Consider the following 57,671-nt stretch of genomic DNA (forward strand, 5'->3'; position numbering starts at 1 on the left):
CAGCACCTCGTCCCGGCCGATGAGGGTGTTCAGGTCCCGAGGCAGGGTGTCGGTCAGCGCGGGGCGAAGCGGCAGGCCCTCCTGGCGCATCACGCCGTGCTTGGCGGTGCCGATTCCGGGCCCTGGCTCCGCGGTCGCGGCGCGCCAGATGCGTTGCCATGCCACCTTGCTCAGCAATCCGGCGGGCACGCTGTCCTTGCGCGGCTGTGCCAGGGCGAACAGCGTCAGCAGCAGCGGCTCCAGCGACTCCCACTTCTTGGGCACGTTCTCGCCGGAACGCCACGCACTGATCCGCTGCATCGACGGCAGCCCGCGCGTGCCGGAGAAACGCGTATTCACATGGCGCACAACCTGGTCGAGCTTCGGCCTGCCGGCGGCCTCGAACAACTCGCCCAGCAACTGCACGAACACCCTGCGCGCCGGGCCCAGCTGCTCTCCCCCGGTCCCACGGCCAACTACCACCACCCGCACAGGTTATCGGCATACGCTCACTCGAATCGTTTCCCATCCGAGGATGAGCATTCAACGGGCACAGTCGAATCCCCGAATGTCACCGGTGAGCCAGGCGGCGAAACGGGCGGCCAGGTCGCGTGGTCCGGCCGGGGCAACCTCGATCCGGTCGCCTCGGCGCGACTCCGTGTAACGACCGTCCCCGCTGTGGTCGTACCACTGCAACATCCGAATCGGTTGCGGCCGAGCGAGAATCGGCCCCGAATACAATGCCGCGCTCCCGCCGCCATCGGCCGGGCGGTCACGAAACCACCGATATCGCTCCCGCGCCGAGGGCTCCTCGTCGAAGAAATCGTGGAACTCGCAGTCGGCGTCGTCGCGCAGTTCGTGTGCGAGATAGCTGGCCGGGGGCAGCCCGCCGGCGTCCGCGGGCACCAGCCAATTGATCAGCCGAACCGGTAGCTGGTCGCGACGACACCGGCGCAGCTGGATCCGCTCCGGATCATCGCTGCGGATGATCTGCCGCAGCACGACGGCCTCGTCGCGGTCGCGGGCCCCGAGTAATCGACACTGAACCGTATCGGAGTTCTTCGTTCTGGTTGTGCCGCAGAGAATTTCGATACGGACCTGTGAGCTGCCCAGCGTGTGCAGCGCGTATCGGATCTGCGTCATCTCCTCGTCGGAACAGCGGTCCAGCACCGCGTCGCGGTGTGCCTGGAAATCCGCCAGGTAGGCGAAGCGGCTGCGGTAGCGCAGGGGGCGCGGGAACCGGTCGTAGGCTTCGCTGTACCAGAGCGCGGCAAAATCGTCGGGCTCCCAGGTCCATTCGTTCGGTGTGGTCATCAGCTCGCTTCGGCGCTCGGGGATTCCGGGGTCGGCGGCTTCGTCTGGGCGGCTCGGTATTTCGCGCCGAGCACACCGGTGGACGTCCGCTTCGGGGGCGCACCGAGTAGCTCGCGGGTGTTGGCCTCGCTGCGCAGGTAATCGGGTATCCGGTGTTCGGGGTCGTCCTCGGATTTTCGAGCCGCGCCGGCGCCGGGTATGCCCGGCGTACCGGAGGCTCCCGCCACACCGCGGGTCGATGGCGTGGTCTGGGCCCGGGCACCGGTGGTCGGTACCGGGGTGCCCGGTACCGAGCGAGCCGGTTCAGGCGTCGATTTGCCGGTGATCTCCGGTGCGGAAAGCGCGGGCGTGCGGGGAGATCGGGGCGACAGGGCGGTTTTCGGCACATCGGCCGCGGCCGGTGGCACAGTACCGGGTTCACGCGGAACGGATGGGTTCGCGGTACCCGGGACCGTGTTCGCTGGTGCCGTGCCCGCGGGGGTGGTGCCCGGAGTCGTGCTGGGCGGGAGCGCGCTCGCCGGGTTGGTGCTCGCGGGGCTTGCGCTCGCCGGGTTCGTGCTCGCGGGGGTTGTGCTCGGCGGGTTCGTCGCGGGGTCCGGCGCGGTCGGCGTCCCCGTGCGATTCGGATCCGCCGGGCCGGGACTCTCGGGTTTGCTCGGATCGGGCCCGGGCGTAGATGCATCCGGACTTTCCGGTGTCCGGATCGGGTCCTGCCACACCCACACCCGGCTCGGGTCGGCACTGTCGGACGCATGGCTCACCGGCACCGGTCGCGGCAGGACCGGCATCGAATTGTCCGCGTTGGTGAACTCCTGGACGTAGTAGTCACGCATGAGCGCGCGGGCGGCCTCCTCGTCCTCGTCCTGGATCGCCTGGGACAGCGCGTGGCCGAACGTGTTGCCGTCGTCGGGAACCGGCGGCGGCAGCCCCGCCAGGCTGGCGCGAACCGTCGCCGACGCCGACGCGGTGGCGGAGATCAACTGGTCCACGGTGCCGAAGCACGGGGTGAGGGCTTCGGCGCTCACGAGGTAACGTCGAATTCCGCTCCGCGCTGCTTCCGCGGCGTCACCATCCCATGCCTCCGCGAGCGAGATCGCCATGCGCTGGCCGAAGGCCGCGAGCGCCTCGCTCCACTTCTGTTGCGCCCACAGGTATTTCCCCGCGCCCTCGAATGCCGGGGTGGTGTCCACGAGGTCGAACGAATCCCGGATCTGCTGGATCGTCCAGCCCGGCGGGTACTCGGTGAACGGTGGAATCCGCGGCGGTTCGGTCTCGGTCACCGCGCCCACCACGCCGGAACGGCGAACTCCACGGCGGAGAGTTGATCGAGGCGCGCCAGCTCGGCTCGGAAGCGGGCGGCGAGTTCCGCATCCTGGGCGAGATAGCGCTCTCGCGCGAGGGCGTGCAAGGTGCGGATCTCCTCGACCACGCTCAGGTGCTCGGCCAGCACCGAGACGAAGTCGTCGCCTGTCTCGTGCCCGGCGGCCTTCCCCCGGAATCGCGCAGCCATCACCGGCGCGGAAGTCAGGTCGTAGGAATCGTCGCCGAAGCCCCAGACGGCGATCTCCGAGATGGACCGCATCTCGGCGCTGATCTCCTCGATCACCCGCTTGAAACTGTTGCACTCGTATTCGATCCGGGCGAACTGCTCGGGGTCCATCCACACCCGCAGCTTCCCCGCGCTCGCCGCCCCGAGCACATCCGTCCCGAGACCCGGCTCGCTGTCCTCGGCCATGATCGATCCTCCCTTCGGCCGCGCGCACAACGGCTCTCCCGACGCACGCTAGGGTCGCGGACGTTCGGAGACAGCCTCGGCCACGAGCGTGCACATCGAAATCGCCACGTCAGAGCCGGTTTTCCGGTTCTCCGGAGCGGAACCCATATCGTCACCGGATTCCGGTAGGCGCTGTGTCCACCGGTGCCGGATTCCGATACGCGCAGCACCCACCGAACGGAAGGCCCCACCGACGCGGATCCGCTCAGCGCGACCGGCGCAGTGCCCGCCGAGCCGCGTTGACACCGCACATGCCGTGCGCGCCCGGCCCCGGCGGGGTCGCCGCCGAGCACAGGTAGTGCCCCGGCAGGCCGATATCGTACGGCTGCACTGTCTTTCGCGGACCGAAGAGCAGCTGCGGAATGTCTTTCGCGCCGGTCATGATGTTGCCGCCGACATAGTTGTCGTTGTAGTCGGCGAAATCGGTTGCGGTGCGGACGGTCCGGCCGACCACCCGGTCGCGGAAGCCGGGCGCGAATCGCTCGATCTGGGCGATGATCGCCTCGGTGGCGTCGCCGGTGTATCCGTTCGGTACGTGCGCGTAGGTCCACACCGGATGTACCGAGCCGACCGATCGCTGCGGGTCGGCCAGATATTGCTGACCGACCAGGACGAACGGGCGCTGCGGCATCCGCCCCGCATGGACCTCACGTTCGCCCGCGGCGATCTCGGCGAACGAGCCGCCCAGATGCACGGTTCCCGCGCGCCGCGCTACCTCCGCCCGCCACGGGACCCCGCCCTCGACCGCGAAATCCACCTTGAAAGCGCCGGGACCGTACCGGAATCGTCGGTAGGCACGCGCGACTCGCGCGGGCAGCCGGTCCCCGAAGATCTCCGCTACCGCGCTCGGCGCGATATCCCAGAGCGTGAGCTCCGACGGCGGCAGATCCGCGAGATCGCAGACCCGGACGCCGGTCTCGATCTTTCCGCCGTGTTCGGCCAGCACCGCGGCCATGCTGTCGGCGATCCGCTGGGATCCGCCCACGGCGACAGCCCAGCCGTAGCGGTGCCCGGCGGTCAGGATGCCGAGCCCGATGCTCGCGCTCAACGGCCGTTCCAGCGGATGAAACGCGTGCGCCGCAACACCGCCGAACAGCGCCCGGCCCGCTTCGGTGCGAAAAGCCCGGGCCAGCCCGGTAGCGGGCACCAGCGCGGGAACGCCGAAGCGCGCCAACCGGATCGGATGCCGTGGTAGCCGCAACAGCGGCCGCATGATGTCGGCCTCGAGCTCGTCGTATCCGGCGACCGGCCCCTCGAACAGGGTGCGCCACAGTCGCTCGTCGGGGCCGAGACCGGCAGCCGTCTCGGTGACCGAGCGGTGCAGCACACCCGCGGAACCATCGTCGAGCGGATGCGCGCAGTCCACTTCCGGCCAGGCCCAGCGCAAACCGTAGCGCTGAAGATCCAGGCCGCGCAGGAACGGCGACCCCACCGCCATCGGATGCACGGCCGAGCACTGGTCGTGCAGCAGGCCGTCCACGATCGCGGTACTCGAACGAGTGCCGCCACCGATCGTCTCGGCCGCCTCGAGCACCGTCACCTCCAGCCCCGCCCGCGCCAAGGTGATGGCGGCCGCCAGCCCGTTGGGACCGCTACCGACAACCGTCGCCCGAGTCAAAGCCTTCTCCATCCGTAATCCCTTGCCGCACACAGCTATTCGATACCGTGTTCACCACACCGAAGCCGGTCCCTGAACCCATTCTCCCCGCAGACACGATCGCACCCGACGCCCGACCGGTCGCGGACCGGAATCAAATCAGTTTCGCGAGCACCGCCCCCTTGCTACGTTGATGGCACACGACAACGAAGGGAGCACGAAATGATCGGCCAGAGCAAACATTCCGTGCATCCGATCGGTCCTTGACAGGTATCTCACATACCCGTCGAGGGCCGCGCCACCGAATGTGGTCGCGGCCCTTTCTCATTCATGCAGAGCGAAGCCAAAGCGGTCGCGGCACCGGTTTGTGAAGCCGGTCCTAGCGGGTTCGAGTCCCGTCGCTCTGCCCAGCCCCTATAGCTCAATTGGTAGAGCAGCGGACTTTTAATCCGCGGGTTGTAGGTTCGAGCCCTACTGGGGGTACTTGAATTACCAGCTCAGGATCGAGGGCGAACCGGTCCGCTTCGGGCCGCGTGAGCATTTCAGCTTTCCTGGAATCTTGTTGCCAGCCAACCGCCCCCGTAGCTGAGCACGCAGACCGCCCAGGCATTCCCGCTCGATGGACTGCGGCTTGCTCCGGCGTCGGCCGAGCGCTCAGCCGCAGGAGAGGATATTCCACGCTCCTGCCTCACAATGTCCGGCGCAACGCGCGGCCGATCTTCCTCTGAAGCCGCCGAAGGATTCGGATCGTCTGCTCATCCGAGAACCCCGTTGTGATCGACCAGTCCTGCCCGGACCCGTATACATCGCTGGCGAACACGAACTCGGTCGCGACCAGCGTCCGTCGCCAATCCGCAGCGCTCAGCGGCTCATTCGAGATCAGCCGCGAACGCAACTGCCGTCCCCGCCCGAAAAGATCCGCCACATTCTCGAAACCCATCGCGACCGCGAGCGCATCGGTGCAGTGCGCCGGACCGCCCCATTCACGCAGTCCACAGCGCAGCACCTCTCGCTCGTCCTCCGACAGTTCGATCACAACCAGGCCATCCAAGTCCACCCACACAGGATCGCCCACCTATCTCCGGCTACCACGGCCGGTTCGGCCAGTGCGGAACGCGGCACGACAGGATGATGCCCGGCAGGCCAACCGCCTGCCGGGCAGATCTCCGAATTACACGTTGGCCGTGCAGACTACCTCGGTAACCCCTGTGTTCGACCATTCCGCGGAACCGACATTGGCCAGCAGCGCCCGCGGGTAGCCGCGTCCCAGACTTGCGTGGGCGGCGAACAGCGCGGCCGAGCGGTCCGGACCTGCACCGGTGCCGACACCGTAGAGGTTGTCATCGTTGTCGATGTAGATCAGCGCGCCGCAGCCGTCGGCCCACGCCACCATGACAGCACAATCCGAAGCGCCGTCCCAGGCACAGTTGTCGAGCGCTTCGGCGATCGCCTCCTCGGCACTGACCGCGTCGACGCTGCTCCCGTAATACCACTGTTGCTCGCTGAAAGCGATCGCGCCGAACAGGCCCGAGCCCTCGGTATCGACCGCGGTCGCCGAACCGGCCCCGATCACCGATCCGGCTGCAAGGCCCACCGCCGCCATTGCGACAACAACCTTGCCCATGAACTTCTTCAAGTACTTTCCTCCGTGCACAATTCAGATCGAACCCGAGAAATCATCGTTGATCGCGACCGGATTCCACCGACCGGCCTGGAATATCACAATCCGCTCAACCGGCTATGAAACGCCGCCTCGCTACCCACCGCCGAGGACCGCTGCGGTGGGATCGGAGCCGCGGAACGTCCCGCCTAGAGCGATCTATCGCCCCGAACGGGCCTGACGACACAGGGCCGACTTGTGCATATCAGCGTGTGCGAACGTCTTCGAGGGCACGAAGTACGCAGGGTCCAACGGGCTGCCACTTTCGAAGCCTGGGCCCGATCCTCGGCCGTCGCCGTCCGCATCGGCGACCAGATCCGCGCCGTCCGGGCCGCCGCGCCACCGCCGCGGCCACGCGCGATCCGGTCGCGATGCGAATCGGCGCGCCCCTGCGGAGGTTCGGTGCGAAACGCGGCATCGGCACCATGCCTTACGACCACCACGACCGATCGACCACCGGCACCGGCTTCGCCGCTCCTTGATGGGTGGAGTGCGTGCGAGGCTATCGCAGTTGCCTGGCTTCAGATAGACACGGAAGGCTGCGGGAACGCCCTGGCCTCGCAGGTCAGGATGCCGGTGTAGAAACCGGATGGCAGCGGAGGATCAGCCCAGCGATAGGAGTAGAGGCCGGGCCCGTCGATCCGGAACTCTCCCTGGTCCACGTGCTGCCCGTCGGGTCCGGCGTACCGGAATCGGCATCCTCGTTCGACTCCGGTGTTCCGGTTGTCGTACCAGACGGTGACGTGACGGTCGAACAAATCGAGACTGATGTCGATACAGACCAGGCTCGTCGAGAACGGAACCTGCTCGCAACGGGTGGGTTTGTCCTGGACCTCCTTACGTAGACCTGCGCCGGGATCCGGTGACGCCGTGGCAAACGCCCCCGAACCGACACCACCAGCGACCGTGACAGCGACCATCGCGTTGATCAGTGTTCTCCGCATCGTGATCGTTCCCCTCTACGAAGTGACCGCGAATCAACCTGTGCAACAAGTCCACTCGCGCGGGTAGACAAGCCTCACCATGCCCGGAGAACCCGCTTCCCTGCGCGAGTACGCGGCTACCTGAAACTTGTTCGACTCGACGCCGGCGAGGTTCGACCGGTCCGCGTTCGCTGGCGTGTCGGAAGAGCTCGGTGTGGAGGTCGTGGACCGAGATCTCATGGCCGATGGTCAGGGGTTGCGAACCGGTTCGGGCGCCCGCCGAATAAGGAGTGGAGCCGGGCCACGACAGTGCGGTTGGATGACAGTCTGCCGCGGGCCGCCGCGTGGTCCGCGACCATGGATGACCGAGGAGTGGACGATGCCGATGGCCGTGCTGCGAGGCGTGACTCTGGACTGCGCCGATCCCCGGGCTCTGGCCCGTTTCTACCGAGAGCTGACAGGCATGCGGTTCGGCTATGACGCTGACGAGTTCGTCGCCCTGACCGATGGTTCGGGTTGCGAGCTGGGCTTCCAGCGGGTCGACGGATACCGGCCCCCGCGGTGGCCCGGTCAGGAGATGCCGCAGCAGTTGCACCTGGACCTCAGAGTCGAGGACCTCGACGCGGCGGAGGAGGCGGCGCTGGGGTTCGGCGCGGTCAGGCCGGACCACCAGCCGGGCGGCGACCGGTGGCGGGTGCTACTGGATCCGGCCGGTCACCCGTTCTGCCTGGTCGTCGGCTGACAGCAGGCGGATCTTGCCGCCGCACCGATTACACGTCCCGTGCTCGATGATCCGAGGACGATTCGCTGACCACGTCGCCGTGCGCCTCGCCTCGATCGGCGGGTCGCAGGTCGAGGCGGCGCAGGAGTTGGGCGTTGACGGCGACGACGACGGTGGAGGCCGACATCAGGAGGGCGCCGATTTCCATGGGCAGGGTGATGCCCCAGTGGGAAAGGACTCCGGCGGCCAGCGGTACCGCGATGATGTTGTATCCGGCTGCCCAGCTGAGATTTTGGATCATCTTGCGGTAGGTCGCCTGCGACAGGGTGATGACCGAGACCACCGAGCGGGGGTCGTCGCCGACGAGGACGACTCCGGCAGAGGCGATCGCGACGTCGGTGCCCGCGCCGATGGCGATTCCGACGTCGGCGCGGGCCAGTGCGGGGGCGTCGTTGACGCCGTCGCCGACCATGGCCACGGTGTGGCCCGCGTTCTGGAGGGCTTCGATTTTCGCGCCCTTGTCCTCGGGCAGGACGCCGGCGAACACCTCGTCGATGCCCAGGCGCGCGGCGACGGTGCGGGCGACGGATTCGGCGTCGCCGGTGATCATGGCGACATGGATTCCGCGGGCGTGCAGCGCTCGGACGGCTTGTTCGGACTCCGGGCGGATCTCGTCGGCGAGGGCCAGGGCCCCGACCACCACATCGTCGCGCAGAACATGCAGAACTGTCGCGCCCTGTTCAGCCCATTGTCCGGTCTCCGGGAGCGGATCGAGTCCGTGATCGGCGAGCAAGCCGGGGCCGCCGACACTGATGCGGCCACCGTCGATGGTGGCCGTAACGCCTATGCCGTTGCGTGCCGTGAACTCGGTCGCCGTGGGGATGGCCAGGTCCCGGTCGGTGGCGGCGGTGACGATGGCGCGACCCAACGGGTGTTCACTGTCGGATTCGGCCGCGGCGGCCGCGGCGAGGAGGTCGTTTTCGCCGATGCCGGTGGCGGTCAGCGCGGTGACCGCGGGTTCGCCGCGGGTCAGGGTTCCGGTCTTGTCGAAGAGCACCGCGTCGACGGTGCGCATCGCTTCGAGGGCGCGGCGGTCGGTGATGAGGATGCCCGCTGCGGCGGCGCGTTCGGTGGCGATGGAGACCACCAGCGGGATCGCCAAGCCCAGGGCGTGCGGGCAGGCGATGACGAGCACGGTGATGGTGCGGGCGATCGCGGATTCGGGCTCGCCCAGGATCAGCCAGGTCACGGCGGTGATGACAGCCGCGATGGCGGCGAACCAGAACAGCCGTCCTGCGGCGCGGTCGGCCAATACCTGGGCGCGGGAGCTGGAGTTCTGGGCTTCGGCGACCAGGCGCTGGATTCCGGCCAGAGCGGTGTCTTCGCCGACGGCGGTGATACGAACTCGCAGTGCGGAATCGGTGGAGACGGTGCCGGCGGTCACCCGGTCTCCGGCAGTTCGGCGCACCGGCCTCGATTCGCCGGTGATCATGGATTCGTCCAGATCCGCGGAGCCGGATTCGACCGTCCCGTCGGCGGGAACCCGCCCGCCGGGGCGCACCACGACGAGGTCTCCGGCGCGCAAGTCGGAGGTCGCTACGGCGCTGATCGAGCCGTGGTCGTCGAAGCGCTCGGCTTCGTCGGGCAGCAGCGCGGCCAACGATTCCAGGGCCGAGGAGGCCTGCCCGAGCGAGCGCATCTCGATCCAATGCCCGAGCAGCATGATCACGATCAGGAGCGCCAGCTCCCACCAGAAATCCAGGTCGTGGGCGAGTAGCCCGGTGGTCGCGCCCCAGGAGGCGAGGAATGCGACGGTGATCGCGAGGCCGATGAGCAGCATCATGCCGGGTTGGCCCGACCGGATCTCCGAGATTGCGCCCGTCAGGAAGGGGCGTCCGCCCCAGAAGAACATGACGGTGCCGCCGAGCGGCGACACCCACGACAGGTTCTCGGGCACGGTATAGCCGAGCAGGTCGGCGAACATCATGTTCGCGACGACGACCGGTATCGCGAGCACGGCCATCACCCAGAACAGTTTCCGGAACTGAGCCACGTGATCGGCGTGGCCGCCGTGGGCGTGCTGGGGGTCGGCGGCAGCGTGCGTGTGTTCGGGGCCCATAACCGAAGAATACCCCTCAGGGGTATTCTCGCGGGTCGCTGCGCCGCGTGTCATCAGAATTCCCCGCCGCACAAGCCTCTCGGCCCCCACTACCGATTGGGGCCCAACCGATTCCGCGCCGATTCGACCCGGCGCACCGGTTGTGGAAACCTCGAGCTGTCTCCACAGCGGGCGGAGACGCGATCGTGGAGGAGCCGCATTGACGACAGGGAACGCCGGCCGACCGAACGGCGCGGCAGCGCCCGAACACCTCGACGTCGTGATCGTCGGGGCCGGGATATCCGGTATCGGCATGGGGCGATACCTTCGAACCTTGTTGCCGCACAAGCAGTTCACGATTCTCGAGGCTCGCGCCGACCTGGGCGGCACCTGGGATCTGTTCCGGTACCCGGGGATTCGATCGGATTCGGATCTGCACACCTTCGGCTACGAGTTCAAACCGTGGCGCGGTACGGAATCGATCGCCGACGGTGCGCAGATCATGACCTATCTGCGGGAGACGGTCCAGGAGAACCGGCTCGAGCAGAGCATCCGCTACCAGCACCGGGTGGTCGACGCGGCCTGGTCCTCGGAGCAGGCGCGGTGGACGGTGCGGGTCGAACGCCAGGACACCGCGGAACAATTCGATCTGACGGCGACCTGGCTGGTCAGCGCCGCCGGATACTACAGCTACGACGCGGGCTACATCCCGGATTTCCCTGGGCGGCACCGTTTCACCGGAACCGTCGTGCACCCGCAGCACTGGCCCGCGGATCTCGACTACCACGGTAAACGGGTGGTGATCATCGGTAGCGGCGCCACCGCGGTCACCCTCGCGCCCGCACTGGCGGCGACGGCCGCCCATGTGACGATCGTGCAGCGCACCCCCACCTATGTGCTTCCGATGCCGAAGAAGGACGCGATCGCCAATACGCTCAAACGGGTGCTCGGTGTGCGGCGCGGCTATGCCGCGACCCGGCGCATGAGCGTCGCTCGTGACTGGGCGCTGTGGTCCTTCTGCCGGAAGTACCCGACCGCGGCGCGGCGGATCATCCGATCCGCCAACGCTTCTCGACTACCCGCGGGCTTTCCGGTCGACGAGCACTTCAACCCGCCGTACCACCCCTGGGACCAGCGCCTGTGCGTGGCGCCCGACGGCGACCTGTTCGACGCGATTCGCCGGGGCGAGGCGTCGATGGTGACCGAGCAGATCGCGACCTTCACCGAGAACGGGATCCGGCTGGCATCCGGACGCGAACTCGACGCGGACATCATCGTCACCGCCACCGGCTTGAACCTGCAATCCTTCGGCGGTGCGCGACTACGTGTGGACGGGCAGACGGTCAATCCGCCCGACACGGTCGCCTACAAGGGCCTCATGCTGTCCGGCGTGCCGAACCTGGCCTACGTGGTCGGGTACACCAATATTTCCTGGACTCTGAAGATCGGGCTGCTGGGCGAGTACTTCTGCCGGCTGCTCGGCCACATGGATTCGCACGGCTATCGCGTCGCTCGCGCCGAAGTCGCCGGTCCGGCGATGGAGTTGCGTCCGGTGCTGGACGGCGCGGCCGGCTATGTGCAGCGGGCGGTGCGCTACCTGCCCAAGCAGGGCGACCGGAAGCCGTGGCAGACCTCGCTGCACTACCGTGACGACGCCCGATTGCTGCGTGGGCACGGGGTCGTCGACCCCGAATTGCACTTCGATCCGGAGGACGTTCCGGAACGGCTCTCGGCCGCCGATTCCGCGAACCACCCGGCCCGCTGACCGGATTCGGCCGAATGCCCTACGCGCGCTTGAGAAGAGCGTGGTCGGTGTAGCCGACGACCGGTTCTTCCAGAGCGTCGACCGCGTGGCGATGCAGGGCCGATTTGATCTCGGCGAGCACCGGGCCGCGGGTGGGCGCCAGCGATCGGGCGTATTCGACGGCGGCCGGCAGGACGCGGTCGGATTCGGCGGTCGCGTCGATCAGGCCCGTGGCGAGTGCGTCCGGAGCGCCGTAGCGGCGGCCCGAGACCAGCGCCTCGTGCGCCACCCTCGCGGGCAGCCGGGAGCGGAGCATGGCGACGGTCGCGTAGGCGTAGTTCGCGCCGAGCGTGACACCCGGAAAGCAGAAGTATCCGCGGTCGGCACGCATGACGCGATGGTCGTGGGCGACGGCGAGGAAAGCGCCGGCGCCGAAGGTGTGGCCGTTCAGGGCGGCCACCACCGGCATCGGCAGGGTGAGGACGCGTCGAAACAACTGCTGTACCTCGGTGAGATACCAGTCGGCTCGTTCCGGGTGACCGGCACACCAAGCCAGGTCCGCGCCGGTCGAGTAGTGCTTGCCGTCACCGGTGGTGACCAGCGCCGCGGGACCTTCGCTCGCCAGCGCCTCATCGAGCAGCCCGTTCATCGCGGCCAGCCAGTCGGGATGGAAACGGTTCTCGGAGTCGCGCTCACCGAGGTGAATGATGAACACATCGTCTTCACGCCGCATGTATGGCATCGGGGCAACCTATCGCAAACACTCGTTCCCGCTCGGAGCGACACGCCTTTGCCTGATTCGCCCGATCAGCTGGTGTCACAGGCGGTTTCGGCACCTGCTGCGTTCCGGACCGGAAAATCCGGACAACCGCCCTGAAATGGGAGTTTCCGGAAATTCCCCCCGTCGGCACTGTGCGGCGGCGTCGAAGTTCCGTAGCTTTGCGGCAGAGCGGAGGCGATGTCGGCACGGAGGGGAGCCGATATCGCCTCCGACTCGATAGATATGGTTAATTGTCAGCGATTCTCCCGGTGATACGTCGACTTCTCCACAAGGAGCAACAGCATGCCGGTTATCGGGTTCCTACACACCGCGGACCAACACGTCTCGACATTTCGGGCACTACTCGCCGAGATCGCGCCCGCCGTATCCGATCGGCATGTGGTCGATGGTTCACTGCTCGACAACGCCCGCGCGGGCCTGCCGTACACCGAAGACCTACGGGACCGTCTCGACGAACTCGCCGAGGCCGATGTCATCGTCTGCACCTGCTCGACGATCGGTGGCGAGGCCGAACGGGTCGACCCGTCGGTGCTGCGCGTCGATCGAGCGCTCGCCGCCGCGGTCGTCGGCTACGCCCGGGTCGGCGTCGTCACAGCTCTCGAGTCGACGCGGCAACCCACCGGCTTGTTGCTCGCGGAACAAGCAGCCGCCGCCTGCGTCACACCGACATTCATCGACGCACCCTGCTTCGACAGCTGGGAGCACCTCGAAACCGGTGACCTCTCCTCCTATCATCGGGCGATCGCCGACCACGTCCTATCGATCACCGCGGACGTCGATGTGGTGATGCTGGCCCAGGCATCGATGGCCCCGGCCATCGAACTACTCGGCGACCTCAGCGTTCCTGTGCTCGCCAGCCCCCGGCTGGGAGTGCTCGGCGCACTCGAGCGCCTCGGCGAGCCGAACGCCTGAAGTGATGTGCCGCTGCAACAGTCGTATCGCCAGGTGGTGGCCGTAGTACCCGGCGAGGTCCGTCGGTGTGCGCCCGGCAGGATCCGCGAGGCGCGGGTCGGCACCGAAACCCAACAGCACCGCGGTGGTGTGCACGGTCATCGGATCTCCGGTCTGCCAGGCACTGTCGCCTTCGATATCGATCGCGTGCGTCAGCAACGTCATGTCCCCGTGGACCTCGTCCGGATCGACACCGTCGGCCAGCAACCGCGCCAGAGTCTGCACGTCCTCGAGTTCCACAGCCTGGTGCGCCGGCGTGAACGGGTTACCCACGACCGCACTCACAGTTCGGACCATGCGATCTCGGGCCACGGCGGGATCCGTCCGGCCAGCAACTGGAGATGGAAGTCGGGGCCGTCGTGGGCTCGGCCTTCCTCGGGATCGGTGAGCTGGCTGATCGTGCACAGGTAGTCGCCGTTCGGGAGTTCGATACGCGATCCGTACACGTCCTTGTCGTCGTCCACGGCGGAGTCCGCGAATTGGGCGGCCATCGTGACGGTTTCCAGATTGACCACGATCAATTCACCGCCGGTCACGGCGATCGGGCCGGTGATCTGCCTGATGATCGGCAACCGCGGGTCGACCGGGGAATCCGACAGGTCGACACGCCACTGCTCCTCGCCGCCGGTGCCCCACAGCAGGATCGTCCGCTGCCGCATCTGCGAGTCGACCCGCTCGAACAAACCCTCCAAGGTCCACTCCGCGCCCACGAAAGACGTGTATGCGTGCGGGTCGACGAGACCGAGAAAGCCCGAGTCGTCGGTCATTTCGTCGATTCGATGGTGAAACCGCGTCAGTGCCATCTGCCCTCCGGATTCGGACTGTACAGGTCGGCCGGTTCGGGATGCTAGATCAGTACGGCTCCCATACGAACTCGGTGTCTGGCCGCGATCGGCACCGCCAGGACGCCGGTGCCGACGACATGGGTGTGCGGACCGAATGTCTCGGGCAGTACCGACAATCGGGGTGCGGCGCCTTCCACGCCGACCTCCCATTCGGCGGGCTCGGGCTGCGGTGACTCCTCGGTGGTGACGTAGAGTGCCGCGTCAGGTAAGGGATCCCGGCCGAAACGCCGACGCAGCGTGTTCACATCGCGCGCGAGGTCACGGGCGGCCGCGGCGGCCAGCGTGGATGGTCGCGGGGTGCGGTGTCCTCGGCCGTGGTCCTCGGCCTCGAGCCAGGCACTCAACGACTCCCGGGTCGGTGCCGGGCCGAGGGCGGCGGCCTGAACGAAATCGATCTCGTCGCCGAAAACCACGCAGTGCACCCGCATTTCGCCATCCTGAGCCACGCACCACTCGCTCGAGAAGTCGATATCGCAGACCTGTTCGTAGAAGTGCGCCGCCCCGAATCGCCGGCTCAATTCGACGCACCGCCCGGAGCAGCCGTCACGGGGTCGCCAGTCGCCCACCACCAGCGTCCAACCGTCGAACGCGGGAGTGACGAAGACCTCGTGATAGTCGTAGCCGACGCCCCACTCGTCGTCGTAACGATAGAGGTCGGTCGTCGTATTGATCGGCCGCCGGCATTCCGCCTTCGGGTCGCGCGCGTGGTCACGCCATGCGGCAAACCCCATGCGCAGGGTCGCCGGGATCGGATCGCAGAGCCCGAGGGCATCCAGCACCGCCGCCTGATCGGTGGTGGGCAGTGCGAACCATCCGCGCTGGAGCAACACCGGTTCGGGCACTTCGGCGGCCTGCTTCGTCCGGATCAGCCGACGGACGACCGCCAGATCGGCCGGATCGAGGTAGTGCCAGCCGAATTCGGCCAGCAGGGCCAGGGCCGCACCACGGGCTCGGGAGCGGGACGCACGCACCTCGCGTAGCACGCCGATCATGCCCGGACCGCCCTGCGCCAGATTCCGAAACGCTTCCCAGCGCACCCATTCCGTCGAGCTGGTCAACAGCGCCACCAGTGCCGCGACGTGGCAGCATCGTCGCGCGTCCGCTCCCTCGGGATCCCAGCCCCAGTGCTGGATTCCGGGCTCGCGCTCCGCCGCAGGGGGAAACCGCGGTAGTCGAGTCCTCGCAGGCAAACCCAGCAGCCCGCCTATTCGATCGCGGAAGCCATCGTCCTCGGTGTGCGCGAAAGCCTGCCAGAAGTAACGGAACTCGACCCAGGGATACCGCAGCGATCGCAGGACCTCGATGACATCCGGCCAGGCGTAAGCGTATTCGTCCTCATCCAGGATCTCGATCGCGACCCGGACGTGCGCAGTGACATCGTCCTCCGCGATCCGGCGCAATTCGCCCTGCGCCTGTCGCCGAACCGCCGGGTCGCGATCGACCAGCAGCATCCCGAACTCACCGGCTTCAATTCCTCTGGAACTCACACGCGCACTGTAACTTCGAGCACCGACGAGGCCCGGGCGCAGAAAGATCTCCCTGGGCATCGCCGGGCGACAAGCGTATGGTTGAGATGTCCAAGTGCTTGATTGGAGAAGCCGCCGTGGACAGTACCAAAGAGCGGATCGTCGCCGAGGCGTTGCGCCTGTTCGCCGATCAGGGGTATGCCTCGACCAGCGTCGCCGCGATCGAGGAGGCCGCTGGGCTGTCCCCGCGATCCGGCGCCCTGTACACCCATTTCGCGTCCAAGGAGCAGGTGCTGTCGGCGGCCGTGGAGGCAGCGGTCCGGCTGGCCGAGACCGGGTTCGCGCTGGCGCCGATGTTTCCGCTCGGCAACCTGCGGGCCGAATTGATACTGGTGGCGCGGGGGTCACTGCTGCTGATGTCCAACTGGCGCAACCTCATCCGCGTGATGATGAAGGAATCCGAGCAGTTTCCCGAGGTGATGGCACAGGCCCGGGAACGGCTGTTCAACCCTTCGTACCGATTTCTGGCCGACTGGCTGGCGGGCCGGGCGGCGCAGGAGCAGCTGCCCGACCGCGACTTCGAGGCCATGACCACGATCTGGCTCGGCGCCATCGAGAACTACTGGGTGATGACCAACGTCTATCACCATTCCCCGTTCGCAACGACCGACCAACGGTTCGTCGACGAATGGGCTGATTCACTTCTCACCGCTCTGGGGGCGAAACCATGACCGGCACCTTCGATCTCAACAGTCCCGACACGATCGCCGATCCGTATCCGAGTTACGCGTGGCTGCGCGAGCACGCGCCGGTTTATCACTCCGTGGATCCGGATCTGTGGATAGTCAGTCGCTACGACGACGTCCGCGCCGTCGTCCGCGATTCGCGGCGCTTCTCCTCGGCCGTCGCGGCGATCGGTTCCGACCCGTTCAATCCGACCGCGTCACCGTGGCTGTCGGCTGTTCTTTCGCGTCTGCCCGCGGCACGCGTATTGCTGACCAGCGATCCACCCGATCACACGATGTTGCGCCGCAAGGTCTCCCGCGCCTTCGTACCCCGGCGAATCATGGAGTGGGAACCGCGAATTCGCGAGGTTGCCGCGGACCTGGTCGAGCAGATGTCCACCGATCCGAACCCCGATCTGGTGCGCGATCTGGCCGCGCCGCTTCCGGCGATCATCATCGCCGAGATGCTGGGTGTACCGGCACAACGGCGGCACGACTTCAAGCGGTGGTCGGATGCACTGATCGACGGGCTACTCACCGGCGGCAGCCGCACCGCGATGATGCGCGGCGCGGCGGCGATCTCATGGTTCTTCTATCGCACGATCCGGCAACGACGCCGCGCGCCCGACGATGACCTGATCAGCACCTTGATCGCGGGCGAAGGCGAGGACGCGCTGTCCACCGCCGAAATCGTGAACTTCTGCATCCTGCTGCTGGTCGCGGGCCACGAGACGACGACGAACCTGATCTCCAACGCCGCCCTGGCCCTGTTCGAGCGTCCCGATCTTCGTGCCCGTGTGCACGCGGAACCCGAACTGGCCGCCGCAGTGGTCACCGAGACCCTGCGGTTCGACGGTCCGGCGCAGGCGCTGCTGCGCGTGGCCGACACCGATATCGATCTCGGCGAATCAACTGTTCCCGCAGGCTCTTACATATTGCCGCTGCTCGGTGCCGCCAACCGCGACCCGCGCCGGTTCGCCGACCCCGACGAGTTCCGGCTCGATCGGGCCGAGGCCGGGGAGCATCTGGCCTTCGGCGCGGGTATCCACTTCTGTCTGGGCAGCGCGCTGGCCCGAATGGAGGCCACCGCGGCCATCGAGGAGCTCATGCGCCGGGCGCCGGCACTGACTCCGTCCGGAGCACCCGAACGCATCGCCAGCCCGGTACTGCGAGGGCTGCGCAGTCAACCGGTCCGGCTCGGCGCTACGACCGAACCGAATCACCTCTAGTACGTTCGCCCTACCGCTCCGCATGCTCGGCGAGCGCGGCGCGGACGAGAGCACGGGCCGCCCAGCTCATGGCCTCGATCGCGGATTCGGAGTCCAGGCGGGCGGTATCGCGCAGGCTGATCATGGCCTCGGCGCCGAATACCATGGTCATCGCCTGCACCAGTCGCTGGAACTGCCTGGGGCCCAGTTGTTCTCGGAGTGGCTCGAGGGCGAGAGCGGCCAGATCGAGGCGGTTGGTGCCGCGAGTCGGCGTGCGGTCGGATTCGGGGATGTCGAGTTGCGCGAACCAGCGGTCCGCGGACGCGCGCACGACTTCACGCCAGAGGACCTCATCACCGAGCTGGGCGGAGGCCAGCGCGCGGACAACGCGGTCGACGCGTTCCTCCGGATCCGCGGGCAGGTCGTCGAAGCCGACAGTGCGGGCGGTCCAGTTCTGCATGATCGCCACGTCCGCCCACAGTGATTGCCGGTTGGGGAAGTAGCGATGCGCCGTCGCCAGCGACACCTTCGCGGCGGCGGCGACCTCGGCGATCGTCGGGGACCGGCCGTCGCGCGCCAGGGCGATGGCGGCGTCCATCAGCGTCTGCCGGGTGCGTTGCTTCTGGTTTTCGCGCCCGCCGGCCACAAATCCCTCTTGACGTGAGTAGTCCATACTCATCATGATAATCAGGTACTCATAAATGACACAGGGAGGGATCGTCATGACTCGTGATGAGATGGACGCGCTGTTCGCCGAGCACTGTGCCGCCGAGGCGGCAAAGGACGTGGTCACCGCGGTCGCCACCCTGACTCCCGACGCCGAGCACGATGTCGTCGGCGACCCACAGGGGGTGCTGCGGGATCCGACGGCCGTCACCGAGCGCTACCGCGGGCTCTTCGATGCGCTGACCGAGGAAAAGTTCGTCACGCTGCGCCGCTACTACGGCGACGACTTCTTCGTCGACGACTCGCAGTGGTCCGGCCGGGCGCCCGGGACGTTCGCCGGCATTCCCGGCGGAGATCGGCCGCTGACCTTCCGCATCCTGCACGTGTGTGAGATCCGCGACGGCAAGATCAGCCGCGAGAACGTCTGGCTCGACTTCGCGGCCATCATGCAGCAACTCACCGCGTAATCCGAAACTCCCCGAGGAGGCTGACATGCCGCTCATCATGGCCGGGCGAAACACCGGACACGGGCACACTGATGATCAGCGAGTCTGGTGGTCGCGAACCTACGACGGCAACAACTGGAACGGGATGAACGAGGTACCGGGCGCCAATTCGTGGGCCGGGCCGACACTGGCGACCTGGCGGGACAAGGTCTACATGGCCTTCGGCGGCGTATTCGCCAGCGGGTCCGAGGACCGGAGTATGTCGTGGGCGAGCTTCGACGGCAACTCCTGGACACTGCCACAGAACATCCTCGACCGCGAGATGCGGTTCAACCAGACCGCGACCCGCCCCACTCTCATCGCCCGGTCCGACCTGCTGCACCTGTACTGGACCGGGCATCTGGACAACTTCGGTCAACCGGATCACAAGATCTACCACGGGGTCTTCGACGGCCAGTGGCACAACGCCGGAGCACTGCTCAATGGACTTCCCCTCGCGGCCAACGGAATTCGGCTGTCCAACCACCACAGCTCGGAGGTGTACCTGCTCACCAGGGAAGGCGAGAACATCATCCTGTACCGGTCTACCGACGGCTCCAATTTCTCCGCCGACAACCGGACTTTGCTACCGCACCGAACCATAGGCATGCCCACCATCGTCGGGCATCCGGGCTTCATGAACGCGACACTGATGCTGACCTACGGCAAGCCGGGCGCGCCCGAGCTGTTCGGCTCCACCTCCACCGACCGCGGCCACACCTGGGGCGCGGAGTTCGCCGTCACCAATCACCGGGGCTCCCTGCCCCTTTACGGCACCTGGGGATCGGCCGACCCGTTCGCGGTGTGGCGCGGCCCCGACAACGGCGTGTTCGCGGGCCGCCCCACACCGGGGCCGAACTGGCGGGACCCGGCCACCGGCACCACCCTCGCACCCGATCAGCAACCGGTCTACCAGCTCAGGAGCCCCACCGTCCCCGAGCTGGCGGCGCACGGCGACATGCTCTTCCCGTAGCCGCTACGGCTTTCGTCATCGCCGACACCGCTGGGCTCAGGTCGGTAATCTCGGTTCGGTGACCGACGATGCCGACCTGATGCGGATGCATCTCGTCGATCCAGACCAGCCGTTCCCACCTGTCGAGTTCGCGGATCCGTCCGGATTGGTCGCCTTCGGCGGCGATCTGTCGCCGCAGCGGTTGCTGGATGCCTATTCCGCGGGGATCTTTCCCTGGTACAACCCCGGCGAGATCATCCAGTGGTATTGCCCGGACCCGCGGAGCATTCTGGTGCCGACCGCTCTGCGGGTGAGCAAGTCCTATCGCCGCTCGGTCACCAAGGCCGACTATTCGGTGACCATGGACCGCGCTTTCGCCGAAGTCATGACCCAGTGCGCCGGCCCGCGCGCCCAGGAGACCGGGACCTGGATCGGCTCCGATATGCAAGCGGCCTACCGGCGACTGCACGACCTCGGTCACGCGCACTCCGTCGAGGTGTGGCGCGAGGGAGATCTGGTCGGCGGCCTCTACGGCGTGGCACGCGGCCGCTCCTTCGCCGGTGAATCCATGTTCTCCCGCGCCCGCGACGCCTCCAAGATCGCACTGTATTGGCTCTGCACCCAACTCGCCGCCTGGGACTTCGCCCTCATCGACTGCCAGATCACCTCCGGCCACCTCACCTCGCTCGGCGCCGTCGACCTCCCACGCGCGGACTACCTTGGACCTGCACACCCGGGCGGCCACCCACCCCGGCCGCCCCGGGCCCTGGAAGTTCGACATCCCGGTCCCCCACTCCCCCGCCCACTCGAGCTAGTTGCGAGAACCCCGCTGTCTCAGCGCAATCCGTTGAGCACGAGGTCGAGTTTGGCGAGCAGGACGCGGTCGAGTGCGAACTCGGTGTCGGCGTGCAGCCAGCGGTTCAGGGTTTGCAGGTAACAGTCGTAGACGACTTCGGCGGCGAGGTCCGCGTCGATCGCGGGATCGAAGTCGCCGTGCCGCTGGCCCAGCCGGACCGCCTCGGCCAGCGCCGACGGCGCTATCGCGGCGGCGAAGAATCCGCTGTCGCGACGGAGCCAGCCGTCGGAGATCGCCCGGGCGACCCGGCTCTCCTGTTCGTCGTAACCGGCCATGCGGCGCACCAGACCAGTGAGCCGCTCCCGGGCCGGAAGATCGCGGAATGTCTCTTCTCGCAAGAGATTCGACAGACGCTCCTGGCGACGATCGACCCAGGCACGGACGAATTCCTCCTTACGCGGGAAGTAGTTCAGCACGGTCTGGCGCGCGACATCTGCCTGTTCGGCGATTCGATCGATGGTCGTCGCCTCGAAGCCCTGCGTGGCGAACAACGTCAATGCGGTGTCCAGCAATCTGTTTCGGGTCTCCATCTTGCGCCGCTCGCGTCGGCCGGGCTCTTTCGCTGCCATGGCTCGAAGTGTACTGTCACCTAAACTTAGGCTGTAGACTAATTTAGGGGGAATCGTGCCTATCCCGTTCACTCGCGGCCTGCATCGACTCGGTGCGGGAGCGTTCGCTTACCTCGAGCCCGACGGCTCGTGGGGTCGCAGCAATGCCGGACTCGTCACCGACGGCGACGAAGCACTGCTGATCGATACCTTGTTCACCTTGTCCCAGACCGCACATCTGCTGAGATCGGTCTCCGATGAGCTACCCGAGGTGACCATCCGGACACTGGTGAACACGCACGACGACCCCGATCACTGGTGGGGCAATCAACTGGTGGTCGGCGCGGAGATCGTCTCCTCGGCCGCGGCGGCTCGGCAGATGAGTGAGAACCGGTTTCTGGCAATGCTTCTCGACGAGAAGCTGCCTGCTGGGCTACGCGACTGGATGGCTCCGATCGTGGCCGAATTCGACTTCACCGGCGTCGAACCGACCCTGCCCACGCGGACCTTCAGCGAGGCGCTCGAAATTCGGGTCGGCCGACGAAGTGTCCAGCTGCTCGAGGCCGGGCCCGCGCATACGCACGGCGATGTGCTCGCCCACCTGCCCGACGCGGGGATCCTGTTCGCCGGTGACCTGCTGTTCGCCGGAATCCATCCGGTCATCCACTCCGGTCCGATCGATGGCTGGATCGCTGCCTGCGAGATAATCCTCGACCTGGACGCGCACACGATCGTGCCCGGTCACGGGCCGGTCGTCGGCCCCGCCTATGTGCGGTTGTTCGGCGAATACCTGCGACGGCTGCGCGACTATGCGCACCGGTGCCACGCCACCGGCCGCACCGTGTCGGAAGCCGCGCGCGGATTCGACTTCACTCGATGCCAGAACCTGCTGGGCCCGGAGCGCGTACTCCTCGACATCGGAGCCGTCTATCGTGAATGCGGCAGTGCGATAACCGAACCGGAGCTGCTGGGCATGCTGCCGGAGTTCGCGGCGACGCTGACCGCCGCCTCGGATTCCGGCGTAGTAGCGAACAGCAGGACGGGTGGTTGGAGCGCGGAATAGTTGCGCAGGGCATCCCAGACGAGCACCGCCCCGAAGATCAGGAACAGGATGCGCACCGAGATCGAGCCGAAGCGGTTCAATCCGCGGACTGTCGCGCGATAGCAGCGTTGGGCTCGGCTGGAGCGTCGCGTCGCCGTGAACAGCACCAGCAGCGGTGGCAGCAGCGCTATCAGGCAGTAGGCGGCGACGATCAGGGGCCACAGCGCCGGACGTGGCTCGCGCACCGAGATCATCGCCAGCGCGGCCAGATACGGGACCGCGGTCGGTGCCTGCACGATCCCGATCCCGGCGCCGACCAACCCGAGCAGCACCGGTCTTCGGCGGGCTTCGATCGCCCAGGCGGGCAGCTCGCCCGGGCCGCGCGGCAATCGAACGGCGCCGAGCACGAGCAGCAGCGCGCCGACGACGAGTTCGGCTCGGTAGCGGACGGTCGGCGTGAGGTCGAAGTCGACCAGATCCGTCAGGAAACTCACTCCGAGCACCGTGCAGATACCGAATGTCGTGGTCGCGAGGAAGATTCCCGCGATGAAGCTCGACGCCCCGGGGACCGGCGAGCGGCGGCTCAGACGGCTGTCGAGGACCACCGCCGCGGTGATACCCACGTTCAGCACATGCAGCGAATCGAGGGCGGCGAATCCCGCCAGCGCCAGGAGGAAGATCAGCATGACGACACCGACCCTAGCCTCGAGCGGCGCGGGTGCGATATTTCCGGCTCGCGCTGCCTCAGGGTTTGACGGCCCGCAGGGTGTAGCTCAACGGAAGCCGCTCCGGGTGCGCGGTCAGCCGCCATTCGCCGGCGGTGTCGGGCCGCATCCGGCCGGGTAGCGCGTTCCACGGCACACTGGTGTGCTCGGTGAGTCCGGTCAGGGTCAGGCCCGCTTCGAGTACGGCGGTGACGATCTCGCCGAGACCATGATTCCACTCGTGCGTGGTAGTGGCGGTGAACCGGACATCGGAGTCGACGTAGGTGCCCTCGTCGGCGAAGACCATCGGCTCGGGCAGCTCGAAAGTAGGGGTAGGTCGAATCGCTCGACGCCGAGCGCGGTCCGGGCCTCGTAGACATCGGACTCCACGAATTCGATCGGCGTGCCGGTCTGTTCGGCGAGGCGGCGCGCCTCGGCCAGCGACGCCGAGGAGAAATCGAGCCCGGTCATCCGCGCACCCAACCGGGCCAGCGAGAGGGTGTCGGTCCCGATGTGACATTGCAGGTGCACCGCGTCCAGGCCACGCACGGGGCCCAGCAGCGGGAGATCGAAACGCACTACCTCGCTGAGAAATTCGGGATCGCCGCGCAGGCGGTCCACCTGGTAGTCGGGCGATGCGGCGTGGGCCGGTGCGCGCTCGTCCCAGTTCGCTTTGTTCAGCGTGCGGTAGTCCTCGGTCACGATCGTCACTGTCGCACAGCGACGATCCCTCGTCACGAGACTTTCCGGTCGAACGGCGACCGGAAAGCACCGGTCAACCGTTCGCCCGTGAACGCTCAGCCCTCGCCGTCGAGCGTCAGCACGACCAGTGGAATCGGCCGGTCGATCTTGGATTGGAAATCGGCGAGCAGCGGGTTTTCGGCCAGCACCCAGGCCGCGAACTCGTCGTACTCTTCGGCTTCGAGCACCTTGCCGGTGGCCTGATAGGTCTTCTCGCGCAGTTCGACGGTGACCTGCGGATTCGCCTTGATGTTGTACCACCAGGCCGGGTACTTGTCCTCGATGAACGAGCTCACGTACATGGTGTCGCCCCGGTACAGGGGGCCGAGCGGGGTCGTGTGCCGCTTGCCGCTCTTGGCTCCGGTGGTGGTGAGCAGGATGAGATCGCCGCCCGCGTAAGCGCCGCCCACCTTGCCCGAGTTCTCCCGGAACTCCTTGATCACGTCATCGTTCCAGTTGGCGATGCCGCCCTCCTGATCCCACGCCTGGTTCCAGGGCGCGTTCGGATCGTCGTAGTCGGTGATCTCGGGCTGATCCGGCTGTCCCACGGTCGATTCGGTTTCGCTCATGAATCGAGTATGTCGGGCGGATAGGACAGTTACGGTCCTAAGTCGGCAGCCGGTCCGAATGTGCCGCGAGGTGATACCGCAGCAATCTGTTGAACATAGATAAATAGCCGGATAAGCTGAATTTTATCTTTGTTCAAATCTATCCGAGGAGCTGCTGTGCCCATCCCCGTAGCCATCGCCGGGCTGTTGCAATCGGTGCTGGCTGGACTGTTCGTCGTCATGCTCGTCGCCTACCGGACCGCCGGGCCGCGCGCCCAACGGGCCGCGATAGCAGAGACGACGCGCCAAGGCGTGCCGCCGGAGGTACTCGACGAGCACGGCGTCCGGCTCGACGAAGGCCGCGCCGGGTTCGTCGTCGGCTATGCGATCGCCGCCGTATTCACGACCCTGGCCGTACTCAATCTGGCCGGTAGCGAGATCGGGCGGATCTCGACCTGGATCGTGCAGCCACTGGCGTTGATCGGGGTCGGCTATGTGACCACGATCCAGGTCTTCGCCATCCCGATGACCGCAGCGGCCTTCGCCGGACTGGACGATCCTCGAGCCCAGCGCCTAGATATCCGGGCCGTACTGCGCGCCGCCGCCGACACACTGCCGTCGTGGTATCGGCCGGCGACAGTAGCGCGCTGGCTGCTCGCGACCGTGGGTTCGGTGGTCGTGATCGCCGCGCTCGCCTTGCCCGCAGCGAGCAACTACTTCTCCTGAGTGGCAGCCAATCGGGCTCGGAGGCCATCCAGCACGGTTCGCAGTCCGAATTCGAAACCGCTGCTACCGGGCAGGGTTTCGACAGGTGCCGACGAGTTCACCCGGGCACTGAGCCGAGGGAACTGCGCGGCGATCTCGGTGGCGTAGACGAGCGCATCGGGTTGCCGCGCGCCCGGGTCGCCGCCGTCGCGGCGCACCCTCGCCTCCCAAGCCCGCTCGGCGGCGGCGCCCTGTGCCGCGCCGATCACGTACATCAGCAGGGTCGCTGCGGCATGATCCGCGTCGCGGCCGGCGAAACCCGCACCCTCGAATACCGCAAGACCGCATTCGTCGAAACGCGCCTTGCCCGGCCCATAGATCACGTGCGTGCTCATGGCCGCAAGCAGCCAGAAATGCCGGCCGATCATCTCGTGCACCTCATGCGCCAAAACCGTTGCCGCCGATTGCCAATCCGTGGTCGCGGCGTCCGGCAGCTCGATCTCGTGCCACACCAGATCAGCGGCGAGAGTGACCAGCTCGTCCTTGTTCTTCACGTAGTAGTACATGGCCGTCGACGCCACACCCAGCTGAGCACCCAGCCGACGCACGTTCAGCCCGGCCACCCCCTCGGCATCGAGCACCTCCACCGCAGCCCGGAGGACCTGCTCCTTGGTCAACGTCTCTCGCGGCACACCGTCACCGTACCCAGGGGCGGCTCCGAATCCAGGTACCGGCCTGCCACCGGTCCGCATCCGCGCGAAACGCCCGCCGCAGCGCGATTCGAGCGTCAGGATCGTGCGGCCACCACCTCGGTCGCCACCTCGAGGAAATTCGGGTCGGTGACGGCCGGGACCAGGATGAACTCGTCGCATCCGGCGCGCTCCGCGCCGTCGAGAATCGCGGCGAGTGTCTCGGGGGTCGACGCCCGCGTCGTCGCGGCGATCATTTCGGCCAACTCGGATCCGAGAAAGCGGAGGTAGCGGGCGGTGAAGGAACGCAGTGCCGCCGCGGCATCGGTGACGCCCAGTGCGGTGAAGCAGCCGCTGACCTTGCGCGGGGGCGTCGTCCGACCGGCCTCGGCCCAGCATCGGTCGGCGAGGTCACCGGCCGCCGCGATCTCCTGCGCCGCGCCGGAGATGCTGAAACCGGAGATGCCATCGGCCCATCGCGCAGCCCGGCGCATCGCCTTCGGCCCCATCGCGCCCGCAAGGATGATCGGCCCGCCCGGTTGCACGCACGCCGGTCCGACCGGATCCGCGCCCTCGAACGGCGGATCGCCGGCGAGTAGCGACCTCAGCTCGGCGACCTTGTCGTCGAGCTGCTGGTGCCGCCCCCTGAAATCCGCGGCGAGAGCGCGATAGTCGTGCTCGCGGCCGCCGACTCCGACGGCGACCTCGAGGCGGCCGTTCGCCAGCTGATCGAGGGTGCCGATCTGTTGCGCGACCATGGCCATCGGATGCTGCGGAAGCACCCAGAGATTCGCCAGGACCCGCACGCGCTCGGTGACCGCCGCGCACGCGCCCAAGGTCGCGACCATCTCCGGATTCGAGAACGTCACCCGCTCCCCCACCGAAACGCTCGAGAACGGGCCCGCGTCGATTCGCCGAGCCCAGTCGCAGGTCGTGCCCGGCCCGTAGCCGGGAGCCATCTGCGGAAGTGCGACACCGATCTGCATGTGCCGACCCTGTCAGACCCGGCCGGAGCCGGTCGGATAATCGCCGATTCCCGACCGGCTACACGTCGCGATCGGTCCGGCGTGACTCATGCGGCGGAATCGATCGCAGCGCCGTGCATTACAACGCGATGATCAGCGCTCGCTCGGCAGCGTCCGCGTGTGCCAGGTATCCACCGGTGAATCGCTCGTCCATGGTGACCTCGGTACCGAGCGCCGGCAGGGGCAGATCGGGGGCATGGTCGGGCAGCTCGATCTCGGCCAGGACCAGACCGGTGAAGTCGTCGTGGAACTCGTCGACGACGAACGTATGGCCGCCGAACTTCCACACACGCCGCGTCTTTCGCAGTGTCACTGCGGGGAGCAGGCGGAGTGTTTCGTACTCGGGCTCGTCGAGGTAGATGTTGGTGATCGCCGCCGTGGAAGGGATATCCGCGTCCGGACGGACCTTCTGGCAGAACTTGTAGACGACCTGAGAGCCCACCTCGACACGTCGCAATCGCAGCCGGGTGCCGACGATATAGCGGTCCTCGATGTACCGAGGATCTACGGCCTCGGCCGGCACTGCCGGAAGCAGGAATCGTCGCTCCCGTTCGACTTTGGCGTATTTCCCCGTACCGGGTCGGCGGAGCCAGTGCACCACATCATCGTTCACGCCCGCGAGACTATCGAGGTAGACCTGCCGACTGGTCGTTTGACCTCGAGCGGACTCGAGGTTGGAAGATAATAGCATGACGAACGCCGATATTGATCAGGCCGAAGAGATTGCCGCCGTTCACGCCGTCGTGGCCGCGGTGGAGAAGGCGCAGCGCGCCGAGGACGCCGACGCGTTCCTGGCCCTGTTCCATCCCGATGCCATCTGGACCACCGGCGGCGGCAGATTCCTCGATGGGCTGGAGGAGATCTCCGAGTTCACCCGCGCCGTGCTGCCCGGCGCGACCAAGGACGGCTACGCCACCTACGAGCCGTTCTTCATCCGCTTCATCCGGCCCGACGTCGTCGTAGTCAAGGTCCGCCAGCAGTACTTCGATCATGCCGGCGAGCTTCAGGCCGAGGGTTCGCCGCTGTACGGCATGACCGAGGAGAACGGCCGCTGGCTGCTCACCTTCTGCCAGAACACCCCGGTCGTCGACCACTGATCAGGTCCACGGGCCGGTCAGCCTTGCCGCTGACGATCTGCACGCAGGCGCTCGGCTGCCCGGTCGATCGCGGTGGCTCGATCGGCAGCCGGGTCGTTTCGTTGTTCGAAGTCGATGAGTCTCTCGGCTGTCGCCCGGCTGCCCAGCACAAGGGTGAGCAGAGCATTCAGATCGTCGACCGGCGGTCTCGTCGAACGGCTCGGTGCAGCGATCGAAGTCGCGGGTTCGTTCGGGGCGGCGGCTCGGTGGCGCCACAGTTCGGCTTCCTGAGCATTCCCGTCCTTGTGCAGCAGCGTCGCGAGGCTGTTCATCGCATCGCGATTGCCTGCCACGGCGGCCCTACGGAACCAGAGTCCGGCCTCGATCAGGTCGCCGCGATTTCGGTGTCTGTGCTGCCACCGTTGCGGCCGGCTCTGTCGGGAAATCCGGTTCTGCAACAGTCGCGCCAGGTTGTTCATCGCGACAGCGTCACCGGCCTCCGCCGCCCGCTGCATCCAGTGCAGCGCACCGTCGAGATCATCCTGGGCGAGCGCCGAGGTCGCGAGAGCGTCCAATTCGGCGAATGATGGTCTGCGATCGGGTGTCTGGTCAACGGCGCGCGGGCGCTGGTGTTGCGGGGCACCCACGACAGAGGGAGCAGCGGATCCGGTCGACGCCCTCGTGCCCCACTTGAAACCCGCCACCGCCGCGAGGCCGGCCCCGACAACCACCAGGCCGATCGGCAGCATCCCCTCCGAGGACTCACGACCTCTACGGTGAGCTTCGACGGCCTGCTCGTAGCTGGTCACCCCGACAGAATCTCCGAAACTCCAACATTCCGTGCCGGGGGTCATGACCTCCCCGTCGCACGTCGGCTCGGCATCGGGATCCTGGAAGGCCAGGATGGTGCCGACAGTGGTGATCACCAATCCCATCGGCACGGCCACCACCGCGATCAGCAGGCACAGACCAGCTATCAGCTGCCGAAGATCAATGGACATCGATTCTCGCCTTCGGATGGTCTGGGCAGAACCTCTGCATCGTCGTGCTCGGCCGCGAATCTGTCCACTCAATTTGCCGGTGCTCGAGCATGTTTCCACACTGGGCCAGCTGGCCGGCAGCAAATATCGAGTTGCCGCGCTGCGCAGTGGAGCGCCAGTATCGCCGACATGGACGTCGAATTCGGTCCCGCTCTCGCGGTAGGTGTCGCTCCCCCGCAACGAATCGTTCTGGCGGACCTGCTGATCCGTCGCTGGCAGCCGGAGGATCTGATGGCGCGATTCCAGGCGATCACGGCGTCCTACGAGCATCTGCATCCGTGGATGCATTGGCTCGCCACACCGATCACTGTGGAGCAGCAACGCGCACGCTCCGAAACGTGTGCCGCGAGTTGGCCCACTGCCGACCGCAGCTTCGACTACGGCATCTTCGCCGGTGACGGCACTCTGCTCGGCGCGACCAGCGTGCACGACTGTCTGGGCCCCGGCGGGCTGGAAATCGGCTACTGGTGCCACGTCGCGCACGCCGGTCGCGGTGTGGTGACCCGCAGCGTGGGCGCGTTGACTCGAATAGCCTTGGAACTAGCGGATATCGACAGGGTCGAGATCCATTGCGATGAGGCGAATCATCGCAGCGCCGCCGTCGCCCGCCGGCTCGGGTATCACCTCGATCGTGTCGAGCCTCGTGAGAAACGCGCGCCCGCGGAATCCGGTCGCGGAATGTACTGGGTCAAGTACCGGTAGGCCCGCATTGTCGGTTCGTGCGGCTATCGTCTCGAAACGCGGGTCGTCCGGATAATCGATGGGAGCACAGTGGGATTCACGATTGTCGACCTACCGGAACCGCAACTGCTCTGGGATGAGTGGGCGGTGTGTGCGGCTGTGGACAACGCGACGTGTTCCGGAGGTGCGGTGCGGGTGCAGGAGTCGAGGGCAGGGCATCGGTTCGCGCACTATGACGATGGTGGCGGCAACTGGGCGGAGTTGGTGCTGCTACCGGATGACCGCGCGGTGTTGTGCGGGCGCGACCCCGAATTCTCCCGTACCTACTTTCGCGAGGATACGGCGGGCGTCGAAGAGACCGATGTGCTCGCCGGGGTTCCGGAATGGTGGCGGAGCGTGATCGCCGATCTCGACAGCGACCCGGCGAGTTGGGCACCGGTCATCTCCTTCGCCTACGGATTCGATGGAAACCGATGGCAGCGTGTCGATTACGACGTCGACGACGGATTCGAGGGCGCGATGCCGGACGCTGCGCATCGTGTCCGGGAAAACCTGATGGATGCCGCACAGAGCGCGCTCGACTTGGATCGCGGGGAACTCGAACCCGACCGGGCGGCGCTCGAGGATTTCGAACCCGACGAGGCGGCCCTGGATGCGTTGTGGGCGGCCGGGCGTCACCTGAGCGCCGAGCACCTGCGCGCCGTTTTCGGCCCGATCGCCGCTTTCTGCGATATCGACGAGGGTGTTCGCACCGCCGCCGAATTCCGTTGACGCGCCGGGCTGACCCGCTTCAGGAGGGGCGGCGGTAGCGGTCCGGGTCGGCGCGGATGATCTCGCAGGCGCGGGTGTGGTCGGCGCGGAGATGGCCGGGGTAGTCGGCGGGGTCGAGGGTCAGCCAGATCGAGAGGGCGTGGCGGGTGTCGGGGGAATCGCGTGCCAAGAATGCGGCAAGGCACGCGGTGCGGAATTGCCGGTGCAGGTCGTTCAGGCTGTCCTGTTCGGCTTGGCTGCTCTTACTCGGGATTCCGCGGCGGGCATCTTCCCAGCTGTCGTAGCCGAGCGGAGGTTGCGCCCAATACCAGGCCATGGTGGCCCCGATCTGCTCCGGTTCACTGCCTTCGCGTAGATAACGCACGAGCCTCTCCTGCACCGGACGATAGCCGAGAACTCGGACCAGCGGGCGGATGAGCTGGTTGATGCCGCTGCGGCATTGGTCGTGCACGGCGACGTGGAGCAGTCGATCGGCGTGACTGCGAGTGGCCTGTGCGTCGGCGTCGGCGGCTTGGCCGAGTCGGAAGCGTTTGACCTCGCAGCGGTGGTGCTCGCCCGCACCGCTCACACCCGGTGACGGCTCCCGATCCGCACCGAAGGTCGCGAGGAGGCTGTCGAGCAGGGGCTCGAAAGCGCGGGTGCGGTCGGCCGGGTCCGGAATCATCTCCATGCCGACCATCGTGCCGGGGCGAACTGGTACACGTCACCATCGACAGCGCTTTCGGATTGGGGATAGGAGAAATTCGGCAGCGATGCGAGTTTCTCCGCCCTCCGGCGTGGATACCGTGGCCCGGCCGCGTGCGCGGTGAATCGATGGAGGAGGTTCGGTGGAAGCAGCGTTCGATGTGGCCGGGCTGGTCGGGCATCGCTATCGCACCGACGATTTCTACGAGGTGGGGCGGGAGAAGATCCGTGAGTACGCGCGAGCGGTACAGGATTTCCATCCGGCGCACTGGAGCGAGGACGCTGCCGCCGCGGCCGGGCACCGCGGCCTGCTCACCCCGACCACGTTCCTGTCCATCGCCGCGATGCTGGCCAACCGCCGGCTCATCGCGACGCTCACGACCGGCTACGACATGTTCGTACAGACCGATCAGCTCTTCGAACTGCACAAGCCGGTCCTCGCGGGCGACCGGTTGGTCATCGACGTCGAACTGTCCTCGGTGCGCCGGATCGCGGGCAAGGATCTGCTCACCATCACCAATACGTTCACCGACCCGGCCGGCGAGATCGCGCAGACCATGCACACCACGGTCGTGGGCATCACCGGCGCGGACATCGATGCCGGTATCGGGCCCAGGATCGAGCGTGTGATCATGAACGGACTCGACGCGATGCCCCGAACCACGAGCACTCTCGACAGCGGTCCGCAACACCAGCTTTCGGCGGTCTCACGAACGCGCCTCCCGCACACCGCCATTCGATTCGAGGACATCACCGACGGGTATGAGCTACCGGCCCGCACCGTTCACCTGACGCGCGGAGATCTGGTGAACTACGCCGGAGTCTCCGGTGACGCCAACCCGATCCACTGGGACGACGGTATCGCCGCCCACGCGGGCCTGCCGGACGTGATCGCGCACGGCGTGCTCACCATGGCCCTGGGCGCGGGATTCGTCACCGACTGGCTCGGCGACCCCGCCGCCGTGATCCGCTACGGAGTCCGGCTCTCGAACTACACCGTCCTCGCAGCCGCCTCCACCACCGGGATCGAATTCACCGGCCGCGTCAAATCGCTCGACCCCGCGACCAGGTCCGCCGTGGTCGTGATCGTCGCGAAATCCGCCGGGCGCAAGGTCTTCGGCCTTGCCACCGCCGACGTCCGCCTCGCATAGCCGCCGGGCCCGTGCGCGGGTCCGGCAAATGTGGTCAATAGACCAAACTCTGAAGCCCGCCGCCGAGTGGAGCCCGGACACGATCGGGTGATCGGCGTTGTGCGAGGATGTCCTGCGCGCGAGGCCGATCGCCTCCGCTGCCGGGCGCCTTTCCGCAGGCCCGAACATGTTTCGTCCAGGTGTGGTCAAAGCTGATTCGGGAGGTCGTGGGTCGATGGGGTATGAGCAAGCACGGGGGACGCTGGCCGAGATTCTGGTCCGGCGGGCGAGCGAGCAGGGCGACCGGGTCGGGTACACATTCCTCGACGGACAGGGGCGGCGCGAGGTCGAGGACTATCGGCTGCTGCTGGAACATGTGCTGTGCGTGGCGAATCGGTTGCAGCGCAGCACGGCGCCGGGGGATCGGGTGCTGTTGCTCTGCCCGCCGGGGCTGGACATGGTGCACGCGTTCCTCGCCTGCCTGTTGACGCGCCGGGTCGCGGTGCCGCTGTATGTGCCTACCTCGCAACGCCATTCGGACACGGTGACGGCGATCGCACGGGACAGCGGCGCGGCGGCCGTCATCGCGCCGCACTCGGCCGCGGCGGTGGCCCGGGACCTGCTCGGCTGGCCGGACGAGCAGATCATCGACAGCGCGGCGACCGAACGCGGCGCTTCGCTCGGGCTGCTCGACACGGCGCTGCCGGACGAGAACGACGTGTCCCACCTGCAATACACCTCGGGGTCCACGGGTGCGCCGAAGGGTGTGGTGGTGCGCCACCGCAATCTCATGCACAACCTCGACTGCCTGCGGCGCGGCCTCGGCCACTCCGCAGACAGCTCGGCGGTGCACTGGCTACCGCCGTCGCACGACATGGGGCTGGTACTGGGGATTCTGTCGCCGTTGTTCGTCGGCTACCCCGCGACGCTGATGGCGCCGGAGACGTTCCTGCGGCGGCCGCTGGTCTGGCTGCGCGAGATCGCGCAGCACACGAATACCACTGCGGGCGGACCGAATCTGGCCTTCGGGATCTGTGCCGAGCGGGTGTCGCGGGCCGAGGCCGAACAGCTGGATCTGTCGCAATGGAAGGTCGCCTTCGTCGGCGCGGAACCGGTCAATCCGACTGTGCTGGACCGGTTCGCCGACACGTTCGCCGCGAGCGGGTTCCGCCGGGAGAGCTTCTTTCCCGGTTACGGGCTCGCCGAGGCCACCCTGTATGTGGGTGGCGGTCCGGTCGGATCGGGCCTGCGCACACGCTCGTTCGCCGGCGCGGATCTGGAAAAGGGCCGGGTGGTGGACGAGGCAGGCGGCCGGGAACTGGTCGACTACGGCCCGGTCCGCTCCGGCGCGGCGGCGATCGTCGATCCCGTGACACTGTGCCGCGCCGAACCCGGGCGGGTCGGTGAGATCTGGCTGGGCGGAGCGAGTATCGCCTCCGGATATTGGAACAAGCCCGAGGAGAGCGGGCAGACGTTCGCGGCCGAGATCACCGGCGAGCCCGGGACGCCCTATCTGCGGACCGGCGATCTCGGATTCCTGGCACAGGGCCACCTTTTCCTCTGCGGACGCCGCAAGGAGATGATGATCATCAACGGGCGCAATCTGTTTCCGCAGGATGTCGAGTGGACCGTCGAGTCCACCCATCCGGCGCTGCGCCGCGGCGGCTGCGCCGCGCTGTCGATCGAGATCGACGGCGAGGAACGGCTGGTCGTCATCCAGGAACTCGAGACCGAACTCACCGACGACGCCGCCACCGCGCTACAGGCGTCGATCCGGTCCGCCATCAGCCGTGATCACGCCGTAGCGCTCCATCGAGTGGTCTTCGTGGACAGAGGCAAGGTGCTGAAAACGACGAGCGGCAAGATCCGCCGCTCGCAGCTGCGCCACCTGTACGCCGAGGAATTCGAATCGAGGGCCATATGAGCGAACCACGAGACGACGCCGATACCACGACCTTCTTCCTGGACTGGGCGAAGCAGCGCCTGGGACTCGAGGCCGTGGACCCCGCGACACCGCTCACCGCGCTCGGCCTCGATTCGGTCAAGGCCGCCGAGATGTTGACGATCCTGGAGGATCGGTTCGATATCGAACTCTCCGCCGAGGACATCTACGGCGGCATGTCCGTCGCCGATCTGGTCACCGCGGTGGCCGAACACCGCGACCCCGCGGCGCGCGGCGGGGCCGCACTCGATTTCGGGCTGTTCTTCTTCGCCAGCGACGCACAGCAGGCCGACGCACACCGCTATCAGCTGTTGTTCGACAGCGCTCGTTTCGCCGACGCACACGGTTTTCACTCGATCTGGTTGCCGGAACGGCATTTTCATTCCTTCGGCGGCCTGTATCCGAATCCGGCTGTGCTCGGCGCGGCGCTGGCGGCCATCACCCGCCGGGTGCGGATCCGGGCGGGCAGCGTGGTACTGCCGCTGCACAATCCGGTGCGGGTCGCCGAGGACTGGTCGGTGGTCGACAATCTGTCCGACGGCCGGGTCGATCTCGCGTTCGCCACCGGCTGGAACCCGGACGATTTCGTGCTGGCCCCCGACGACTACCGCACTCGGGTCGATGTCACGCGGTCCGGGATGGCCAGCGTGCAGCGCCTGTGGCGCGGGGAGCCGATCGCGCTGCCGAACGGCGTGGGTGAGCCCCGTTCGGTGCGCATCTTCCCGGCCCCGATCCAGCCGGAACTCGCCACCTGGGTGACCTGCAGCGGCGGCGTGGAGCGCTTCGAGATGGCGGGTGAGCTCGGCGCGAATGTGCTGACCGCCCTGCTCTTCCAGACCGTGGACGAACTCGCGGACAAGATCAACGCCTACCGCAAGGCGCGCGATCGCAACGGTCTGGATCCCGACGCCGGGCAGGTGACGGTCATGCTGCACACCTTCGTCGGCGCCGACGACGCCACGGTGCGCCAGACCGTGCAGGGACCGTTCAAGCGCTATCTCGCGGACTCGGTCGATCTGTGGCGGCGGGGTGCGGAAAGTCTCGACTCCCTCGACGACCGGTCGCGAAACAAGGTGCTGGACTTCGCTTTCGAGCGCTACTACCGCACCAATGGGCTGTTCGGCAGCCCGGATTCGGCCTTGCCGATGGTCGAAAGCCTGCGCCGGGCAGGCGCCGCCGAGATCGCCTGTCTGATCGATTTCGGTGTGGCCGCGCCGACCGTGCTCGACGGTCTGGATTCGCTGGCCATCCTCGCGGGCAAAGCACGTTCGCTGTGAGCTCTCGATCCGCAGGAGGCGGGATGCGCGACCATCGATCACCCGGACCGACCTATCCGCTGACCGCCGCGCAGCGCGCGATCGGATTACTCCAGCAGCTGGCGGGCGCGACACCGGTGTCCAACGCGCTGTATCTCGAGCTGGCCGGCGAGCTCGACACCGCGCTGCTGAGCGCGTCGTTCGGGCAGGCGCTCGACGAATTCGAGGTCAGCCGCGTGCGCGTGGTCGAGGTGGACGGCGAACCACGTCAGGTGGTGGACGACACCGCCAATGGCGCTGTCCGGCAGCTGGATTGCACCTCGGCAGCCGATCCGGTCGCCGCCGCCGAGGAATGGATGCGAGCCGACTACCGCGCGCCGATCGATCTCGCGAACGGCCCGGTGGTGCAGGGCGCGGTGGTCCGGGTCGGCGCGCGGCGCTGGTTCTGGTACCTGCGCGCTCATCACATCGTGATGGACGGCATCGCCGCCCTGAACATTCTCACCCGGAGCGCGCAGCTCTACAACGCCGCCCGGGCGGGCAACGAGCCTGCGCGGCAGACGATTCGGTCGCTGGGCGAGATCGTCGCCGCGGACCAGCAGTACCGCGCCTCGCAGCGCTTCGACGACGATCGAACGTTCTGGTCGAAGTATGTGGCGGAGCTCCCCGTGCCGGTGACGCTCACCGATCGGGTCGCGCTCGCCGAGCAGCATCCGCTGTCGGTGAGCGCCCTGCTGTCCCCGGAAACCGACACCGCGCTGCGCACCGCCGTCGCGACCCGGCCCGGCGGCTCGGCGGTCTTCGTCCTGGCCGCGTTCGGCGTGTACCTGGCGCGGCTGACCGGAACCGACGACGTCGTGCTCAGTGTGCCGGTGTCCGCGCGGGTCACGGCCGCCATGGGGCGTTCCGGCGGTATGACCGCCAATATCGTGCCGTTCCGGGTGCGGGTCACTCCCGGCCACTCGGTCGGGGCACTGCTCGAGCAGGTCCGGTCCACGATGCTCGAGGTGCTGCGCGGGCAGCGCTACCGGCACGAGGATATGCTCCAGGACTCCGAATCGGTTGCCGCGCGCCATCTTCCACAGGCGGCCGGGCCGATGGTCGACCTGATGATTCTCGATACTCCGATCGTGCTCGGCGATATCACCGGCCGGCTGCGGGTGCTGACGCCGGGGCTGGTTCCCGATCTCTCGGTGAACGTCTATCCGTCCGTCGGCGGCGAGAGCACCCGCCTCGATTTCTTCGCCAACCCGAGCGTCTACTCCGCGGACCAGATCGCCGGCCACCACCGGCGTTTCATGAAATTCCTGGACACCTTCCTGCACAGCGTGAACACCGATCCCGGGCTGCCGGTGCACACCGTCGAGTTGCTCACGCCGGACGAGCGCCGCCTGCTGCTGGAATCCGGCGTGGGCGGGCCGGGGCCGGAGCCGGTCACGTTGCCCGGCTTGCTGTCTCGCGCGGTGGCGGCGCACGGGGACCGGCTCGCGATCCTCGACCCCGCGCACCCCTGGACCTACCGGGAACTCGACGACTGGTCGAATCGGTGCGCGTGCGCATTGCTCGAGCACGGCGCGGGACCGGAAACGACGGTGGCCATCGCGATCACCCGCTCTCCGGCGTGGGTGCGCGCGGTCTGGGCAGTCGCCCGGACCGGCGCCGCGTTCGTGACCATCGATCCCGCCCAGCCGGTCGAGCGCAATCGATTCGTGCTCGCCGACTGCGCGGCCGTCCTCGTGCTCACGAGCGGCGAAACCGATGGCGGCGCTGTCGATTCGGACCGGTTCGGGACTCGCGTGATCGACATCGACCGGCTCGAACCACACGGCGACCCGCAACGAACTGTCGCGGCGCGACTCGGCAATACGGCCTACATCGTCTACACCTCGGGCTCGACGGGCACACCGAAAGGCGTCGCCGTCACCCACACGGGGCTGTCCGCCGTGGCGGACACCCTCGCCCGGCAGTACCGGCTCGGCAGCGACTCCCGCGTGCTGGCCGTCGCCGCCCGCACCTTCGACGCGGCGATCTTCGAGGTGCTGGCGGCCGTGTCCGCCGGGGCCGCGCTCGTCGTCGCGCCCGCCGACGTGTTCGCCGGCGCGTCCTTGCAGGAGCTCATGCATGCCCAGCATGTGACACATGCATGTTTGACTCCAGCTGTCGCCGCCACGCTCGCCCCGGCCCGGCTCGCGGATCTGCGCGTGCTCATGGTCGCGGGCGAGGCATGCCCGCCCGCGCTGGTGCGGCACTGGTCGTGCGGCAACGCCGAGATGTACAACCTGTACGGCCCCAGCGAAGCCACGATCTGGGTCACCGCGGCGGCAGTGCACCCCGATACCCCGGTGTCGCTGGGCTCCCCCATCCCCGGCGTCCGGCTGACGGTCCTGGACACCCGGCTGCGGCCCACCCCCTCGGGCGTCGCGGGCGAGCTGTACCTCACCGGTCCCGGCGTGGCGCGCGGCTATCTCGGCCGTGCCGCGGCGACCGCGGCCTCGTTCGTCGCGGACCCGTACAGCCCCCCGGGCACGCGCATGTACCGCACCGGCGACGTCGTGCGCTGGGGCGGCCGGGACACCCCGCGCCCGATATTCGTCGGGCGCGCCGATTCCCAGGTCAAGATCCGCGGCCAGCGCCTCGAACTCGGCGAGATCGAAGCCACGCTCGACGCGCTCGACGAGGTGCGCCAGGCCATCGTCACCACGGCCGGCACGACTGCCGAAACAGCCTGGCTGGCCGCATATCTCACGGCGACCCCGGGCCATGTCCTCGCCCCGGAGGCGGTGCGGCGGGCGGCGGCCCGGCGGCTGCCCGGGTACATGGTCCCCGAGACCGTCACAGTCCTCGACGAGCTCCCGATGACCCCCAGCGGCAAGGTCGATCGCCGCGCGCTGCCGGCGCCGCGGCGATCGATGGCGGCCTACCGCGCCGCCTCGTCCCCCTTCGAGGAGATCACCGCCGCCGCGTTCGCCGAGGCGCTCGGCGTCGAACAGATCGGCGTCGACGACGACTTCTTCGCGCGCGGCGGCCATTCGATCTCCGCGACGCGCGTGGCGAACCGGCTGGCCGAACTGACCGGCCGCGCGGTCGGTGTCCGCGATATCTTCGACGCGCCGACGGCCGCCGGGCTGGCCCGGGTGCTCACCGAGCGCGAGGCGGGTGCGGCCCCGTCGAAACTGGTCCTCCGGGCGCGCCCCGCCCGAATCCCGCTGTCCTTCGCGCAATCACGCATGTGGTTCGGCAACCGCTTCGATCCGCATGCACCGACCTACAACATTCCCCTGGTGTTCCGGCTGGCCGGAACACTGCACACCGAGGCCATGGCGGCGGCCCTCGGCGCGGTGGTCGCGCGGCACGAGGTGCTGCGGACCCGCTATCCCGAGCTGGATGGTGTGCCGTATCAGGAGGTCGTGCCCGCGGATCCGGTGCTCGAGTTCGCCGAAGCGACTCCGGCGGACCTGACCGACGCGGTGACGGCCCTGGTCCGCCGTGGATTCGATCTGCGCACGGATATGCCGGTGCGAGCCACCGTGCTTCGATGCGGTCCGGCCGAGCAGGTGCTCGTGCTCGTGCTGCATCACATCGCCGCGGACGGTTTGTCGATGCCGCCGCTGCTGCGGGATCTGTCGACGGCCTATACCGCGTTCGCGGCCGGACGGGAGCCCGAGTGGGAACCACTGGCCGCGCAGTACGCGGACTACGCGGTGTGGCAGCGGGCGCTACTGGACTCGGAGTCCGAGGCCGCAGCTGCGCTCGCGGCCCAATGTCGTTACTGGGAAGGGGAATTGGCGGACGCGCCGCAGCCGATCACCCTGCCGGTCGATCGCGGGCGGCCGCCGGTGCTGAGCACACGCGGTGCTGTCGTCGAGTTCACCATCGACGCCGCCCGGCGCGAGGCGCTGTATCGGCTGGCACGCGAGCATCGGGTCAGCGCGTCGATGGCCTTGCAGGCCGCGCTGGCGGTGGTGCTGTCGCGGCTCGGCGCGGGATCGGATGTCTCGATCGGCGGCCCCGTGGCGGGACGGAGCGAGGAGGCCCTGCGCGACCTGGTCGGCTTGTTCGTCAATACCTGGGTGCTGCGGGTGGATCTGTCCGGCAACCCGCGGTTCGAGCAGGTGCTCGACCAGGTTCGGCGAAAGGCGTTGTCCGCCTACGAGAATCAGGACGCGCCGTTCGAGCGCCTGGTGGAGCTGCTCAATCCGGCCCGCTCCACGGCCTACAACCCGCTGTTCCAGGTATCGCTGGAAGTGCAGGCGGGCGGACTGCCCGCACTCGACCTGCCCGGCCTGGTCACCGAATTCCTCACCTGCTCCACCGGAACCGCCAAGAACGATCTGCACATCGATCTCATCGAGACCCGGGCCACGGCGACGACTCCCCCGGTGTTCACCGGACGGATCGAATACGCCACCGACCTGTTCGATCGCAGCACCGTCGCGGAGTTCGCCGACCGCTACCTCCGGGTGCTCGACGCGGTGTGCGCCGACCCGTCCGCGGCGATCGCCGATATCGGCCTGCTGGCCGACACCGAACGCGAACGGATGCTGGCGCAAGGGCATGCACGCTCCGGTGCCTCGCAACCGGAGACCACCATCGTGGCGGCGTTCCGCGAACGAGTCGCCGCCGCACCGAATTCGGTCGCGATCCGGTGCGACGACACCGAGCTCACGTACGCGGAATTGGCGGCGCGCGTGGATATCCGGGCGCGGGCCCTCGCGCACCGGGGTGTCGGACCGGGTGCGGTGGTGGCCGTGGCCCTGCCCCGATCGGTCGATCTGGTGACCGCGCTCCTGGCGGTGGTCGTGGCCGGTGGCGCGTACCTGCCGATCGATCCCGACTATCCGAGCGGCCGGATCGAATTCATGCTGGGCGACGCGGATCCGCTACTGGTACTGACGACCGGAACCGTCGCAACGAATCTGCCGCCGGGTGGGCACGCGTGCCTGGATGTCGCGGTGCTCGACAGCGCGTTCCCCCAGGTCGTCCTGCCGTCACCCGCACCCGCCGACGCGGCCTATGTGATCTACACATCGGGTTCGACCGGACAGCCGAAGGGCGTGGTCGTCGAGCACCGGGGCGTGGTGAACCTGGCGGCCTACGGGTGGCCGGGCGGAACGGGCGCGCGGGTGCTGCTGCATTCGTCGATGGCGTTCGACGGCTCGGCGTACGAACTGTGGCCGGCGCTGCTGACCGGGTCGACGATCGTGATCGCGCCGCCCGGGCGCGCGGATCTCACCGCGCTGGGCCGCGTCGTGTCCCGCCACGACGTGACGGACCTGTATGTCACCACCCCGCTGTTCGAGATCCTGGCGAGTTCCGGGTCCGAGCCGGTGCTCGGCTCGCTGCACCGCGTGGTCACCGCCGGTGACGCGTTGCGGCCGGCGGCCGTGGCGCGCTTCCGTGACCGGTGGCCGGCGGTGGAGGTGGTCAATGCCTATGGGCCGACCGAGAATACGGTGTGCGTCTCGACCTACGTGATCCCTGACTCGCCGAATTCCTCGAGCGGTGCCACCGTCCCGATCGGCGCTCCCGTGGGGAATATGCGCTTGTTCGTCCTGGACGCGCGCTTGCGCCCGGTGCCGGTCGGGGTACCGGGCGAACTGTATGTGGCCGGGGTGCAGCTGGCACGCGGCTACCGGAACCGGCCGGGCCTGACCGCGCAGCGGTTCCCGGCCTGCCCGTTCGGCGCGGGTGAGCGCATGTACCGGACCGGCGACCTGGTGCGGTGGACCCGGGCGGGGCAGCTGGAATTCGTCACCCGCGCCGACGACCAGGTGAAGGTGCGCGGGTACCGGATCGAGCCGGGCGAGGTCGAGTCCGCCCTGGCCGCGCACCCGCTGGTGTCGCAGTCGGTGGTGATCGCTCGCGAAACAGGTTCCGCGACCGCGGATTCGGCCGACAAACGGCTGCTCGGCTACATCACTCTCGAACCCGCGCGCGCGGTGCCCGACGAGGTCGACCACGCCGCCGAGATCCGCCGGTTCCTCGCGCAGCGCCTGCCGGAGTACATGGTCCCCTCGGCGATCGTCGTCCTCGATCGGCTTCCGTTGACACCCAATGGGAAAGTGGATCGACGTGCCTTGCCCACGCCGGTCCACACGCCCGCGGACCCGCGCGCCGCGACGACCCCGGGCGAGGAACTGGTCGTCACCGTCTTCGCCGACGTCCTCGGGGTGGCACACCTCGGGGTCGACGACGATTTCTTCGCGCACGGTGGACATTCGCTGTCGGCGATGCGCGTGGCCGCGCGATTGACGGCGCTGCTGGACACCGAGGTGGGGGTGCGGGACATCTTCGAGTCCCCCACACCCGCTCGGCTGACGCGCACGCTCACCGAACGCGAGGCGAGCCTCGATCCGGCCCGAACGGAGTTGACCGTCCAGCCCCGGCCGGAGCGAATTCCCCTGTCGTTCGCGCAGTCCCGGCTGTGGTTCATCAACCGATTCGAGCCCGACTCCCCCGCCTACAACATTCCGATGGTGCTGCGCCTGCGCGGGCCGCTGGATCAGGCCGCGCTGGCGGCGGCATCGGCCGATGTGGTGGCACGGCACGAGAGCCTGCGCACCGTGTTCCCCGATGCGGACGGGGTGCCCTACCAGCACATCCTGCCCGTCGACCAGGCCGCGATCACGATCGAGCAGCTGACGGTCACACCCGGCGAGCTCGACCGGACCGTCACTTCGCTCGTACGCCGCGGATTCGATCTCGCGACCGAACTGCCGTTACGAGTGACGGTGCTGCGCAACGGTTCCGACGACCAGATCCTGGTACTGGTGCTGCATCACATCGCCGCGGACGGCTGGTCGATCGCGCCGTTCGTGCGCGACCTCACGGCGGCCTACACCGCGCGCCGGGCCGGGCGCTCGCCGCGGTGGGCGGCACTGCCGGTGCAATACGCGGACTTCACGCTGTGGCAGCGTGCGACCCTGGGCACGGAATCCGATCCGGACAGCGTACTGGCACGGCAATTCCGTTACTGGGCAGCGGCATTGGCGGATGCTCCGCAGCCGATCGCCCTGCCGGCCGACCGTCCGCGACCGCCGGTGGCGAGCAATCGCGGCGACGTCATCGAGTTCGCCTTCGAGCCCGCGCTGTGCGAAGCGATCGCCCGGCTGGCCCACGAACGCCAGGTGACGGCGTCGATGCTGTTGCAGGCGACGCTGGCGGTCCTGCTGTCGCAGCTGGGCGCCGGCTCGGACATCAGCCTCGGCGGCCCCGTCGCCGGGCGCACGCAGGCGGCGACCTACGATCTGATCGGCTTCTTCGTCAACACCTGGGTGCTGCGCGTCGACCTGTCCGGCGATCCGCGTTTCACCCAGGTCCTCGATCAGGTGCGCCGAAAAGCGCTGACCGCCTACGAGAATCAGGACGCTCCCTTCGAGCGGCTGGTCGAACTGCTGCAACCCACCCGGTCGGCCGCCTACCATTCGCTGTTCCAGGTGTCGTTCGCATTGCAGAACAACCTGCTGCCCGAGCTGCGGCTGCCGGAGCTGGCGGTCGAGATCGTTCCGGCGATCACCGGTACCGCCAAATTCGACCTGCACGTCGATGTGGTGGAGCGGGCGAATCCGGCCGGTGGCGCTCCGGTGCTGTCGGGACGTATCGAGTACGCCACCGATCTGTTCGATCGCGCGACCGTGACCGATCTCGCCGCGCGCTATCTGCGCCTGCTGGAGACCGTCACCGCGGATCCGGACCTGCCGCTCGACCGGATCGACCCGCTCACGCCTGCTGAACGCGAGCGGGTGCTGCGAACGTGGAACGACACGGCCGCGCCCGTGCCTCGGTCCGGCTCGATCGCGCAGCTGTTCGCCGCCCGGGTCGCGGCCGCGCCGGACGCCGTCGCCCTCGCGCATGCCGAGGGCGAGCTCAGCTATCGTGCGCTGGCGGAACGGGTGGATGCGCTGGCCCGGACGCTGATCGACCGGGGTGCCGCTCGCGGATCGGTCGTCGCCGTGGCGCTGCCGCGGTCGGTGGATCTGGTCGTCGCCGTCCTGGCCGTCATCGTGGCCGGTGGCGCGTATCTGCCGATCGATCTCGACTATCCCGGCGACCGAATCGAATTCATTCTCGACGACGCGGATCCACTGCTGGTGCTGACGACGGTGGCTGTCGCCGCGGAACTGCCCCCGGGTACGCGGTCGGTGCTGGCGCTGGACGCCGGCGACCACGACGGCCCGGCCCGTGCCGTCGAATTCCCCACGCTGACACCGGCGGACGCGGCGTATGTCATCTACACCTCCGGTTCGACCGGACGCCCCAAGGGCGTGGTGGTCGAACACCGCGGCGTACTCACCATGGCGGCGCACGGCTGGCCCGGTGGCGCGGGCGACCGGGTGCTGCTGCATTCCTCGATGGCCTTCGACGCCTCGGCCTACGAACTGTGGCCCGCGCTCCTGGCGGGCTCGACACTCGTTGTCGCACCACCGGATCGCCTCGATCTCGCCGCGCTGACGCGCACCATCGCCCGCCACCGCGTTACCACGATCTTCGCGGCCACCGCGCTGTTCGAGGTACTCGCCACCGCGGAACCGGAGCTCGAGCTCACGCCGGTGCGCCAGGTCGTCACCGGCGGTGACGCCCTGAGTTCGGCGGCGGTCACCCGATTCCGGGACCGCTGGCCGGGCGTCGATATCGCCAATGCCTATGGGCCGACCGAGAATACGGTCTGCGTCTCGACCCACCGGATTCTCGCGTCGCACCCCTGGTCCGCCGAGACCCCGGTGCCGATCGGCACGCCGGTCGCGAATGTGCGGGTGTTCGTACTGGATTCGCGTCTGCGGCCGGTGCCGATCGGTGTTCCGGGCGAGTTGTACGTGGCCGGAGCGCAAGTGGCGCGCGGATATTCGGGCCGGGCCGGGCTCACCGCGCAGCGGTTCGTGGCCTGCCCGTTCGCGAGCGCGGAGCGGATGTACCGGACCGGGGACGTGGTGCGGTGGACCCGCACCGGACTGCTCGAATTCGCGGGCCGCGCCGACGATCAGGTCAAGGTGCGCGGGTACCGGATCGAACCCGGCGAGGTCGAGGCGGCCCTGGTGGCGCACCCGGCGGTGGCGCGGGCCGTCGTCGTCGCCCGCGCCCTGGGGGCCGGCACGAGCTCGGCGGAGGTACTCGACAAGCAGTTGGTCGCCTACCTCGTGCGCGACACGACCGCCGGCCAGGACAGCGGCCGGGCGGCCGATCTGGTCGAGCACTGGCGTGCGGTCTACGACAACCTCTACGGCGGCAAGGAGAGCTACCTCGGAAACGGCCGGACCTGCGCCGAACCGCTGGCGCTCGACGCCGATTTCGGCGGCTGGAACAGCAGTTACACCGGCGAGCCGATTCCCGTGGCGCAGATGCGGGAGTGGCGCGACGCGGTCGTGGAGCGGGTGCTCGGCCTGCGGCCGGTACGTGTGCTGGAGATCGGCGTCGGATCGGGCTTGCTGATGTCGCGGCTGGCGCAGCGGTGCGCCGAATACTGGTGCACCGACTTCTCCGCGGCCACCATCACCAATCTCGGTGCGCGGCTGCGTGAATCGGGCGTGGACTGGGCGGATCGGGTGCGGTTGCGCGTGCAGTCCGCCGACGACGTCTCCGACCTGCCACCGGACCACTTCGATGTGGTGGTGGTGAACTCGGTGGCACAGTACTTCCCGAACGCCGCCTACCTGATCGACGTCATCGAGAAGGTGCTCGCACTGCTGGCGCCCGGCGGCGCGTTGTTCCTCGGCGATCTCCGCAATCTGTCGCTGCTGCGCGAGTTCGCCACCGGCACCCAGCTCGCCGGCGGCGAGGAGCAGGACACGGTCGCCGCCGCGCGCGCCCGGGCCCGGCGCGCGCTGTCCGCGGAGCAGGAACTGCTCATCGCCCCGGAGTTCTTCGGGGCGTTGCGATCACGGATCACCGACATCGCGGCGGTGGACATCGAATTGAAGTACGCGCCGGTCGACAACGAGCTGACCCGCTACCGCTACGACGTGGTGCTGCACAAGGCCCCGGCGAAGGTCCACTCGCTGGCCGAGCTCCCGCGGCGGAACTGGGCCGAATTCGGTGACCTGCGGGAATTGCGCGCTCACCTCGCCACCGAGGTGCCCGACGGACTGCGCATCGTCGGAATACCGCATGCCGGTACGGTGTCCGATGTCGCGGCCACCCGGCTGCTCGAGACAGCGGACGAGCACGCGCGGACAGCCGATCTCGACCTGGTGCACCGGGGCCCGGCCGTGCTGCCGCACGAGCTCCGGGCGCTCGGCACGGAATCGGGGTGCACGGTGGCCGTCACCTGGTCGCCGGTGCCGGGCCACATGGACGCGGTCCTGGTCCGAGACGCGGAAGAGACCACGGTCTTCGACGATATCTATTCCGGCGCGGGAATACTGGAGTCGCCGAGCGCCTACGTCAACGATCCCGGGGCCGGTGATCTGGTGGCCGATATCCGGCACTTCGCGGCGGAACGCTTGCCGGAGTTCATGATTCCGGCGGCCATCGTGCTGCTCGACGAGCTGCCGCTGCTGCCCAGCGGCAAGGTGGATCGTCGCGCGCTGCCCGCACCCCAGCTGAGCACCTCGGACTATCGCGCCCCGTCGACGCCCTGGGAGGAGATCGTCGCCACGGTCTTCGCGGATGTCCTCGGCATCGATCGGGTCGGCGTCGAGGACGACTTCTTCGCGCTGGGCGGCCATTCCCTGTCGGCGACCCGGGTCACGTCCCGGGTGGCGACGGCGACTGGTCTCACGGCGGAAGTGCGCGATGTGTTCGATGCGCCGACCGCGGCCCGCCTGGCCGCGATCCTGGCGGTGCGTTCCGCCGCGGGTCCGAGCGTGCCACTGGCGCGACGGGCGCGGCCCGATCGAATTCCTTTGTCGTTCGCGCAGTCTCGCATGTGGTTCCTCAACCGCTTCCAGCCCGGCTCCCCCGCCTACAACATCGCGGTGGTACTGCGTGTGCGCGGGCCGCTGGATCCGGCGGCACTGACCGCGGCCATCGGTGATCTCGCGGCGCGGCACGAGAGCCTGCGCACGGTGTTCCCGGACGAGCAGGGCACGCCGAGTCAGCGGATTCTACCGGTCAGCGACGCTCCCGAGCTCGCGCCGGAGACGGTCGAGGCGGCCGGACTCACCGAGCGCGCGCGCGATATCGTACGGCAGGGCTTCGACGTGTCCGCGCGGCCGCCGTGGCGAATCTCGCTGTTGCGCAGCGGGTCCGAGGACCATCTGCTGGTCGCGGTGTTCCATCACATCGTCGCCGATGGATGGTCCGTCGCGCCGATGGTGCGTGATCTCTCCCTCGCCTACACCGCGCGTCTGGCGCGGCAGGCGCCCCAGTGGCCGCCGCTGCCGGTGCAATACGCCGACTACACCCTCTGGCAGCACGAGGTGCTCGGCACGGAATCCGATTCGACCAGCGCGGTCGCCCGCCAACTCGCCTATTGGACAAGCCGGCTCGCGGAACTGCCGGACCGGCTGGAGTTGCCCGCCGATCGGCCGCGACCGGTGGCCGCGTCCCAGCGAGGCGGTACCTACTCCTTCGCACTGGACGCCGCGACGGCGACGGGGGTGGGCGCGGTGGCGCGCACCCAGCGGGTAACGCCGTTCATGGTGGTGCACGCGGCCCTGGCGGTACTGCTGTCGCGGCTGTCGGGCAGCACCGACATCGCGGTCGGTACGCCGATCGCGGGTCGGGGCGCGGCGGCGCTGGACGGCGTGATCGGCATGTTCGTCAATACGCTGGTACTGCGCACTCCGGTCGAGCCGGCCGCGACGTTCTCCGAGCTCCTCGCTCGGTGCCGTCAGGTGGACCTGGCCGCGTTCGCCCACGCCGACATTCCGTTCGAACGCGTCGTGGAGGCGCTCGATCCGCCGCGCAGCCAAGCGCACCATCCGCTGTTCCAAGTGCTGCTGGCCTTCCAGAACCTCGATCTGGACCCGACGCTGGCGAGCTTGCCCGGGCTCGAGGTCGAGCCGCTGCGGAGTCTGGATATCGGGATCGAGCGGTTCGACCTCACCCTCACCGTCGCCGACATACCGGACAACGCGACCGCCGAGGTGCCGATCACGATCAGCTATGCCCTCGACCTGTTCGAAGAGTCGACCATCACCGCGTTCGCGCAGCGCTTCCAGAGGATTCTGGCCGCCGTCGTGGCCGATCCGGCGATCGGCCTGCGGGAGCTGGATCTGCTCGCGCCCGAGGAGCGGAAGTCGTTGCGCCGGTGGGGCGATGGCGGCCCCGGCCCGGAGCCGGAGGGATTGGCCGCGATCCTGGCCCGCGCCGCGGCGGAATTCCCGGCGCGCCCGGCGGTCGTGGCCACCGGGCGGGAATGGACGTACCGGGAGCTCGACGAGTGGTCGAATCGGTGCGCGCGGGCGCTGATCGCCCGGGACGCCGGACCGGAATCCGTGGTGGCCATCGCCGTTCCCCGGTCCGCCGCCTGGGTGCGCGCGGTATGGGCGGTCGCGAAGACCGGTGCGGCGTTCGTCTCCCTGGATCCGGCCCAGCCGTGGGAACGCACCCGCGGGATCGTCGCCGATTGCGCACCCCGCGTCGTACTCACCGCCGCCGGGTCGACCGGCGACTGGACGACGCTGGATGTCTCCGTGTTCGACCTGGACGAATTCGATTCTGCCCCATGGGATCACGCTGCGCTCGACGATGATGATCGGCGCTGCGCGATGCGGCCGGACAGCACGGCCTATGTCGTGTACACATCGGGGTCGACCGGCACGCCGAAGGGGGTGGCGGTACCCCACACCGGGCTCGCCGCGCTCATCGCGGCGCAACGCCGGGATCTGGGAGCGACCGCCGAGTCACGTGTTTTGGCGGTCGCCGCACGCACTTTCGACGCGGCGATCTTCGAACTGCTGCTGGCGACACCCAATGGCGCGGCACTCGTCGTCGCTCCCGAGGATGTCGTGGCCGGGCCGCCGCTGGCCGAGCTGATCCGCGCCGCGAAGGTGACGCATGCATGTGTGACGCCCGCGGTCGCGGCCACGCTCGACACCGCGCGCTCGCACGGTCCGCGGGTACTGATGCTCGCGGGTGAAGCCTGCCCGCCGGCGCTGGTCCGGCACTGGGCGGCCGAGAACCGCTGCGTACACAACCTGTACGGGCCCAGCGAGGCCACGATCTGGGTGACCGGCGCGAACATGCTTGCCGGCCGAGGTGTTTCGATCGGAGCGCCGATCCCCGGCATGCGCACGGCCGTGCTGGATTCCGTGCTGAACGCGGTGCCACCGGGTGTGATCGGAGAGCTCTACGTCGCCGGGCCCGGCCTGGCCCGCGGATACCTCGAGCGCCCCGGCCTCACCGCCGCGGCGTTCGTGGCCGACCCGTTCGGCCCCGCCGGATCCCGCATGTACCGCACCGGCGATCTGGTGCGGCACCGGCCCGGGGACGGAGCGCTCGAGATCAGCGGCAGGGCCGACGCCCAGCTCAAGATTCGCGGTCAGCGCCTGGAGCTCGGCGAGATCGAAAGCGTGCTGAGCGATATCGACGCCGTGCGGCGCGCTGTCGTCACCTCGGTCACGTACGGCCACACGGCGCGGCTGGCCGCCTACATCACCCCCGCGAACGGCCACCGGCCCGATCCCGCCGTCGTCCGGGCGGCCGCCGCGCGGCGGCTGCCGTCCTACATGGTCCCCGACGCCGTCACGATCGTGGACCAGATCCCGCTGACCCCGAGCGGGAAGGTGGACCTGCGCGCACTGCCGGAACCCGAGTGGCCGACCACGACGTACCGCGCGCCCGCCACCGCCGCCGAGGAGATCGTGGCCGCGGTGTTCGCGCAGGTCCTCGGGCTCGACCGCGTCGGTGCCGACGACGACTTCTTCGCCCTGGGCGGCGACAGCATCGTCTCCATCCAGGTCGTCGCCCGGGCCAAGGACCGCGGTGTGGTGTTCACGCCCCGGCAGGTGTTCGAGGCGCGCACGGTCGCGGGGCTGGCGCGCGTGGCCGAATCGGTCGCTCCCGCACCGGTTCTGGAGGAATTGCCCGGCGGGGGCACCGGCTCGCTGCCGCTGACCCCGATCGTCCGCTGGATGGTGGAGCGCGGTGGGTTCGCGCCGTTCAATCAGACCCTGGTGCTCTCCGCCCCGGCAGGGTTGGATCGGACCGCTCTGACGACGGTCCTGGCCGCGTTGCTGGATCGGCACGACATGCTGCGGGCGCGTCTGTGGCACGACAGCCGCGAGTGGCGCTGGGAGACGCGGCCCAGCGGCGCGGTGGACGCCGAGTCGCTGGTGCGCACGATCGTCGTCGATCCGGCCAGCACCCGGCAGGATCGGCATCGGCTCGCCGAGGCAGAAGTCGCTGCGGCACTGCACCGGCTGGATCCTGCCGAAGGCGTTGTCCTGCAAGTACTGTGGTTTGCCTCCGCCGATCCATCGCAGGCCGGTCAGCTGGTCTTCGTCGCGCATCACCTGGTGGTGGACGGGGTGTCGTGGCGCATCATGCTGCCCGACCTGATCGCGGCCTGGCGGCAGCACCGCGACGGCGCGACGGTGGCACTGCCGCCGACCGGGACATCCTTGCGGCGCTGGGCACACGGCCTGGTCGAGGCGGCGCGTATACCGCGACGGGTGGCGGAACTGGCGCTGTGGCAGCGGATCCTCGACGGTCCGGACCCGGCGCTCGGGTCGCGTGTGGCGCACCGGGCGTGCGCGATACGCGTACGGCGCGTGGAGCTTTCGCCGGAGGACACCGAGGCCCTGCTCACCCGGGTGCCCGCGGCCTGCCACGGCGATGTCCAGGACGCCCTGGTCGCCGCGCTGGCCCTGGCGGTACGGCGCTGGCGTGCCGGGCGCGGCGTCACGGAATCCTCGACGCTGCTGCGGCTGGAAGGCCACGGCCGCGAAGAACAGGTCCTCCCGGGTGCGGACCTGACCTCGACGGTCGGATGGTTCACCACCGTGTACCCGGTGCGGATCCGGTTGGCCGGAGTCGATCTCGACGATGCCTTCGCGGGCGGGGCGGCGATCGAGACGGCGGTCAAACTGACCAAGGAGCAGTTGCGTGAGATCCCCGACCACGGCATCGGCTACGGCTTGCTGCGCTACCTCAACGCCGACACCGCGCACGCGCTGCCCGAGGCGCTGCCCGCGCAGATCGCCTTCAACTACCTCGGCCGGCTGACCGGTCCGGCCACCGCCGAATTCGCCGTCACCGACGAACTCGGTACGCCGATCGCCGACGCCGACCTGCACATCATGGCCAGCGCGGTCGTCGACATCACGGCCGCGGTCACCGCGGGGCGGCTCTCGGCCACCTTCGCCTACCGCGACGACCTGCTCGACGAGCCGGAGATCGACGAACTGGCCCGGTCCTGGGCCGATGCCCTGCACGCGGCCGTCACCCGGCTGCGCGCCCCGGACTCCGGCGGGCACACCCCCTCGGACTTCCCGCTGGTACGGGCCTCCCAGGCCGACGTCTCGACCTGGGAGGCGCGCTATCCCGGCCTGACCGAGGTCTGGCCGCTGTCACCGTTGCAGAGCGGGCTGCTGTTCCATGCCCGGCTCGCCGAGTCGACGGTGGACGTGTACGCGGTGCAACTCGCGATCACGCTGTCCGGCACGGTCGATGCCCAGCGACTGCGGCGCGCGGCCGGATCGCTGCTGGAGCGGTATCCGAATCTGCGGGTGGCGTTCTCCGGCACTGCCGAGGGCACGGGCGTGCAGGTCGTCGCGTCGGAGGCGGTCGCGCCGTGGCGCGAGCTCGACCTGCGCGCGGTACCGGCGACGGAGTCGGACGCCGCGCTGGCCGCGGTGCGGGATCGGGACCGGGCCGAGCCGTTCGACCTCGAAACGCCACCGCTCATGCGTTTCACCCTGGTCACCGTCGCGGAGGGCCGATACGAGCTGCTGCTCTCCTATCATCACGTGCTCTTCGACGGATGGTCGATGCCGACGCTGCTGCGGGCCCTGCTCGCGGCGTACGCGGCACCGGAGGACGCGCCCCGCACGGATCCGGCGGGATCGTATCGGTCCTATCTCGAATGGCTCGGCCGCCGGGATCCGGCGGACTCGCTGCGAGTGTGGCGGGCCGCGCTCGACGGCGCCGAAGCGACACTGCTGGCGCCACGGGCGGCGCAGCGGGCAACCGAGCGATCCGGCTCTGTCACAGTCGATCTCGGCCACGGACTCGCCGACCGGGTGAGCGCCACGGCAGTGGCCGCCGGGGTCACGGTGAACACCGTGTTCCAGGTGGCGTGGGCGACTGTGGCGGGCTACCTGGCCGGGCGCGACGATGTCGTCTTCGGGGCCACGGTATCCGGCCGTCCCGCCGAGCTGCCCGGTATCGAAGCCGCGGTCGGGTTGTTCATCAACACCATCCCGGTGCGGGTCCGCCGGGTGCCCGGCGAATCGATCGCCGCGCTGCTGGGCCGCGTCCAGGCCGAGCAGTCCGAACTCCTGGCCCACCATCACCTCGGACTGTCCGATATCCATGCCGCACTGGATGTTTCGTCGCTGTTCGACACGGTGCTGGTGTTCGAGTCCTATCCGGTCGACGAGGCCGCGCTCGCGGCCCAGGCCGCCGCGATCCCCGACCTGCGGGTCGAGGAGCTGCGGTCCGACGACGCGGCCCACTATCCCCTCGCGCTGGTGGTCGGCAAGGAGCACTCGTTCCGCGCCCAGGTGCAGTACCAGCCCGGCGTCTGCACCCGGGAATGGGTTGCGGCCGTGGCTGATCGGCTCACGCGCGTCCTGACCGCGATGGCCGACGACTCGTCGCGCCCCCTGGAGTCGATCGATCCGCTCGCACCCGCCGAACGAGCTCGGCTGGCCCCGGTGCGCGGCATCCCGGCTCGGCCGCCGCGACCGCTCGCGGACCTGCTCGCGGCCGGAGCCGCCCTCGACCCGGCCGCGCCCGCGGTGGTGTCGGGCGCGACGACACTCAGCTTCGGCGAACTCGATGCGACGTCGAATCGATTGGCGCGCTTGCTGATCGAACGTGGCATCGGGCCCGGTGACGCCGTCGCGCTGGCGCTGCCGCGAGGTGTCGAGTTCCTGCTCGGGGTGTGGGCGGTGACCAAGGCGGGTGCGGCTTTCGTACCGGTCGATCCGCGGTATCCGGCCCAGCGGGTCACCGGCATGGTCGCCGATTCCGGAGTGCGCCTTGCCCTGTCGGTGCCGGACACGGCGCACACCCTGCCCGAATCCCTGGATCGGCTGCTGCTCGACGATCCGGACCTGCGTCCTCGCCTCGCGGCGTACTCGGCGTCCACGGTGACCGATTCCGATCGGGTGCGTCCGCTGCGCCGGAGCAACACCGCGTACGTGATCTACACCTCCGGGTCGACGGGCACACCGAAGGGGGTTCTCGTCGGCCACGACGGCCTGGCGAACTTCACCGCCGAGCAGCGCGAACGCTACGACCTGGGACCGGAATCGCGGGTACTGGCCGTCTCCGCGCCGGGTTTCGACGCGGTGATGATGGAACTGCTGATGGCACACCCGAACGGCGCGGCGCTGGTGGTCTCGCCGCCGGATGTCTTCGGCGGCTCGGCACTGACCGATCTCATTCGGCGGCAGCGGGTTTCGCACGCCTTCGTGACGACCAGCGTGCTGGCGACCATGTCGCCGGTCGGACTGGACACGCTGCGGGTGCTGGTCACCGGCGGCGAGCGGGTGCCCGCCGAGCTGGTCGCCGCGTGGGCGCCGGATCGACGGCTGTACATCGCCTACGGGCCGACCGAGACCGTCATCGTCACCACGATCAGCACGCCGATGGCTCCGGAGGAGCCCGTGCACCTGGGCGGGCCGATCCGCGGTATCGAGGCGGTCGTGCTGGACGCGCTGCTGCGCCCGGTGCCGGTCGGCGTCGGCGGCGAGCTGTATCTCGGCGGTATCCAGCAGGCCCTCGGCTACTCGAATCGCCCCGGGCTCACGGCGGCGGCGTTCGTCGCGAATCCGTTCGGCCGCAGCGGTTCCCGCCTGTATCGCACCGGCGACCAGGTGCGCTGGAACGCGCAGGGTACCTTGGATTACCTGGGCCGCAACGACTTCCAGGTGAAGGTGCGCGGCCAGCGGGTCGAGCTCGGTGAGATCGAGGCGGTGCTCGCCGAGCCGCCCGGGGTGACCCGGGCCGTCGTGGCACAGCACGCCGAATCCCGGCGGCTGATCGGCTATCTGGTCGGCGCGGAGCTCGACGCGGAGCAGGTACTGGCCGCGGCCCGGCATCGGCTCCCGGCACATATGGTGCCCGACGCGTGCGTGGTCCTGCCCGAACTGCCGCTCACCGTGAGCGGCAAGGTCGATCGCGCGGCGCTGCCGGAACCGCAAGCGCGCACCCGCGCCTACCGCGCCCCGGCCACGCCCGCCGAGCAGGTGATCGCGGAGCTCTTCGCCGAGCTGCTGGGGCTCGACCGGGTCGGTGCGGACGACGACTTCTTCGCGCTGGGCGGGCATTCGCTCTCGGCGATGCGAGTGTCGTCGCGGCTGTCGGCGGCGACCGGCGTCCAGGTCGGCGTGCGCGAGGTGTTCGAATCGCCCACGCCCGCACGCCTGGCCGAGACGCTGGCGAGTGGCCGCGGCGCGGCGGTGGCGGCACCGGTCGCGCGGGAGCGGCCCGAGCGGGTGCCCCTGTCGTTCGCGCAGCAGCGGATGTGGTTCATCGACCGCATGCACGGCGCGTCGGCGGCCTACACGATTCCGCTGGTGCTGCGGTTGACCGGCGAACTGGACACCGCGGCCCTGCGCGCGGCGATCGGCGATGTGGTGGCGCGGCACGAGAGCCTGCGCACGGTGTTCCCCGACGACGCGGGGACCCCGTTCCAGCGGGTGTTGCCCGCCGCCGAAGCCGCGGTGCGGATCGACGCACGCTCGGTGGATCCGGCACGGCTCGACGCCGCCGTCGCCGCATCGATCCGCCCGGAATTCGATCTCGCGACCGAGCTCCCGGTACGAGTCACCGTGTTGGACAGCGGTTCCGGCGAACACACCCTGGCCCTGGTGCTGCATCACATCGCCGCCGACGGCTGGTCGATCGCGCCGCTCGCCCGCGACCTGTCCAACGCCTACTCGGCCCGGCTGGCCGGACGCGCCCCCGAGTGGACACCCCTGCCGCTCCAATACGCCGACTACGCCCTGTGGCAGCGGGCGGAGCTGGGGGCGCACGACGACCCGGAATCGGCGGCCGCGCGTCAACTCGCCTACTGGACAACCCAGCTGGCGGGCCTGCCCGATCGGCTCGAGTTGCCTGCCGATCGAGCACGGCCGATGGTCGCCTCGCACGCGGGCGGCACCTACTCGTTCGTGCTCGGCGGCGAATTGTTCGCCAGGATCGACGGGCTGGCGCGCGCCCACGGGGCGACGGTGTTCATGGTCGTGCACGCGGCGGTGGCGCTGCTGCTGTCACGGCTGTCCGGCGGTACCGACATCGCGGTCGGCACGCCGATCGCGGGGCGCGGGGCCGCGGCGCTGGACGACCTGGTCGGCATGTTCGTCAACACACTGGTCCTGCGCACGCGGATCGACGAGGCCGACTCGTTCGCGGATCTGCTCGAGCAGGTCCGGCAGACGGATCTCGAAGCCTTCGCCCACGCCGATATCCCGTTCGAGCGCGTGGTGGAGGCCATCGATCTGCCCCGGACCCAGGCGCACCATCCGCTGTTCCAGGTGCTGCTGGCCTTCCAGAATCTCGACCTGGATCCGGCGGCCGCGCGTCTGCCGGGCCTCCGCGTCACGCCCGTGGCGCTCGATACCGGGGTCGAACGATTCGATCTCTCGATCACGGTCGCCGATATCCCGAACTCGGACGGCGATATTCCGGTCGCCCTCGGCTACGCCACCGACCTGTTCGATCGGTCGACCGTCGAGCGGATGGCCGCTCGGCTCACGCGCATCCTGGTCGCGGTGACCGCCGATGCCGCGGTCGGATTGCGCGCGCTGGACGCACTCGACGCGAGCGAGCGGGAGTCGGTGCGCGCGTGGGGTGACGGCGGTGCGGCCCCGGCCCCGATCACGCTGTGCGAGCTGGTCTCCCGCGCGGCCGCGCGGTTCGGCGATCGGCTCGCGGTCGTCGCCGGGCCGGACCGCCTGACCTATGCGGAACTGGATCGCTGGTCGAATCGGTGCGCGCGTCTGCTGATCGCGCACGGAGCCGGCCCGGAAACCGTGGTGGCGATCGCGCTCGCACGCTCGGCGGAGTGGGTGCGCGCGGTATGGGCGGTCGCGAAAACCGGCGCGGCGTTCGTATCCCTGGATCCGGCGCACCCGAGGGAACGGAATCGGTCGGTGCGCACCGACGCCGGTGCGACGATCCTCCTCGCCGCGAGCGGATCGGAATCCGACGACACCGATCTGCACGTGATCGATCCCGCGCTCGATCTTCGCGAGTACAGCGACGCACCGATCACCGAGCGCCTCGGTGTGGTGCGGGCGGACCACACCGCGTATGTCGTCTACACCTCGGGAACGACCGGCACACCCAAGGGGGTCGCCGTCACCCATGCCGGATTGGCCGCCGTCGCCGCCGCACAGCGCGACATGTTCGGTCTCGACGCCGATTCCCGGGTATCGGCTGTGGCCGCACGGACTTTCGACGCGGCGGTATTCGAACTGCTGGCGGCGACATCGGCCGGAGCGGCGGCGATCATCGCTCCCGCCGACGTCTTCGCCGGACCACGACTGGCGACGCTGATCGAATCCGAAGGCGTCACGCACGCCTGTCTGACGCCGGCGGTGGCGGCCACGATGGAGCCGGTGCGCGGGCTGCGCGTGCTGATGGTCGCCGGGGAGGAATGCCCGGCGGCGCTGGTGCGGCAGTGGTCCGAGGGTCCTCGGATCTACAACCTGTACGGGCCCAGCGAATCCACGATCTGGGTCACGGCGGCCGAAGTGACTGTGGGCGAGCCGGTCTCGCTGGGCCGGCCGATCCCCGGGGTCCGGGCGGTGGTACTCGACGGGTGGCTGCGTCCGGTGCCGCCGGGTGTGGTCGGCGAACTCTACGTCGCCGGGCCCGGCGTGGCCCGCGGATATCTCGGCCGAGCCGCCTTGACGGCCGCCGCGTTCGTCGCCGACCCGGCCGACCCGGCCGGACCGGCCGGGTCCAGGATGTATCGCACGGGCGATCTGGTGCGCTGGGCGCCCGCGGGCGCAGGGCCCGCCCTGCGGTACGCCGGACGCGCCGATCGGCAGATCAAGATCCGGGCTCAGCGTCTGGAACTCGGCGAGATCGAAGCCGCGCTGACCGGGCTGGACGAGGTGCGCCACGCGGTGGTAGTCGCGCACACCGCGGGAGTCGAGCCGAGCGCGACGACGCGATTGGCCGCCTACGTCACCGCCGCACCCGGGTACTCGCTCGACCCGGTCGCGGTCCGGCAGGCCCTCGCACGCCGCCTGCCGTCGTTCATGGTGCCCGAGGCCGTCACGGTGCTCGACGTGCTTCCGCTCACCAGCAACGGCAAAGTGGATCGCCGCGCGCTGCCCGCCCCGGAATGGCCTGCGGCGGTGACCTTCCGGGCCGCCTCGACGCCGTTCGAGGAGATGGTGGTCTCGGTATTCGCCGAGTTGCTGGGGACCGACCGGGTCGGTGTCGACGACGACTTCTTCGCGCTGGGCGGGCATTCGCTCTCGGCGACCCGGGCGGCGGCCCACCTGGCAGCAGCGGCCGGTGTCGAGGTGAGCGTGCGGGAAGTCTTCGACGCGCCCACCGGGGCGCGGCTGGCGCGGCTGCTGACCGAGCGATCGTCCGGAGCGGATCCCGCCCGGTCGCGGCTGGTGGCGCGCGAGCGCCCGGAGTATCCGCCGCTGTCGTTCGCGCAGTGGCGGATGTGGTTCATCAACCGCCTCGACCCGGACTCACCGGCCTACAACATCCCGCTCGTGCTGCGCTGCGCCGGCACGCTCGATATCGGGGCGCTGCGGGCCGCCCTCGGCGATCTGGCGGCGCGGCACGAAACACTGCGCACGGTGTTCGGGGACCACGACGGGAGTCCGTACCAGCGGATCCTGCCCGAGCACACCGTGCCCCTCGAGGTGCGGACCGTCGACGCGGCCGACCTCGAGCAGGCGGTACTGCCGCTGATTCGGCGCGGGTTCGATCTCACCTGCACTCCCCCGTTGCGAGTCACCGTGCTGGACACCGGTTCTCACGAGTACGTCCTCGTGCTCGTGCTGCATCACATCGCGGCCGACGGTGCGTCCCTGGCGCCGCTGGCGCGGGATCTGTCGCTGGCGTACTCGGCGCGCGTGGCGGGGCGGGAACCGCGGTGGGACGGGCCGCTGCCGGTGCAGTACGTGGATTACAGCCTGTGGCAGCGTGAGCTGCTGGGCGCCGAGTCCGACCCGCAGAGCCGGTCCGCACGTCACATCGACTACTGGAAAACACAATTGGCGGATCTGCCGATTCGGCTGGACCTGCCCGCCGACCGGC

39 protein-coding genes, 2 tRNA genes and 1 pseudogene (2 of these 42 running past the window's edge) are annotated in these 57,671 nt (G+C 68.7%); 19 read left to right on the forward strand and 23 right to left on the reverse strand.

Going from position 1 to position 57,671, the window contains the following annotated elements; all coding sequences use genetic code 11:
* The 5 genes from ACFVMC_RS30200 to ACFVMC_RS30220 all read right to left on the reverse strand — a co-directional run.
* On the reverse strand, positions 1-465 hold the start of the coding sequence (locus ACFVMC_RS30200; protein WP_379215904.1) for a tetratricopeptide repeat protein. The gene continues 2,976 nt to the left of window position 1, outside the view; only the first 465 of its 3,441 coding nucleotides appear in the window; it begins with the start codon at positions 463-465; the stop codon falls past the left edge of the window.
* Between the two features lie 57 nt (positions 466-522).
* A complete protein-coding gene (locus ACFVMC_RS30205; RefSeq protein ID WP_379215906.1) occupies positions 523-1,293 on the reverse strand; it encodes an ESX secretion-associated protein EspG in 771 nt (256 codons plus the stop codon).
* The gene (locus ACFVMC_RS30210) at positions 1,293-2,573 is read right to left on the reverse strand and encodes a hypothetical protein (RefSeq protein ID WP_379215908.1); all 1,281 of its coding nucleotides are present in this window, start codon (positions 2,571-2,573) and stop codon (positions 1,293-1,295) included. Before ACFVMC_RS30210 ends, ACFVMC_RS30205 begins: the two co-directional genes overlap by 1 nt.
* Positions 2,570-3,028: a hypothetical protein gene (locus ACFVMC_RS30215; RefSeq protein ID WP_379215910.1), complete on the reverse strand. Its 459-nt coding sequence runs from the start codon at positions 3,026-3,028 to the stop codon at positions 2,570-2,572. The genes ACFVMC_RS30210 and ACFVMC_RS30215 overlap by 4 nt, the downstream gene beginning before the upstream one ends.
* A 244-nt stretch (positions 3,029-3,272) precedes the next feature.
* Positions 3,273-4,697 (reverse strand): phytoene desaturase family protein, encoded by a 1,425-nt coding sequence (locus ACFVMC_RS30220; protein WP_379215911.1) that lies wholly within the window; start codon positions 4,695-4,697, stop codon positions 3,273-3,275.
* Positions 4,698-4,997: 300 nt separating this feature from the next.
* Here ACFVMC_RS30220 and ACFVMC_RS30225 point away from each other — a divergent pair.
* Positions 4,998-5,074, forward strand: a tRNA-His gene (locus tag ACFVMC_RS30225).
* Positions 5,075-5,147, forward strand: a tRNA-Lys gene (locus tag ACFVMC_RS30230). It begins immediately after the preceding tRNA gene.
* 205 nt (positions 5,148-5,352) lie between these two features.
* Here ACFVMC_RS30230 and ACFVMC_RS30235 read toward each other — a convergent pair.
* The 3 genes from ACFVMC_RS30235 to ACFVMC_RS30245 form a co-directional block, all read right to left on the reverse strand.
* Positions 5,353-5,721, reverse strand: a complete 369-nt coding sequence (locus tag ACFVMC_RS30235; protein ID WP_379215912.1) for a hypothetical protein — start codon at positions 5,719-5,721, stop codon at positions 5,353-5,355.
* Between the two features lie 114 nt (positions 5,722-5,835).
* A complete protein-coding gene (locus ACFVMC_RS30240) occupies positions 5,836-6,300 on the reverse strand; it encodes a DUF4189 domain-containing protein (RefSeq protein WP_379215913.1) in 465 nt (154 codons plus the stop codon).
* A 545-nt stretch (positions 6,301-6,845) separates the two neighbouring features.
* Positions 6,846-7,244: a hypothetical protein gene (locus ACFVMC_RS30245; protein WP_379215915.1), complete on the reverse strand. Its 399-nt coding sequence runs from the start codon at positions 7,242-7,244 to the stop codon at positions 6,846-6,848.
* A 382-nt stretch (positions 7,245-7,626) separates the two neighbouring features.
* Here ACFVMC_RS30245 and ACFVMC_RS30250 point away from each other — a divergent pair, with 382 nt between their 5' ends.
* On the forward strand, positions 7,627-7,989 hold the full coding sequence (locus ACFVMC_RS30250; protein ID WP_379216088.1) for a VOC family protein: 363 nt from the start codon (positions 7,627-7,629) through the stop codon (positions 7,987-7,989).
* A 28-nt stretch (positions 7,990-8,017) separates the two neighbouring features.
* Here ACFVMC_RS30250 and ACFVMC_RS30255 read toward each other — a convergent pair whose 3' ends face one another.
* The gene (locus ACFVMC_RS30255) at positions 8,018-10,087 is read right to left on the reverse strand and encodes a heavy metal translocating P-type ATPase (RefSeq protein ID WP_379215917.1); all 2,070 of its coding nucleotides are present in this window, start codon (positions 10,085-10,087) and stop codon (positions 8,018-8,020) included.
* A gap of 199 nt (positions 10,088-10,286) precedes the next feature.
* Here ACFVMC_RS30255 and ACFVMC_RS30260 point away from each other — a divergent pair, with 199 nt between their 5' ends.
* Positions 10,287-11,831 (forward strand): flavin-containing monooxygenase, encoded by a 1,545-nt coding sequence (locus tag ACFVMC_RS30260; protein ID WP_379215919.1) that lies wholly within the window; start codon positions 10,287-10,289, stop codon positions 11,829-11,831.
* Between the two features lie 19 nt (positions 11,832-11,850).
* Here ACFVMC_RS30260 and ACFVMC_RS30265 read toward each other — a convergent pair whose 3' ends face one another.
* Entirely contained in the window at positions 11,851-12,552 is a 702-nt protein-coding gene (locus ACFVMC_RS30265; RefSeq protein WP_379215920.1) for an enoyl-CoA hydratase/isomerase family protein, read from the reverse strand.
* Between the two features lie 321 nt (positions 12,553-12,873).
* On the opposite strand from ACFVMC_RS30265, the gene ACFVMC_RS30270 reads away from it, so the two are divergent.
* Entirely contained in the window at positions 12,874-13,503 is a 630-nt protein-coding gene (locus tag ACFVMC_RS30270) for a hypothetical protein (protein WP_379215922.1), read from the forward strand.
* Here the strand turns inward: ACFVMC_RS30270 and ACFVMC_RS30275 are convergent.
* The 3 genes from ACFVMC_RS30275 to ACFVMC_RS30285 all read right to left on the reverse strand — a co-directional run bounded on the left by ACFVMC_RS30275 (position 13,414) and on the right by ACFVMC_RS30285 (position 15,874).
* Positions 13,414-13,827 carry an ankyrin repeat domain-containing protein gene (locus ACFVMC_RS30275; protein WP_379215924.1) on the reverse strand — a complete coding sequence of 138 codons (414 nt, stop codon included), beginning with the start codon at positions 13,825-13,827 and terminating at the stop codon, positions 13,414-13,416. The two genes, ACFVMC_RS30270 and ACFVMC_RS30275, sit on opposite strands and share 90 nt — an antisense overlap.
* The gene (locus ACFVMC_RS30280) at positions 13,824-14,309 is read right to left on the reverse strand and encodes a hypothetical protein (protein ID WP_379215926.1); all 486 of its coding nucleotides are present in this window, start codon (positions 14,307-14,309) and stop codon (positions 13,824-13,826) included. Before ACFVMC_RS30280 ends, ACFVMC_RS30275 begins: the two co-directional genes overlap by 4 nt.
* A gap of 80 nt (positions 14,310-14,389) precedes the next feature.
* On the reverse strand, positions 14,390-15,874 hold the full coding sequence (locus tag ACFVMC_RS30285; RefSeq protein WP_379215928.1) for a hypothetical protein: 1,485 nt from the start codon (positions 15,872-15,874) through the stop codon (positions 14,390-14,392).
* A gap of 116 nt (positions 15,875-15,990) precedes the next feature.
* Between ACFVMC_RS30285 and ACFVMC_RS30290 the strand changes: the two genes are divergently transcribed.
* Both ACFVMC_RS30290 and ACFVMC_RS30295 read left to right on the forward strand, forming a co-directional pair.
* Positions 15,991-16,584, forward strand: a complete 594-nt coding sequence (locus ACFVMC_RS30290) for a TetR/AcrR family transcriptional regulator (protein WP_379215929.1) — start codon at positions 15,991-15,993, stop codon at positions 16,582-16,584.
* The gene (locus ACFVMC_RS30295) at positions 16,581-17,807 is read left to right on the forward strand and encodes a cytochrome P450 (protein WP_379215931.1); all 1,227 of its coding nucleotides are present in this window, start codon (positions 16,581-16,583) and stop codon (positions 17,805-17,807) included. The genes ACFVMC_RS30290 and ACFVMC_RS30295 overlap by 4 nt, the downstream gene beginning before the upstream one ends.
* A 10-nt stretch (positions 17,808-17,817) precedes the next feature.
* Here ACFVMC_RS30295 and ACFVMC_RS30300 read toward each other — a convergent pair whose 3' ends face one another.
* On the reverse strand, positions 17,818-18,459 hold the full coding sequence (locus ACFVMC_RS30300; RefSeq protein WP_379215933.1) for a hypothetical protein: 642 nt from the start codon (positions 18,457-18,459) through the stop codon (positions 17,818-17,820).
* A gap of 49 nt (positions 18,460-18,508) precedes the next feature.
* Here ACFVMC_RS30300 and ACFVMC_RS30305 point away from each other — a divergent pair, with 49 nt between their 5' ends.
* The 3 genes from ACFVMC_RS30305 to aat are packed head-to-tail and all read left to right on the forward strand — an operon-like array spanning position 18,509 to position 20,826.
* Positions 18,509-18,919 carry an ester cyclase gene (locus tag ACFVMC_RS30305; protein ID WP_379215935.1) on the forward strand — a complete coding sequence of 137 codons (411 nt, stop codon included), beginning with the start codon at positions 18,509-18,511 and terminating at the stop codon, positions 18,917-18,919.
* A gap of 25 nt (positions 18,920-18,944) precedes the next feature.
* Positions 18,945-19,910 carry a hypothetical protein gene (locus ACFVMC_RS30310; RefSeq protein WP_379215937.1) on the forward strand — a complete coding sequence of 322 codons (966 nt, stop codon included), beginning with the start codon at positions 18,945-18,947 and terminating at the stop codon, positions 19,908-19,910.
* 58 nt (positions 19,911-19,968) lie between these two features.
* Positions 19,969-20,826: a leucyl/phenylalanyl-tRNA--protein transferase gene (gene aat / locus ACFVMC_RS30315; protein ID WP_379215939.1), complete on the forward strand. Its 858-nt coding sequence runs from the start codon at positions 19,969-19,971 to the stop codon at positions 20,824-20,826.
* On the opposite strand, the gene ACFVMC_RS30320 is transcribed toward aat, so the two are convergent.
* Positions 20,724-21,314, reverse strand: coding sequence for a TetR/AcrR family transcriptional regulator (locus tag ACFVMC_RS30320; RefSeq protein ID WP_379215941.1), 591 nt, complete (start codon positions 21,312-21,314; stop codon positions 20,724-20,726). The genes aat and ACFVMC_RS30320 overlap by 103 nt on opposite strands.
* A 55-nt stretch (positions 21,315-21,369) precedes the next feature.
* Between ACFVMC_RS30320 and ACFVMC_RS30325 the strand changes: the two genes are divergently transcribed.
* Positions 21,370-22,356, forward strand: coding sequence for an MBL fold metallo-hydrolase (locus tag ACFVMC_RS30325; RefSeq protein WP_379215943.1), 987 nt, complete (start codon positions 21,370-21,372; stop codon positions 22,354-22,356).
* Here ACFVMC_RS30325 and ACFVMC_RS30330 read toward each other — a convergent pair.
* The 3 genes and pseudogenes from ACFVMC_RS30330 to ACFVMC_RS30340 form a co-directional block, all read right to left on the reverse strand.
* Positions 22,344-23,021: pseudogene (locus ACFVMC_RS30330) on the reverse strand (GAP family protein); the annotation flags it as partial. The gene ACFVMC_RS30325 and the pseudogene ACFVMC_RS30330 sit on opposite strands and share 13 nt — an antisense overlap.
* 204 nt (positions 23,022-23,225) lie before the next feature.
* On the reverse strand, positions 23,226-23,741 hold the full coding sequence (locus tag ACFVMC_RS30335) for a class I SAM-dependent methyltransferase (protein WP_379215944.1): 516 nt from the start codon (positions 23,739-23,741) through the stop codon (positions 23,226-23,228).
* A 95-nt stretch (positions 23,742-23,836) separates the two neighbouring features.
* The gene (locus ACFVMC_RS30340; protein WP_379215946.1) at positions 23,837-24,349 is read right to left on the reverse strand and encodes a nitroreductase/quinone reductase family protein; all 513 of its coding nucleotides are present in this window, start codon (positions 24,347-24,349) and stop codon (positions 23,837-23,839) included.
* A 156-nt stretch (positions 24,350-24,505) separates the two neighbouring features.
* Here ACFVMC_RS30340 and ACFVMC_RS30345 point away from each other — a divergent pair, with 156 nt between their 5' ends.
* On the forward strand, positions 24,506-25,054 hold the full coding sequence (locus ACFVMC_RS30345) for a hypothetical protein (RefSeq protein WP_379215948.1): 549 nt from the start codon (positions 24,506-24,508) through the stop codon (positions 25,052-25,054).
* Here ACFVMC_RS30345 and ACFVMC_RS30350 read toward each other — a convergent pair.
* From ACFVMC_RS30350 to ACFVMC_RS30360, 3 genes are all read right to left on the reverse strand, one after another.
* A complete protein-coding gene (locus tag ACFVMC_RS30350; protein ID WP_379215950.1) occupies positions 25,042-25,725 on the reverse strand; it encodes a TetR/AcrR family transcriptional regulator C-terminal domain-containing protein in 684 nt (227 codons plus the stop codon). The two genes, ACFVMC_RS30345 and ACFVMC_RS30350, sit on opposite strands and share 13 nt — an antisense overlap.
* Before the next feature lie 95 nt (positions 25,726-25,820).
* Positions 25,821-26,708, reverse strand: coding sequence for an LLM class flavin-dependent oxidoreductase (locus ACFVMC_RS30355; RefSeq protein ID WP_379215952.1), 888 nt, complete (start codon positions 26,706-26,708; stop codon positions 25,821-25,823).
* 118 nt (positions 26,709-26,826) lie between these two features.
* A complete protein-coding gene (locus ACFVMC_RS30360) occupies positions 26,827-27,360 on the reverse strand; it encodes a hypothetical protein (protein ID WP_379215953.1) in 534 nt (177 codons plus the stop codon).
* Between the two features lie 76 nt (positions 27,361-27,436).
* On the opposite strand from ACFVMC_RS30360, the gene ACFVMC_RS30365 reads away from it, so the two are divergent.
* Complete coding sequence (locus ACFVMC_RS30365; RefSeq protein ID WP_379215955.1) at positions 27,437-27,844, forward strand: SgcJ/EcaC family oxidoreductase; 408 nt, start codon at positions 27,437-27,439, stop codon at positions 27,842-27,844.
* A gap of 17 nt (positions 27,845-27,861) precedes the next feature.
* On the opposite strand, the gene ACFVMC_RS30370 is transcribed toward ACFVMC_RS30365, so the two are convergent.
* On the reverse strand, positions 27,862-28,947 hold the full coding sequence (locus tag ACFVMC_RS30370) for a tetratricopeptide repeat protein (RefSeq protein ID WP_379215957.1): 1,086 nt from the start codon (positions 28,945-28,947) through the stop codon (positions 27,862-27,864).
* 45 nt (positions 28,948-28,992) lie between these two features.
* On the opposite strand from ACFVMC_RS30370, the gene ACFVMC_RS30375 reads away from it, so the two are divergent.
* The gene (locus ACFVMC_RS30375) at positions 28,993-29,565 is read left to right on the forward strand and encodes a GNAT family N-acetyltransferase (protein WP_379215959.1); all 573 of its coding nucleotides are present in this window, start codon (positions 28,993-28,995) and stop codon (positions 29,563-29,565) included.
* Positions 29,566-29,634: 69 nt separating this feature from the next.
* Positions 29,635-30,315 (forward strand): hypothetical protein, encoded by a 681-nt coding sequence (locus tag ACFVMC_RS30380; RefSeq protein ID WP_379215961.1) that lies wholly within the window; start codon positions 29,635-29,637, stop codon positions 30,313-30,315.
* Positions 30,316-30,334: 19 nt separating this feature from the next.
* On the opposite strand, the gene ACFVMC_RS30385 is transcribed toward ACFVMC_RS30380, so the two are convergent.
* A complete protein-coding gene (locus tag ACFVMC_RS30385) occupies positions 30,335-30,985 on the reverse strand; it encodes a hypothetical protein (RefSeq protein ID WP_379215963.1) in 651 nt (216 codons plus the stop codon).
* A 157-nt stretch (positions 30,986-31,142) separates the two neighbouring features.
* Here ACFVMC_RS30385 and ACFVMC_RS30390 point away from each other — a divergent pair, with 157 nt between their 5' ends.
* From ACFVMC_RS30390 to ACFVMC_RS30405, 4 genes are all read left to right on the forward strand, one after another.
* Positions 31,143-32,150: a fused (3R)-hydroxyacyl-ACP dehydratase subunits HadA/HadB gene (locus ACFVMC_RS30390; RefSeq protein ID WP_379215965.1), complete on the forward strand. Its 1,008-nt coding sequence runs from the start codon at positions 31,143-31,145 to the stop codon at positions 32,148-32,150.
* A 214-nt stretch (positions 32,151-32,364) separates the two neighbouring features.
* Positions 32,365-34,053 (forward strand): fatty acyl-AMP ligase, encoded by a 1,689-nt coding sequence (locus tag ACFVMC_RS30395; protein ID WP_379215967.1) that lies wholly within the window; start codon positions 32,365-32,367, stop codon positions 34,051-34,053.
* The gene (locus tag ACFVMC_RS30400) at positions 34,050-35,348 is read left to right on the forward strand and encodes a MupA/Atu3671 family FMN-dependent luciferase-like monooxygenase (RefSeq protein ID WP_379215969.1); all 1,299 of its coding nucleotides are present in this window, start codon (positions 34,050-34,052) and stop codon (positions 35,346-35,348) included. Before ACFVMC_RS30395 ends, ACFVMC_RS30400 begins: the two co-directional genes overlap by 4 nt.
* A gap of 23 nt (positions 35,349-35,371) precedes the next feature.
* On the forward strand, positions 35,372-57,671 hold the 5' portion of the coding sequence (locus tag ACFVMC_RS30405; RefSeq protein WP_379215971.1) for a non-ribosomal peptide synthase/polyketide synthase. It continues 3,302 nt past the right edge of the window; the window shows 22,300 of its 25,602 coding nt (coding positions 1-22,300); its start codon is at positions 35,372-35,374; the stop codon falls past the right edge of the window.

This window comes from Nocardia sp. NPDC127579 (assembly GCF_042672005.1).
GTDB lineage: Bacteria > Actinomycetota > Actinomycetes > Mycobacteriales > Mycobacteriaceae > Nocardia.

Bases quoted from the DNA above. Each gene is read 5' to 3' on its own strand.
- ACFVMC_RS30215 (WP_379215910.1), bottom strand. From the start codon at position 3,028: ATGGCCGAGGACAGCGAGCCGGGTCTCGGGACGGATGTGCTCGGGGCG.
- ACFVMC_RS30365 (WP_379215955.1), top strand. From the start codon at position 27,437: ATGACGAACGCCGATATTGATCAGGCCGAAGAGATTGCCGCCGTTCAC.
- ACFVMC_RS30400 (WP_379215969.1), top strand. From the start codon at position 34,050: ATGAGCGAACCACGAGACGACGCCGATACCACGACCTTCTTCCTGGAC.
- ACFVMC_RS30305 (WP_379215935.1), top strand. From the start codon at position 18,509: ATGACTCGTGATGAGATGGACGCGCTGTTCGCCGAGCACTGTGCCGCC.
- ACFVMC_RS30205 (WP_379215906.1), bottom strand. From the start codon at position 1,293: ATGACCACACCGAACGAATGGACCTGGGAGCCCGACGATTTTGCCGCG.
- ACFVMC_RS30245 (WP_379215915.1), bottom strand. From the start codon at position 7,244: ATGGTCGCTGTCACGGTCGCTGGTGGTGTCGGTTCGGGGGCGTTTGCC.
- ACFVMC_RS30255 (WP_379215917.1), bottom strand. From the start codon at position 10,087: ATGGGCCCCGAACACACGCACGCTGCCGCCGACCCCCAGCACGCCCAC.
- ACFVMC_RS30250 (WP_379216088.1), top strand. From the start codon at position 7,627: ATGCCGATGGCCGTGCTGCGAGGCGTGACTCTGGACTGCGCCGATCCC.
- ACFVMC_RS30270 (WP_379215922.1), top strand. From the start codon at position 12,874: ATGCCGGTTATCGGGTTCCTACACACCGCGGACCAACACGTCTCGACA.
- ACFVMC_RS30265 (WP_379215920.1), bottom strand. From the start codon at position 12,552: ATGCCATACATGCGGCGTGAAGACGATGTGTTCATCATTCACCTCGGT.
- ACFVMC_RS30220 (WP_379215911.1), bottom strand. From the start codon at position 4,697: ATGGAGAAGGCTTTGACTCGGGCGACGGTTGTCGGTAGCGGTCCCAAC.
- ACFVMC_RS30395 (WP_379215967.1), top strand. From the start codon at position 32,365: ATGGGGTATGAGCAAGCACGGGGGACGCTGGCCGAGATTCTGGTCCGG.
- ACFVMC_RS30340 (WP_379215946.1), bottom strand. From the start codon at position 24,349: ATGAGCGAAACCGAATCGACCGTGGGACAGCCGGATCAGCCCGAGATC.
- ACFVMC_RS30310 (WP_379215937.1), top strand. From the start codon at position 18,945: ATGCCGCTCATCATGGCCGGGCGAAACACCGGACACGGGCACACTGAT.
- ACFVMC_RS30300 (WP_379215933.1), bottom strand. From the start codon at position 18,459: ATGGACTACTCACGTCAAGAGGGATTTGTGGCCGGCGGGCGCGAAAAC.
- ACFVMC_RS30375 (WP_379215959.1), top strand. From the start codon at position 28,993: ATGGACGTCGAATTCGGTCCCGCTCTCGCGGTAGGTGTCGCTCCCCCG.
- ACFVMC_RS30295 (WP_379215931.1), top strand. From the start codon at position 16,581: ATGACCGGCACCTTCGATCTCAACAGTCCCGACACGATCGCCGATCCG.
- ACFVMC_RS30280 (WP_379215926.1), bottom strand. From the start codon at position 14,309: ATGACCGACGACTCGGGCTTTCTCGGTCTCGTCGACCCGCACGCATAC.
- ACFVMC_RS30385 (WP_379215963.1), bottom strand. From the start codon at position 30,985: ATGGAGATGATTCCGGACCCGGCCGACCGCACCCGCGCTTTCGAGCCC.
- ACFVMC_RS30320 (WP_379215941.1), bottom strand. From the start codon at position 21,314: ATGGCAGCGAAAGAGCCCGGCCGACGCGAGCGGCGCAAGATGGAGACC.
- ACFVMC_RS30355 (WP_379215952.1), bottom strand. From the start codon at position 26,708: ATGCAGATCGGTGTCGCACTTCCGCAGATGGCTCCCGGCTACGGGCCG.